Origin of the sequence: Chitinophaga ginsengisegetis (assembly GCF_900168065.1) — a bacterium.
Taxonomy (GTDB): domain Bacteria; phylum Bacteroidota; class Bacteroidia; order Chitinophagales; family Chitinophagaceae; genus Chitinophaga; species Chitinophaga ginsengisegetis.
Genome location: NZ_FUZZ01000001.1, coordinates 1,326,442 through 1,384,112, shown reverse-complemented (window position 1 = coordinate 1,384,112; position 57,671 = coordinate 1,326,442). Strand labels below are relative to the sequence as shown.

Below are 57,671 nucleotides of genomic sequence, written 5' to 3'. Positions count from 1 at the left end.
GTTCCTGGTGCATGCTGTTGACGACGATGTGATACCTGTCAGAAATTCACTCCTGTTTTTTAATGCGTTGCTGAATGCGCATGTAAAGGCCGAAATGCACATACTGCAATCCGGTGGTCATGGTTTTGGTTTAACAGATCTTAACAGCGGGAATAACTGGTTTAATTTGTTCAAAAGCTGGCTGGCAGAGAATGGGTTTTAGGAGCAATGTTTTTAGGCATATTATAGTGCACCTGCAAATTCCTTAACCAGGATATAGATACCCATCGCCAGTACAAACCAGCCGAATCCCTTTTTTAGTCCGCCGGCAGGGATTTTCCGGTTAAGGTAGCTCCCCGCTAAAATACCTGCTATGGCCAGTGAAGTAACTGTTAACAGGAGCTGCCAGTCTATTCCCTTATCATACAGGTTGCCGGTAAATCCTATCAGGGAGTTTAAGGCAATCACCAGCAGGGAAGTACCAATAGCCTCTTTCATAGGAAGATGTAATAACAGTACCAGTGCAGGGATGAGCAGGAATCCACCGCCGGCTCCCAGTAAACCGGTTACTAACCCGATGCCAGCGCCAGACAGGATCATTTTCCCGGTACTGATTTTCCGGTCAGCTATTCCTGTTGAGGAAACAGATTTGTTGCGCATCATGGATACAGATGAGATAACCATCAGACAAGCAAACAAAATCATTGTAAGCCAGTTTTCTGTAATTACAAATCCATGTATAGTGGCGATGTGCTCCGGTATAGCCGGTACCAGCCATTTACGGGTGAGGAAAACAATTGCTGCAGAAATGGCGGCCAGCAACAAGGCTATCCTGATGTTTACAAATCCTTGTTTATACTGCTTTGCTGCGCCTACAAGACTGGCGGAGCCCACCACGAATAAAGAATAGGAAGTAGCGGTTACCGGAGACACGCCAAACAGGTAAACCATGAGGGGCATGGTTAGTATGGAGCCGCCGCCGCCAATCAATCCTAATGATACGCCGATCAGTAAAGAAGCTATATATCCAAGGAGGTGCATGTTATGTATTTTGACACAAAGGTCGCTGCCCTTGTTGTTGCTATCAGTGATAATAGTCACGCAGCGTTATTAAAGATTTTTCCCGTCAGTGTGACCAAAGTCACTGAAAACTTACCCATTAGGACAAGGAGTAGCACCGGATTTTTAAAAGACCTAAAGTTGTAAATTTGAAACTATGCAGGAACAATATCCCATCCGGAAATTATTTCCCGGACTAGAAGAAGGTCTTTATGAAGAAATGATGAAACATGGCGACATCCGGGAAATCCCGGCAGGCACCGTTATGTTACGCAAAGGACAATCCATCAGATCTACTATGCTGATACTGCAGGGGATTGTTAAGCTTTACCAGGAAGATGAAGAGGGCAATGAGTTTTTTATGTATGATATAGAACCCGGAGAGGCCTGCGCAGTATCTATGGTATGCACTTACCGGCAGGAGAACAGCCAGGTAGTGGCTAAAGCATTGACAGATGTGACCGTGCTCACCATCCCACTTCAATACATGGATGAATGGCTGGGCAAATATAAAAGCTGGCACTACTTTGTGATAAGGACGTGGCGGGCCCGCTATGAGGAATTGCTGAACACCATCAACGAGATTGCATTCAAAAATATGGATGAGAGACTGGAATTTTATATTAAAGGGCAGGTTAAGAAAATGGGGCGGCAGATTAAACTCACGCACCAGGAAATAGCCACCGATCTCAATTCTTCACGTGAAGTGATCAGCCGCCTGATGAAAAAGATGGAGAAAAATGGCTGGGTTATTATTCACCGCAATTCTTTCGAATGGATTAAGCCGTAGATTTTTTTTCTGTGTGACTGGTATCACCTATAGACTGAAATAGAGGTGGCATCTTTGTAGTCAACAGAAAAACAAAACACTATGTATTTTCAGCACATTTATGATAAGAGCCTGGCACAAGGCAGTTATTTCATCGGATGTCAGAAAGCGGGAGTAGCCGCTGTAATCGACCCTAAAAGGGATGTGGATACTTACCTGGAAATTGCACAGGAACAAAAAATGCAAATTACCCATATCCTGGAAACGCACATCCATGCGGATTTCCTCTCGGGATCACGGGAATTGGCCGCCCTTACAGGAGCCGGCATATACCTCTCTGATGAAGGCGGCCCTGAGTGGCAATACGAATTTGATCATATTGGCCTCCGGGACGGCAGCCGTATCCAGGTGGGCAATCTTGAACTGACAGTACTACATACGCCGGGACATACACCGGAAAGTATCAGCTTTTTATTAACAGACAAACCGGCCAGTGAAGTTCCCGTTATGTTATTTACAGGAGACTTTGTGTTTGTAGGTGATGTTGGCCGTCCTGATTTACTGGAAAAGGCTGCCGGTATGAAAGGCACGGAGATAACAGGGGCACACCAGTTATTTGCCTCTCTAAAAAAATTCAGCGCCCTGCCGGGCTTTGTACAGGTTTGGCCTGGACATGGCGCCGGTTCTGCCTGTGGAAAAGCGCTGGGTGCAGTGCCCTCCACCACTACCGGGTATGAGCTTATCAGGAACCCCGCTTTCCGTTTTGAACAGGATGAAGAGGGTTTTGTGCAGTACCTGTTGGCGGATCAACCCGAGCCACCGGCATATTTTGCGATGATGAAAAGGCTCAATAAAATAAACAGACCACTGCTTACCCAGGTACCGGAGCTTAAAGAAATTGGCAAAGACGAACTGAAAGCCGCTCTGGATAAAGGCTACAAACTGATCGATACACGTAATAAAGCAGCCTTCGCTGCAGGTTATATTCCCGGCAGTATTAATATACAAAACAATAACTCCTTCAATACCTGGGCCGGCTGGTTCCTGGATTATGAAACACCGTTTATTTTACTGGCAGACCCTTCTGAATTGAACGGACTTACCCGCAAACTGATGCGGATAGGTCTTGATAATATTCATGGTTACATTCCTTCCGTAAAAGTATGGGAAGACACCGGCGGCAAACTTGAAAAAGCCTCCGTCATTGCTATAGAAGACTTTAAAAACCTCTATCAGAGTAATGGAATCCAGGTGGTGGATCTGCGCGGCGCCACGGAATATAGTTCCGGGCATATCAAGGGAGCTGATCATGTGTTTATAGGCACCCTGCTTAATAATCTCGACAAGGTCAGCAAAGATAAAAAAGTAGTGATCCATTGCCAGGGGGGCGACCGTGCCACAATAGCCTATTCATTGCTTGCCCAAAAAGGGTATAATAATGTACTGAACTTTTCAGACGGTATGAACAAGTGGATACAGGAAGGGAATCCTGTAGTTCATTAATGAAATCAGTAGTTCAATAAATCAATACAAATGCTTCATATATTACAACAACCCTGGCCCTGGTATGTGGCGGGTGTGCTAATCGGGCTTATAGTGCCCGCACTTCTATTATTGGGGAACAAACATTTTGGAATATCAGCCAACCTGCGTCATGCCTGTGCGGCCTGTTTTCCTGCCGGAATAAGTTTTTTCCGGTATGATTGGAAAAAAGAGATCTGGAATTTCTTTTTTGTGGGTGGAATATTGGCAGGCGCTGTTATTGCCGCTCAATTATTACCAGACCCTAATCCGGTAGTGTTGCACCCGGCCCTTACCAAAGAACTGATGGCATACGGAATTACCGACCACAGCTCGTTATTACCGAAAGAATTGTTCTCCTGGAGTAGTCTTTTTTCCCTGCGTGGTTTGATCATGCTGGCAGGTGGTGGCTTCCTGGTAGGCTTTGGCGCCCGGTACGCGGGAGGTTGCACGTCGGGGCATGCCATTATGGGGCTCAGCGACCTGCAATGGCCTTCGCTGGTGGCTACTGTTATGTTCATGGCAGGTGGCTTTATAATGGCCAACCTGATACTTCCCTTTATTCTTCATTTATAATTTTACAGAACAACTATATGCAAACTACAACGCAAGGCATAAAGCAACCACCGGAAAATACAGATTTTGAAGTCCGTTCACTGGATACGATTTGTGTCAATGAATCAAAACGCCAACATCCCTGGTGGTATAATTTCAAGTATATGGCAGTAGGTATCGTGTTCGGTGTGGTGTTTGTTAAAGCAGAGGTCATCAGCTGGTTCCGCATCCAGGAAATGTTCCGGCTGCAAAGCTTTCATATGTATGGTGTGATCGGTACTGCTGTAGTGGTGGGAATGATTTCCGTATGGCTTATCCGGAAGTTCAACATTAAAACCATTCATGGCGAAAAGATTGAATTCCATCCCAAGAAATTCAACAAGGGGCAAATTTACGGCGGCCTGATCTTTGGTTTAGGCTGGGCTCTTACCGGGGCCTGTCCCGGGCCTTTATTTGCGCAAATCGGCACCGGCGCACTGGTGGCGGTTGTTATACTGCTAAGCGCTATTGCAGGTACCTGGACCTATGGTTATTTCAGGGAGAAGTTGCCCCATTAGTTTCCAGGGTATTTATGTGGTTGAAGGATATTATTCCGGATGATGTTTTTTACAATAATACGGGCATAACCGCTACTCAGATCTTCCCGGGAGAGCGGATCGAAAGAGGCTGTTTGTACCGCGTAAACCAACGCCCCGCTGGTAACGTCATAGATATTGCTTTTCCAGAACCAGGCCGTATGTTCCTTGTAGTCTCCATAAAACGGATGATACTCATTCATCGCGGCGTAATACATCCAGAAATCATTCTCCCGGAAAGGATAAAGTGAAAACAGAACTTTTTCGGTGACGTCGTAGATTTCCCTGGATTTATCCCGGAGGTCAATAGTTAATACTACGTTTATACTATCCCGTTGAAGTATCTTTTTGATGGAATCAGCAGGCAGGGAAACAAAAGCGCCCTGTCCGTAATAGGAACAGGCGGAAACCGCCCTGCAACCATGCGCTGTCAGCTGGTTTACCATATGTTTTTCCATAATTTCCCGTAAGCTGCTGTCTGGTCCGTGTATTATCGCCAGGACGAGGATATTTTTATAATGTTCAGGATGGATGTCCGTTCCTTTCCAGGTTCCTGTAATCCGGGAGGTGGTACACTGACACATGAATATTGAAATACTGATATATAGAAGTATCCTTGGCATCCTTTATTTTTCTATTTACAATGAGCTATAAACAAGGGGCATGCTAATGCCGACATCAGGGCATCTGCCATGCTGGGGTGAAACCACCTGGACAAACGGCTTCTATGATAAGCGCCTAGAACAACAATAGTACTGCTATGGCCTTTTTGTAAATAGTCAGGGATCACTTCCCACGGAATTCCCTGTAATACGTGATAGCTGGCATCGGGGTAATGTCTTTTCATAAATTCCTTCATCAGCTTTCCGTCCGGCAAATGCAGATCGGACGACGGACTTTTTACAGAAACCACTTTAACCGGTTTATACTTTAAGCTGGGCAGGGTATAGTCAAACATCCTGATAGCATAAACTGATGACGGGGATCCGTCATACAGCATCACAGATTTGTCAAGTCCTTTAAATGCTGATGGTACCAGCAATATGGGGCATACTGCCTCGGCAATCAGGTGTTTCAGGAAGTGGGAGGGCGGATCTTCTTTACGCCGGTTAAATGTTTCTTTTGACGATATTATCATCAGATCCGCATAAATGCTTTCATGTAATATGGCATCTAAAGCAATATCCTGGTCTTTGTGCACAGAGTAGTTAAGTCCCGCTTCCTGGCATGCCAGTTCAAACCGTTCTACGCTTCGCGCGCGTGTTTGCTTATCCTTATCTGCATAATCCCTTATCCGCTGATCGGATACGCCTGATTCATCTACGAGATCATAAAGTGCATAACTCCTGTAGGTTATATCTTCAGGGAAAACACCTACAAGATGGGCCATTTCCTGTTGAGCGATAAACACGGCATATTCAACAGCACTGCTGGAATAATTCAGTCCGTCTAAAACGGTAATCATTTTTTTCATATTTCATTCTTTTTGCCTGAAAGAAAATGATGGAACCCGAACCGTAAGGGGTGAGCGGAAAGATATCTTTCCTTAAAGAGCAGCACGATAGCTGCTGCCGCCAGCAAAAGCGTGGATGGAAAGGCGGAGCCGGCACCTAGTGGGGCTATCGCTATCAGGAACGTAGTGGCAGCAAGTAACCCCAGCATCATCAGTGCGCCCCTGGCAGCGATAAAAACCCCTGCTGCCAACTGGCATATTGAAATAGACACGACAATTGCGGTAATGTTATCCCGGAAAGCCCCATAAATGAATTGTTCGTAAACAGGTGAAACGGTCATTGCACCGTAGACCATAAACAGTTCTGGTTCCCGGATGGCCATAACAGCGTTAAAAAAGGCCGCCCCGATGAATATCAGCGCCAGGAGGAACCTGGCAATAAGAGGCCAGAAAATAGCTGCTATCAATACTACCAGGCTAATTACATTGGCTATCAGGTAGGCGGGGGAAAAGATATTAGCGTGCATGATATCAGGTTTTGAAGTATGAATGACCCGGAATAATTTTCTTCTTTCGATAATAAAATTATAAGAATATTTACTGCGGGTGAATGATACCGGTCATACCCGTTCTTGATTCAGGTCATGACCCCAATGATGACGAAAATCAGGATCCGGACTAATCCGGGTCATAGGTCATTTTTCCTTCCGGCGCTACTTTTGAGCAAAACAATGCCATGCAAAAGATCGCAGCTATATTTGATGGCCTCAGATTTTCAGAAAGTACCCTTCATTATTCCATTTGGATCGCGAAACAACAGCACGCACATCTGACCGGAGTTTTTTCCGATGACCTGACTTATAATAGTTTTAACTTATACCAGTTATTGAAAGCAGGAACGGACGAGGCTACTCTCAGGAAACTTGAAGCCGCTGATGAGGAACGGCGGGAAGCTGCTGCCGGCATATTTGAAGCTGCCTGCCAGAAGGCGGAAATAGCCTACAGCGTTCACCGCAATAGAAATATTTCCCTTCAGAGTGCCCTGGAAGAAAGCATTTATGCAGATTTACTGATCGTAGACGGGCACGAAACATTTGTACACGATGTTATGAAGCCGCCTACCCGTTTTATCCGCGACTTGCTGACGGATGTGCAATGTCCTGTGCTGATTGTGCCCGCCCAGGTGCTGGTGCCGGTCGTTTTTAGCGATATCAGGAATGTAGTGCTGTTATACGACGGTGAACCATCTTCTGTATATGCGATAAAAATGTATAATTACCTGTTACCCTCCCTGCAAACATTGCCAACAACTATTGTATCTGTTAATCCCGAAGGAAACCACCTCGAAAATAAGCACCTGATCAAGGATTTCATTAAGAGGCATTTCCCCAAAGCGGGGTATAAAGTAATAGATGGCATACCCGAAGAGGAAATTGTGAGCTATATGCTTGAACAGCCGGAGGGGACCATCGTAGTATTGGGGGCTTACAGGAGAGGCACAGTTTCCCGGTGGTTCAGGGAAAGCATGGCAGATGTACTGATGCAAACATTATCATCTCCCCTGTTTATAGCTCATAACAAATAATGACTATGATCATAAACAGCCAGATTACTGATCGTGGTCATGTTTTGTGGACCCGGCCGGTAATAATTTAGCGTATTAGATATTAAAAAATAAGATGATGCCAGACAGTTTGAACGGACATGTGCCAGCGCATGAATCCTGGAGATACATATTGAGAGTGATGGAAGATGAAACCATTCTTTTTAAAACAAAACTAGCGCATATACTCTCTGATAATTTTGAAAGAAGTCACCTGAGGCATCTCGAAGTTTTTCAGCAGAGGTTCCTGAAAATGGATGAACAGATAAGTTTACTCAGACACGAAGTAAGAGATCTGCAGGAAGCAATGCTATGTAGTAATGAACAAACCACCCGTCCGGCAAGTGTTACAATATTGCAGAAAATGTTAACCGAAAAAATGGACCGGATACAGAGCAGCTTTGACATACTAGCCTCAGACTTTCAGCTGTATTTAAAAGAACATTTTCCTTCCAACTGATACCTCATATTGGCTGGTTTCACCGGTTATTCGCCTAAAAGGGCAAACCGGCGAAACTCTTTCCTGCGTTTTACATGGTATTGGGCCACTGCGTATTTTTGAAGATGCTCCATGGCTTCTTCAACGGAATCTGTCAGTAAGATATATTTCAGATCTGCGGGTTCTATCATGTAGCTTTCAATCATTTTATGAAACAAAGGCATCAGTGGTTCCCAATAGCCGCGGTTCAGCAGCACCAATGGGAAGTTGAGGATTTTATGGGTTTGTATCAAAGTAAGCGCTTCAGAGAATTCGTCGAGGGTGCCGATCCCTCCCGGCAGTATTACAAACCCATAGGAATATTTGAACATTAATACTTTGCGGACGAAAAAGTACCTGCAATTAAATTGCAGGTCAAGGTATTTATTGGCGGCTTGTTCCCTGGGCAAACTGATATTACATCCCACTGATTTACCACCGGCCTCTTTTGCTCCCCGGTTTGCAGCTTCCATAATACCAGGGCCTCCGCCTGTCATTACCGTAAAACCAAGTTTTGCAATACCGGCCCCGGTTTTCCTGCCAGTTTCGTAATAGTCGGATCCTGGCTGTACCCTCGCAGAGCCAAATACGGCTATACAAGGTCCTGCAAAATGTAATACCCTGAATCCACGGATAAATTCAATCAACACTTTCACGGAAAAGGAAAATTCCTTTGCCCTCGAACGGGGACCTTCCAGGAAATATTTTTCTTCATGACCTGGCAATTCGGCCAGTGTAGCGGATGGTTGCTGGTTTATGTTTACTGCTTGCATAACTAAATATTGAACCATCAATTTCCGGATATCTTCTTTCCTGTTACGTGACCGCTGTCATATAGCAGGATGATTATCCTCATTTGCCTGTGACAGCAACAATGGTAAACTTGTATTAATTAAAACGTCTTTTTATGCAGATATATATTCGTGAAGATGCGATGGTAAAGGATATACAGGAGAAATTTGAGACAGTATATCCGTACCTGAAACTGGAGTTTTACAGGAAGCCACACCGGAAAGGGGAGTATTCTTCTGAAGAAGAAAAAATATCTCCGGATACCCCACTTGAAAGCATAAGGATACGGAATGATTCCGGATGGATGGACATCAGCTATTACCGGACAGCCGCTGCGGTGGAACATGATTTTAGCTACATTTTTGGATTGAGCGCACAGGTACTCCGCAAAGCAGGAACACTATGGCTGGAAACTACCAGCACTGATAGCTGGACGTTGGAAGAATTGAATAATGCGGGAAAACCGCCAAAGAGACGCGCTTTCCAGTTGCCGGAGCGTCCGGAGGACGATTGATTTCAATACCTCTGGTACTACAGCCAATCCCACTTAGCCATTGGCAGCAACTCTTTCAAAATTCTGTATATGAAACTGGTACTGAAATTTGTAAATGGAGTATTTATTACCGTCATTTTTTTATGGACAGGGGTGCTGATGTTGTATATTTTTGCTTCTATAGATCTGTTGTCTTTTAAGCAAGCGGATAATGTGAAGAAGGTAGGGCATTCGCATAAAGTAGATGTATCACCTGCCAGCGATGAAATGAGGGTTGAAAGCGATAAGGCTGAAGTTACAGATACGGCCCGGTATAATAAACTCCTGCTGCACCTGGTACATAACAAGCCATCCGTTAAATGGCCTGTGAATGCGGGCTATCCATTGCCGGGAGCATTATTACCCTATAATCGTATTGTTGCTTTTTATGGCAATCTGTATTCCACGCGCATGGGTATACTGGGTGCGTTGCCAGAGGCTGAACTATTAAAGCAGCTGGCAGAAGAAGCAGATAAATGGAGGCAGGCAGACACCTGTATGCCGGTGATTCCCGCTTTGCATTATATCGCCGTTACAGCCCAGAGAAATCCGGGGAAAGACAGGAAGTACCGGTTACATATGCCCGCGACGGAAATAGATAAAGTACTTCTTTTGGCTGAAAAGGCGCATGCCATTGTTTTCCTGGATATTCAGCCGGGATGGAGTTCATTGCAGGAAGAACTTCCGCTACTGGAAAAGTACCTGGCACGGCCGGATGTACACCTGGGTATTGATCCGGAATATTCCATGAAAAACGGACAGGTACCCTGTACCGCCATTGGCACCTTCGATGCGGAAGATATTAATTATGCGATATCCTGGCTGGCGGCGCTGGTGCAGCAATACAACCTGCCGCCCAAGATGCTGGTAGTACACCGCTTCACGCAGGGAATGGTTACAAATTACAGCAACATTCGCATCAAACCTGAAGTACAGTTTGTGATGAATATGGATGGTTTTGGAGGTGTGGCAAAAAAACTGGACACCTACCGGTCCTGGATTTCCGGAGAGCCTGTACAATTTACAGGATTCAAATTATTTTATAAAAATGATGTGGAAACCGGCGGACATCTGATGCAGCCGGCAGAAGTACTGGCATTATTTCCGAAGCCGGTATATATCCAGTATCAGTGACTTTTTTGTTGATGTTATAACCGCCATATGAAGTACTTGATTTTACTTTTTGTGATGGCCCTTGCTGCCAAAAATGCATCAGCTCAGAATATACCCGTATTGTGCTATCATCAGATCTATACAGGAGGAAATCATAAGAATGATTTGCTGCATATCAGTTGGGAACAATTGAATAACCAGTTGAAGACCCTTGCAGATAGTGGCTATCATACTATATTACCAGATGAACTACTGATGTATTTAACTGAAAAGAAAACAATATCTCCCGGATCGTTCATAATCACATTTGATGATTCACATAAAGAACATTTTTCTATAGCTGATTCTTTACTGCGTCGTTACGGGTTCAGGGGTGTTTTTTTTGTAATGACAGTTACCATTGAAAAACCAGGCTATATGACAGCCGCACAGATAAAGGAACTTGCCGGCCACGGACATATCGTTGCAGCCCATACCTGGGATCATCCGCATTTATATACTACCGGTAAAATGGATTGGGAGAAACAATTGATCCACCCCCGGAAAGTACTGGAGAAAATTACCGGTAAACCAGTATGGTATTTTGCCTACCCTTTCGGTGAGTGGAATGATACCATCATCAGCTACCTGAAGAAAAATGGGTACAGGGCGGCATTTCAGCTAAACGGGCGGCGTGAAAATACAGTATATACTATCCGGCGTATGATGGTAGACGGGCGCTGGTCAGGGACCAGGTTGCAGCAAGAGATGACCAGATTTAATAAAGGTGATTGATGTGGGAGTGCAGGACTGACAGAGAACGAAAATCAGGATGAAGAATGACGATGATCATTCCTGGTTTTTAAGATTGCTTCTAACTTTATCCGGACAAATAAAAAATGAAAATCATGGAAAACGATAAAATTTGCCAGAGTTGCAGTATGCCCCTGAACGAGGTGGTGCTTTTGGGAACAGAAAAGGACGGTTCCCCAAGCCAGGAATATTGCAAATATTGCTATCAGCAAGGAGAGTTCACCCATCCTGATTTGTCTCTTGAAGAGATGAAGGAACACATGACCAGGATGATGAATAAGGAAAAGTTGCCGGAAGATATATTGGAAGCGGCAATCAACCGTTTGCCGTATTTGAAGAGATGGGCCGGCAAAAAAGCGGATCATCTTTCGTAAAGCAGGGTACTATACAGATACGAGTTCGCTGTTACCATCATTAAGTATATTTTAATTAAAAAGTCATGAAAAAAATATTGCTGGCCTTAGATGGCGCTCATTTTTCTAAAGGTGCTTTTGACTTTGCCTGTCAGTTGAATGATATGCAACCACTGTTGCTGACTGGTACATTTTTGCCTAAAATGGATTTCTCTCCTTCCTGGAATTCTGCCCTTGTAACCGGTTCTGTATTTGAACCTACTTTGGAAGAATATAGTGATGAACTGGTAAACGAAAATATAAAAACCTTTGAAGAAGCCTGTATCCGGCATCATATTGAATACAGGGTACATAAGGCGCCATACGACTTCACTTTAGCTGATCTGAAGAAGGAGACACGCTTTACAGATCTGCTGATACTGGGCAATGAGAAATTCTACGAAAATCTGGGTACCGACATTCCCAACGATTATTTAAAAATGGCGTTACATAACGCAGAATGCCCGGTGCTGCTGATACCGGAAAATTGCCATTTCCCGGAAACAATTGTTATGGCCTATGATGGCAGCAGGGATGCCACGTTTGCTATTAAATCTTTCTGTTACCTGTTACCGGAGCTGTCAGCTAAAAAAGCTATTCTGGTATACGCCACCGATAAAGAGAAGGCTATCCCTGAAATGCAACTGATGGAAGAATTAGTAGCAAGACATTTTACAGATCTCACCATTCAAAAGCTGGAAGGCGACCCCGGAAAATATTTTGATACCTGGCTTGCAGATGTTGATCATCCTATGTTGGTGTGTGGGTCTTTTGCCCGGTCGGATCTTTCAGAATTATTCAGGAAAAGCTTTGCCACTGAAGTTATGGGTGAACATAGGATGCCTGTTTTTATTGCACATTCTTAAATAATGAACGCCTCTTTTTAGAAAATGGAAATGGAAAAATGCGCTCTCCGGAATATGGAGAGCGCATTTTTTTATTTGTTGCGTATCGTTATCAGATGGTTATTTTCATTTTCTTAATGATCCTTATAATAGCTACCGTTAGTATGGAGTATAATAATATAATGCACCAGTCTCCCTGGCTAATCGCAGTTATACCTAAAATTCTTTTTACCGGCATAATCCAATAAGCGGCTAATGACAGCCCAATGCAGCCTCCTATGGAGTACCATATAGCCGGGTTACGGAACACATCTGTTTTATGGAAAGGGATGTCTCTCTTAAAAGTCATATTAAGCACCTGGAACAACTGGGAGAAGATCAATGTATAAAAGAGGATATTATTGTATACCAGGTTATTCCATTTATCATTGTAGTGAAGTATCAGATGACTGGTAGCTACTGCTCCCAAAGTAGTAGCCGTGATTACAAATGAATAAACAAAAATGGCAGTCCATCTTTTTCTATCGATAATGAGGGTTTCAGGGGGATAAGGCTTTCGTTGCATAATTGAACCACCGCTGTTGCTGACTCCCAGCGCAAGTGCCGGCATTGAATCTGTTATGAAGTTAATGAACAGGATCTGCAGCGGGAAAAGCTGGAACGGCAGGTTAAACAGCGCACATATGGCAATTACAAGCAGTTCGCTTAAGTTACACGATAATAGAAAGATTACGAATTTCCGGATATTTTCGAAAATGATTCTTCCCTGCCTGATAGCGGAAACAATGGCGGTAAAGGCATCATCTTTCAGTACCATATCTGCTGCTTCCCTTGCCACCTGTGTTCCTCTCAGGCCCATAGCAATACCAATATCTGCTTTTTTCAGAGCCGGAGCATCATTTACACCATCACCGGTCATGGCTACTATCATTTTCTCATCCTGTAAAACGCTGACCAGGTGTTGTTTTTGTTCCGGGCTTACCCTGGCAAATACGCTGGTTCTCAGCCATTGCGCCCTGTCTGATGCCGTTAACTGGTTATAGGGCTTCATGGAACTGCCCAACATTACATCTTCTCCGGGAGTGGCTATTCCTAATTGCAGTGCAATATTTTTTGCGGTTTCCGGATGATCTCCCGTAATCATGATCACCCTTATCCCTGCATTTTTACATTCTTTGATTGCTTCTGTTACACCGGCTCTTGGAGGATCGCTGAAGCCAATAATTCCGGCCAGCGTCAAGTTATGCATGAAAGATGGCTCCTGCTTTGATGTTTCCCGGTAGGCAAATGCCAGCATACGGAATCCGGATTGCGCATGTTTAGTGGCAATAGCTTTCCATTCTTCTTTTTGTTTTTCACCCAAATGACTTTTACCGTTTTCATCAAGTACAGAAGAGCAATATTTCAGTATATCTTCCACAGCTCCCTTTGCAGCTATATAATAAAACGGATCCTGCTCTTTGCTTTTGTGCAGGGTTGCCATAACCCTTGTTTCGGAAGAGAAAGGTATTTCATCTGTTTTGCTGAATTGTTGCTGATACTGCACTGGTTTCATCCCGGATGCGTGTATCATTTTAAGTAAAGCTATCTCCAGGGGATCGCCGGAGGCGCTTGCTTCATTACCATTGAGTTGATAGCTGGCCGTATTGCATAATGCGGATATACGGCATAAATGAGCGTAAGCGGCTGTTCCCGGGATGCTGTTATTTTCCATCCAATGCATGGAGGTACCTGCGACATTGATCCGGACACGGGCGGAAAGGCTTCCCGCCTGAATAAGGGACACTTCAATTTTATTTTGTGTAAGCGTACCCGTTTTATCGGTGCAGATAACATTCGTTCCTCCCAGTGTTTCTACGGCAGACAACTTTTTTACAATGACATTATGCCTGGCCATCCGCAGCATGCCAAAGGACAAAGCAAGTGTAGTTACAACGGGCAGTCCTTCAGGAATGGCTGCAACGGACAATGCTATTGCTATTTTTAACACGGTTGTAACGGGCGTGCCGTAAAAGATGCTCCCGGTAAATATGGCGACAATCAATCCCAGGGTTATCCAGATCAGCTTTTTACTCAGGATCCGGACTTTTTTCTCTAGCGGCGTAGCTACCTGTTCTGCCTGTTGAACGATACCGGCAAGTTTGCCGAGTTCTGTTTTCATACCGGTATTCACAACAATAGCAAAGCAATTGCCTTTCGTAATAAAAGTACCTTTGTACAGCATGTTGCTTCTTCCAGATAGTGGGATCTTTTCCGGCAGGAGGTTGTGGCCTTTATCTACCGGAAAAGATTCGCCGGTGAGCGTTGATTCATCAACCTGAAGTTGATTGGCGTTGATAATCCTCGCGTCGGCAGTCACCATTTCCCCGCTTTCTGCAAACAGCAGGTCACCGGGTACGAGTAATTCAGATTTTATTTCCATCATCTCTCCGTCCCGGATAACTCTCGCCTGAACAACACTCATTTTTTTTAGCGCTTCCATGGAACGGTGTGCCTGGTATTCCATCCAGAAACCAATTGCGGTATTCAGGATCATCACCATCAGGATGGCAAAACCATCCAGCCATTCTTTAAAAAAGAAGGAAAGAATGGTAGAAACTCCCAGCAGCAGTATAAATGGACTGGTAAACTGCCGGAGTAATATTAGTAATGGTTGCGTGTTTTCAGATGTGGTGATGCTGTTATAACCGTGTTTGGCCAATCTTGTTGCAGCTTCTTCCTTTGTTAACCCCCTGATAGGATCTGTGGAAGAAACTTTAGCAATAGTTTCACCTGATAAGGCCCAGTAATTACCAATTTTTTCTATGTGAGACAGCGGCATCTTTCTTGTTTTTCATCAGCAGACAGCGCCGGTACAGCAGCGCATCAATAGACATCAACTTTATTCACCGCAAATGTTCCTTAAAGATATCTGCACGGCAATGATACCCGTCAGAAGATCCGGTGATATCCGTCATATCAAAGATGGCAGGGTCATTTCCTGTACTCCTGATGAAGATCAGCGCGATTACTAATTCCCGTCATTGCAGCCGGAGAAGGCAGCGGGTATCTTTGAAGTGCTGCTCATAAAAGCAGATTGCTGTTTCATTTAAATTTAACTGGTATGTCCGCAATTGTCACCATTACATTAAATCCCGCAATAGATAAGAGTACAAGTGTTCCTGTACTGGTACCCGAAAGAAAGCTGAAATGCAGTGTGCCTCTTTTTGAACCAGGCGGCGGTGGCGTTAACGTAGCCAGGGCCATTATACGGCTGGGCGGCGACGCAAAGGCGGTGTACCTCGGGGGAGGGCACAGCGGTAGATTTTTCGAGTCACTGTTACGTGCAGAGGGTGTTCCGGGAATATCCGTTCCCATTGCAGGGCACACCCGGGAAAACCTGATCCTTACAGACAACAGCAACCATGCGCAATATCGTTTAGGCATGCCTGGGCCGGTGGTTGACACTTATGAGTGGCAGCACTTGCTGGAAGTGATCCGGCAGATGGAAGGGATAGAATATCTTGTTGCCAGTGGCAGCTTGTGTCCAGGTGTGCCGCCGGATATATTTGCCTCTTTCAGCGCTATAGCAGCCATCAAGGGGGCCCGTTTTATTGTAGATACTTCGGGCGATGCATTAAAGGAAGCCCTGCGGGAAGGAGCCTACCTGGTTAAACCCAATATCAGGGAGCTGGCAGGCTTTGCAGGCGCAAACACCCTTAATGCAATGGAAATTGTGGATGTGGCCAGGGAGATCATCAGCAAGCATCGCTGTGAAGTAATAATAGTATCTATGGGAGAAGCAGGGGCGATGCTGGTAACAGCAGATCTTTCGATAAAGGTACCCGCGCCTGTGGTCCGCAGGGTGAGCACGGTTGGCGCCGGAGACAGCATGCTGGCCGGCATTGTTTATAGCCTGTTTGCCGGCAAGGATATCCTTGAGGCCGCGCAGTTTGGAGTTGCCTGTGGTACAGCAGCCACGTTAAATCCCGGTACAGCGCTATGTAAGAAGGAAGATGCGCTGATACTTTTTGAAGAGGTACGCAGGAAGCAATCATTAACCACGGGTATTAAAAGATGAAAATTGAAGGAATCAGAAAGGCATTTAAAACATTAGGTCCCGGTCTTATTACCGGTGCAAGTGACGACGACCCCTCAGGAATTGCCACCTATTCCCAGGCTGGTGCCGGTTTTGGTCTTTCCACATTATGGACGGCATTGTTCACATTTCCTTTGATGGCAGCCATGCAGGGAATGTGCGCCAGGATAGGTCTTGTAACCTCGCAGGGACTTACGGCCACTCTCAAACAGTATTATCCGAAGCCTATTCTTTATGGAATGCTGCTGTTCAGTTTTCCAGCTATTACGTTGAATATCGGGGCGAACATCCAGGCTATGGGAGCAGTTTGCCATATGATACTGCCGGCTGTTCCGGTATCTGTGTTCTGTGTGGCGATTACACTTTTGCTGATGGTGGTTATCATACATTATCCCTATCAGAAAATTGCGATGATCCTGAAGTGGCTTTGTACTTCCCTGTTGCTGTACATTATTGTTCCTTTCCTTTCAGATCAGAACTGGAAACTGATCGCAAGGGATACTTTTATTCCGGTGATCCGCTACGACAAAGAATTCTTCTCTATCATTGTAGCTATCCTGGGAACCACTATTTCTCCTTATCTCTTTTACTGGCAAGCAAATATGGAGGCGGAAGACAGGCTGCATAACCATATAATTGTGGTGGATAAGAAGATATTAAATAGTATGAAGGCAGATGTCAATACAGGCATGCTGTTTTCCAATGTTGTGATGTTCTTCATTATTCTTACCACCGGTACGGTACTTTTCCCGGCAGGTATCCGGCAGATTGATACGGTAGACCAGGCTGCCAGGGCACTGCAGCCGCTTGCGGGCAACCTGACCTATCTCATTTTTGCGGCCGGGGTACTTGGAACCGGTTTGCTGGCAGTTCCGGTACTGGCGGGCGCGCAGTCTTATATGCTGGCAGAGACACTGGGCTGGGAGGAAGGACTGGATAAGAAATTTGCACAGGCAAAACCTTTTTATATATCCATCATTATTTCGCTGCTGGTAGGTTTGTTGCTCCAGTTTTCGGCTGTAAGTCCACTCAGGGCTCTGCTGTATACGGCTATTGCGTATGGTTTGACGGCCCCCGTTTTAATAGCGGTTGTTTTGCATATCGGCAATAATAAAAAGATTATGAAAAGCAATACTAATTCGTGGTTTTCTAACCTTTTAGGCACTATAGCGTTAATAATAATGACTGCAGCAGCAATAGCGCTAATCTATTTCCTGCTGTAGTAAAACTTAAATCACCGAGCTGATAATCCCCGGTTGACAGTTAAAATTGCTACGATGAGTATCCAAAATATGCAGGCAATGGTGTTCACCCAACCAGGTACACCGCTTCAGCTTAAAACGCTTCCTGTTCCTGTTCCGGCTGCCGGTCAGGTGTTAATAAAAGTAATCGCCTGCGGGGTTTGCAGAACAGACCTGCATATACTTGACGGAGACCTGCCGCCGGTGCTGCTCCCGGTTATTCCCGGTCATGAAATAGTTGGAGAGGTGGTTGAATTGGGAGAAGGCGTTACGCTGCTGAAGCAGGGCGATAAGGTGGGGGTACCCTGGCTGGCCCACACATGTGGCCATTGTAAATATTGCATGCAGGGGCAGGAGAATCTTTGTGAAAATGCACTTTTTACAGGATATAGCGTGAACGGCGGCTATGCGGAATATACAGTCGCCTGGGAAGCATTCTGTCTTACATTGCCTGCTGTTTATGATAACGCAGCCGGTGCGCCTATGTTATGTGCCGGATTGATTGGGTTCCGTTCCTGGCGGATGATGAATGAACATGCGCAGCATATTGGGATGTATGGTTTTGGCGCAGCCGCGCACATTCTCACTCAAATTGCAACGTTCCAGTATAAGTCGGTATATGCTTTCACAAAACCGGGCGATGGCGCCGGTCAGCAGTTTGCCCTGGAAATGGGTGCAACATGGGCCGGCAGTTCCCTGGAAGCGCCACCTGTAAAGCTGGACGCTGCCATTATTTTTGCGCCGGACGGCAGCCTGGTGCCTATTGCATTATCTCACCTGGACAAGGGCGGAACGGTGGTATGCGGAGGAATTCATATGAGCGGCATCCCGGGTTTCCCTTATAGTATGCTTTGGGAAGAAAGAGTTATTAAATCCGTAGCTAACCTTACACGGGAAGATGCAACGCTTTTTTTCGGGATAGCGCCACTGGTGCCTGTCACCACATCTACACAGCTCTTCCCGCTGCACCAGGCAAATGAGGCACTGGAAAATCTGCGGGCCGGAAATATTAAAGGTGCAGCTGTATTGGTAATGCCATAGTTGTAAAAAAAATTAGCCGGTCTGCAGGAATTTATACATGGCGCCACTGTGATTATGTTCTTTCAGATTTGTATCATGAACTGTCAGGTATTCTATAATATTTTGCATATTAACGGTCCCGGTTATCCGGCCCTCAGACACTACCGGTAATGCCGCTGCTCTATTTCCCGAAAGCTTGTCAATCACTTCTGTCACCGGACTTTCCGCATCAAGCTTTGGCACATTGGCTGTCATGAGTTGCCTGATGGTTTCTCCGTGCTTTCCTCCTGATAGCGCGCGAAGGATAGTACTCCGCTCAATGATACCCGCAACAGTTGCCTGATCCATTACAAGGAAATATTTGTCCTGGTGCAGCAGCATTTTTTCAGCAGCCTCGCCAATGGTCATGCCTGCAGGAAAGGAGCTATAAGAAGTTGCCGCCAGATCCTTTAAATGCAAACCTTTTGCTGCTGTTTTCAGGTAAATCAGTTTTTCCTCGCCCGCTCCGCTGGCTATAATAAAAAGACCGATAAGCATCAGGATAATATCAAAAATAATCAGCCCGGCTACGATAAACAGGGCTGCTATTACCCTGCCTGTAAAGGCAGCTATGGCGGTTGAGCGGGTTGTGTCCATACGCAGCTCCAATATTCCTTTCAGTATTCGTCCGCCATCCATAGGAAAGGCCGGGATCAGGTTAAATAAAGCCAGCATGATATTAACAACATACAGGTAATAGAGAAAATTGCCCCGGTCTACAGATTCGATTACTTCCGCTGCTTTCCAGAATGGTGGATATCCGGAGATGAAAGGGAGCAATATCAATGCGATCAACAGGTTTACCATGGGGCCGGCCGCACTCACAATAATTTCGGGTACCGGTTTGTCGGGCATTTTTTCCATAGCGGCAATACCTCCTATTGGCAGCAGCGTAATACTTTTGGTGTGAATACCATACCTTCCTGCTGCCAGTGAATGGCCAAGTTCGTGAAGTACTACGCATGTGAATACGGCAATAATCGCCATTGCTGACCACAATATTTCGCTATTTGCTGTTCCTGTGGCACTTTGTATAAATAATATCAACGCCACAAACAGCCCAAAAGACCAATGCAGGTAAATGCCGGTATGTTTGACAGTGAATAATTTTAAACTGTTTTTCATTTCGTAATATTTAACTAACCAGGTAATCAGACAACAGTTACGAATGATGAAGCGATCAACGGTGTGCCGTGAAAACCGGTATCTTATGTTCATTCAGTATTCCGGCCACAAAACTCTTTTTAAACAACTGCGATAGTTCAGACCGGGCAAAAGATCCGCAAACCAACAAGGGAGCATCGACGGCTGTAAGCCAGGTGTCAAAATATTTTGCCGGCGTAGCCTCCAGCGTATGGATGGTGAGATCTGTGAAATGCCTTGTTACCAGTTCCTCTATAGATGAAAGGTCCGGAATGGCTGCTTTTTTCTTTGATGTTGCGTATACCAGGATAGTTTTTTTATTGGAGAACTCCGGGAAAAGGTAACAAAAGCTTTTAATGGCGAAAGCTGCATTTTCGCTGCCATCGTAGGCAAGGACAATACTTTCAGGAAAAGCCGATTCTTCAGGTATCAGCAAAGAAGGGCATTCTGCGTCATGTACGGCCATCCTGAGATATTCATTGGGAAGTTCCATGCTGATGTCTTCAAAGAATTTGCCGCTGTCCAGTATCAGCAGGTCTGTGAAACGGGTTTCTTTCTTCAGCTCATACATGGCGGCGTCATAAGGGTGTTTGTGAACGCGGTATTCAATGTGCCGTTTGATACATTCCTGCTCAAATGTTTTCACGTTTTGCGCTATCTGCTCTGCGGTATATGCTTCCAGCGTAGGTATAAATGCAGTGCCTCCTCCTGGTGAATAACTCCAGGAAGCAGAAAGATCTACCCGGGGTAAAAATGCGCCGGTCAGAAGAATGGGTTGTATCTCATTGAGCCGGGAAGCGAATTCAAAGGCGCCTTTAGCGAAATGAGCGCCATCAAAAGCCAGTAATATCTTTTTCATACATCGGTTTTGCAATAAAAGTACACGCTTGTGTTTCGGGGAAAAATGATTTCCGGCAACCCATGTATTGATCTTAATCAGGTGGGAAAAATATGATGAGGATCAGAGAAAGGACTAACAACTGTCATTTGAAACAGGATAGAAAGGAGAGTATATTCGGGTATAGGAAGTTGGCAGGAAAATAACAGATGTCCTATAACCATGAATATATAAAAAAGCAGACGATGAAAAATGAGTTGTGTGAAATGCTGCATCAAAATGAAGCCTGGAAGGAAATATTAAAGCAACTGGAAAATGAGAATATCTTCTTTAAAACAAAATTGACAGATATTCTGACAACAGATCTCCCCAAGGTGCAATTGGCACACCTGGAGTTTTTCCAAAGCAGGTTTCTGAAAATGGATAGCCGGATAGGTTTACTCCGGCATGAGATCCGGGAGTATACCATTTTGCTGAAACAGCAGACAGGTAGCCTGGAGCAGGAGTTCCTGAACCGGTATAAGAACCTGAGGGAAAACATCTTTTCCATCCGGGAAAGCTTTCAGCTTTTAAGGGCTGACTTTCAGGACTATTTGTCGGATGCGTTTCCGGGTATTTCAGCAAAGCATATTGGATAATTTCTTTTCATCCAGGAGCACTACGGCGCCATCCCTGATGTCAATCAGTTTTTCATCGCGGAAATCACTCAGTGTGCGGATAAGCGACTCTGTAGCGGTACCTGCAATAGTTGCCAGGTTTTCGCGGCTCACGTTGATGATGAAAGGTTGCTCTTTTTGAGGATTGTATTTATTGTGAAGACTGATCAGCGCATCGGCCACTTTTTTTCGAAGCGAATTGTAGGCAAGCCCCAGCAGCTGCTGCTCTTTTGCGGCTACATTTTTGGCCAGCATGCGGATAAGCTGAACAGCTATTTCATGATTATTATGAATGAGTTCTTCAAAGTCGTTGAGCGGAATCATGGCTACTTCGCTTTCCTCCATTGCAATGGCTGTTTCCTTGTAAAGGCCGCCTTCCAGTAAAGCGGTGTAGCCAATAAAGTCGCCGGCGGTGAAAAGATCTATGACCAGCTCTTTACCAAGATCATTGGTTTTTATCGTTTTTATTTTACCACGTTGCAGATAGAACAAGCGGGTAGGGTGATTGCCTTCCGTGTAAATAGCCTGCTTCTTTTTAAATTTATCAATATTCCTTCCTTCTGCCAGCGCTTTCAGCGACTCTTTACCGGTGGCCTCGTACATCAGCTTGTTCAGTCCCTGCAGATCAGGCGCAAAATGTTGTTTTCTGATAGCTGCTTTTTTCAACCGTCTTTCTATGGCATCCCATAATTCAGTTCCGCTGAATGGTTTGGTGATATAATCATCTGCTCCCATTCCCATTCCTTTGCGAAAATCGCCTCGTTCAGTTTTGGCGGTCAGGAAGATAAACGGGATATCTTTCATTTCTTCGTGCTGTTGCATCAGGTGCAACACGCCAAAGCCATCCAGCACGGGCATCATAATATCACATATCACCAGGTCGGGCTTGTGGCTGAGGATCATTTCCACTCCGATCTTACCATTTTCTGCCGTGATTACATTATACCCCGCTATAGCAAGAATATCCACTGTATTTTCACGTAATTCCTCATTATCTTCAATTAATAAAATAGTTTTCATGACTGATAGGGGATGTTTTTAGCATCTAACTGAAAATTAATTGTAAAGGTAGTACCCGCATTGAGTTCACTTTCGCAGGAAATGCTGCCGTTCATCAATTCGGTGTATTTATTTACAATATGTAACCCAAGACCTGTTCCCTGTATATTACTTACATTGGTGCCCCGGTAAAATCTTTCGAAGAGATGTTGCTGATCTTCGTGCGACATACCGATGCCGCTGTCCTTTACGGTGAGCGAAAAAGCATGGTTACTTTTCACCGTAAAGATCTCTATCACACCATCGGACTTTGAAAATTTGATAGCATTTCCCACGAGGTTCATGGTAATATGCTTAAGCAACGAAGGGTCCAGCAATACTGTTGGCTCCCCACTGTGGCGGTATTCAATTACCTGCTTTTCTTTGGCCAATTCCTGCATCTCCTGTATGATGTTATTGAAATAGTCTTCTATGTCGAAATCAGCAAGACGAACCTGTACTTTCCCTTCCTCAATTTTACCTACGGAGAGGAAATCGTTCAGGGTATCGGTCAGCAAAGTCACCGAGTTAACAATCCGTTGTATATGTTTGTTCCGGGTTGGCTGGTCTTTTTCTTCTGCATAATGTTTTACCAGGAATGCAGAAGAAAGGATGGTGCTGAGGGGAGTTCTGAACTCATGGGAAGCCATAGATACAAAACGTGACTTCAGGTCTCCCAGTTCTTTTTCTTTACTCAATGCTACCGTCAGTTCTTCTTTTGATATTTTGAGTTGCTCCAGCGCTTTTGTGAGCTGCTGGGTGCGTTCTTCCACCATGCCTTCCAGCTCATCGTTCAGTCTTTCTATCTTTTCTTCCGCCTTTTTTCTTTCTGTAATATTATTGAGATAGGCGATTACAAAGTGTCCTTCTTCGTTGGCATAATGACTAAGACTGATTTCCACCGGGAATTCTGACCCGTCTTTCCGAACGGCAAACAGGTCCATGCCAATACCCATAGGCCTGCTTTGGGGGTGGGCGTTGTAGCGGTTCCTGTGTTTTTCATGCCTGTCATGAACGCGCCTGGGAATAAGCACTTCCACTTTATGACCTAACAGTTCTTCCCGCCTGTATCCAAACTGGTCAAGGGCGAAGTCGTTGATCAGTATAATTTCCCCCTGTTGATTAGTTACCAGGATACCTATGCTGGCATAATCGAACAGGGCGCCAAAGCGCTCCAGCTCCCTGTTAAGCTGCTGCTTGAATTTGCGGTCTGTAAGGGAATCCGTGATGCGGAAAAAGCAATATTCTTTATTGTTATTACGTAGTAATATTTCTTCATAAAGCCCCTGAAAGGTTTCTCCCCGGATGTTTTGCCATTGGCGCTCTTTGGTCAGAAGATTATCTTGTGCTGCCTGTGCACTGAAACTGCCTCTACCCAGCTGATTCTGGTCAATCAGTAATTCAAGTTCAGCATAATCATCTGTTCCCAGCATTTTCATGCCGGCGTCATTGATATAAATCAGCTTACCGTTTTCCAGTTCCCTTATAGCTACAAGGCCCGGCATACGTTCCATGATAGCGGCAAACATTCCCAGTTGAAAATTGATGTCCAGATCGCTGATAGAAAAGCTCATAGGCTTACATAGTAGTTGTTACCGGCGGAAAGATAAGGATTTTATCTGTTTGAATCAAGATCAGGGCGGCGAAACAAGGGGATATGACCGCTATCATACGGCCGGCTGACTGATCTCATTTTGGGAGAACCAGCCGTGGGCTAATATTGTAGTAACATAAACTTTTTATCATGGATATCTATATTAGTGAAGAAGCTGTGGTAGGGGATATACAAAAGAGGTTCAGGGAATTTTACCCCTATCTCAGGCTGGCATTTTACCGCAACCCGCACAGAACGGGGGAATGCTCACCTAAGGAGGAAGCGGTGCCGCCTGAAACGCCTATCGATAAGATCAGGATGATACATAATTCCGGATGGCTGGACGTTAGCTATTACCGGCGGGCGGCAGCAGTGGAACACGACTTCAGCCACGAGTTTGGTTTGAGTGCGCAGATCCTGCGCAGGTGTGGCGACTTGTGGCTGGAAACCACCACCACTGATAACTGGACACTGGAAGAATTGAATATCGCCGGCCGGCCGGTAGAACGGCAGCGATTCCGGCTGCCGGATGAAATGGAAGAAGAATAGTATTTACTGGTTAAAAACAAACTTATGAACGATATTATCAGGAACTTCTCAGCTATCAGGATCACTGATACAGCGATTGTAGGCGGTAAGAACGCTTCGCTCGGTGAAATGACCGTTACCCTTACCGGAAAGGGAATTAAAGTGCCGGAAGGATTTGCCACAACAGCTGCTGCCTTCTGGATGTACCTTGATATTAATGGTATACGGCAATCGTTGTTACAGCTGATGCAGCAACTGGACCGGGAAACATTTTCAAATCTGGCAGAAACAGGGGCTGCCTGCCGTAAACTCATACTGGAAGGAACGATACCAGCGGAAGTGGAAAGAGAGATTTTAAGAGCCTACAACGTGCTTGGCAAAGGGGCTCCGGTAGCAGTGGCTGTCCGGAGCAGCGCAACAGCGGAAGACATGCCAGAGGCCAGTTTTGCGGGGCAGCATGAGTCGTACCTGAATATCAGGGGAGAGCAGGCGCTATTAAAAGCAGTACGCCGCTGCTTCGCCTCTCTGTATACCGACAGGGCCATTAAGTACCGGGAAGATAACGGCTTCGAGCACAGCAAAGTAGCCCTTTCTGTAGGGATACAACTGATGGTGCGCACCAATGGATCCTGTTCGGGGGTTGGATTTACGCTGGAGCCGGAATCGGGTTTCCGGGATGTAGTCCTGATATCCGGTATTTGGGGATTGGGAGAAAATATTGTGCAGGGAACCGTGGCGCCGGATGAATTTTATGTTTTCAAGCCAACGTTATTAGAGGGGAAACAGGCTATCATACAAAGGAAGTTGGGGGATAAAGCTAAAACGCTTTGTTTTTCCGATGATCCCAATGCTGAAGAAAGTACGGTGAATACGGAGACACTGCTGGAAGACCGGCAGCGTTACGTGTTATCTGATCCGGAAGTATTGCAGCTGGCCCGCTGGGCGATGCAGATAGAAGAGCATTATAATTGCCCGATGGACATAGAGTGGGCCAGGGATGCTGTTACCGGGGAATTATTCATATTGCAGGCCCGCCCGGAAACGATCCATACAGCGAAGAAGCCGCAGCAGCTGAAAATCTATAAGTTGCGGGAGAAGGGAAATTGTCTTGTAACAGGAGAAGCTATCGGTGAAAAAATGGCTACCGGCATAGCCCGTGTATTGCAATCGCCTGCCGATATCGGGGAACTCCAGCCTGGTGATATTGTGGTGACTGACAATACCAGTCCGGACTGGGATCCTGTACTGAAAAAAGTGGCTGCTATTGTAACCAATACCGGCGGAAGAACCAGTCATGCCTCCATAGTGGCCAGGGAGCTGGGAGTACCGGCTATTGTTGGTGCAACGGATGCCACGCAGAAGATCAGGGACGGCGCTGCAATTACGGTATCCTGCAGTGAGGGAAAAATAGGGTACGTATATGAAGGAGCATTGCCATTTGAAGTAATAGAAATGGATCCTGGAAATATAGCGTTGCCGGAAAGTACAGAGGCATGTTTGATTATCAGCGACCCCGATAAGGCCTTCCAGTTGTCGTTTTATCCCAACGATGGAGTAGGCTTGCTGAGAATGGAATTTATTATTACGCATGCAATAGGTATTCATCCGATGGCCCTGGTGAAATATGATGAACTAAAGGATAAAGCCGCGTGGTCGGCGATAACCGAAAAAACTTTACTTTATCCTGATAAGAAGAAGTTCTTTGTCGATAAGCTTTCGCAAGGTATTGCCACTATTGCTGCTGCCTTTTACCCCAAAGATGTAATTGTGCGGATGAGTGATTTTAAAACCAATGAGTATGCGCAACTGCTGGGAGGAAAAGAGTTTGAGCCGTTGGAAGAAAACCCTATGCTTGGGTTCCGGGGCGCTTCCCGGTATTATCATCCTTTGTATAAAGAAGGATTCGGGCTGGAATGTGCCGCTATAAAGATGGTAAGAGAGGAGATGGGATTAACAAATGTGAAGGTGATGATACCTTTTTGTCGTACAGTGGAAGAGGGCAGGAAGGTGCTGAATGTAATGGAGTCGTTTGGTTTACGGCAGGGAGAAAACGGTCTGGAAGTTTATGTAATGGCGGAAATACCTTCCAATGTATTGCAGGCCGCTGCCTTTGCTGATATATTTGACGGATTCTCCATCGGTTCAAATGACCTCACACAACTTACCCTGGGAATAGACAGGGATTCGGCGCTGGTATCCGATCTTTTCAGTGAAGAGGATGCTGCTGCGCGGATGATGATCAGTATGATGATAACTGCTGCAAAAAAAGCGGGCGTGCGTATCGGACTTTGTGGTCAGGCGCCTAGTGACCTCCCTGATTTTGCGGCTTTTCTCGTGACACAGGGCATCACCAGTGTTTCTTTTAACCCCGATGCTTTACTGAAAGGAATTGCCAATATCCGGAAAGCGGAAGATGAATATGGCATCAATAACAAAAATGCGTTACCCGTTTTAATTTAAAATAGTTGACCGGCAGGCAGATCAGATGCTTTCAAACCTGCCGGTTTTTTCAGTAATCCTTATCCGGTAAACAATAGGCCGGATAATATTTTCAGGCATTCTTTCCGTTGCTATTTCCTCATGCATGTCGGATACTCCTGCGGTTTCGCTTACCTGCAGATGTGCCAGCCGGCTTACAAGGAACTTCATGGCGTAAAATCTTTCCTTCGGATCTGTTATCTCTTCATAATCTCCCCATAAAACAACACTGCGCCAGTTTGCCATATCGGTAATTTCATCCACCTGAAAACAAACATGCGGGTGCTGCCGCATCATATCAATTTTCATCCCTTCCCTGGAGTGTATTACCAGGTAGGCATTATTGAAAGCATAACTAACAGGCACTATATATACTTTTTGCCCATCGGTACATCCGATGCGGCCTGTTACATTTTTGGCCAGTACCTGGTCAATCTGATCTAAGTTTAATTTGCCTAACATAAAGTCTGTTTTATAATGATTAAATCCAGGTCATCAACGGAAAGTCCTGCCGGTTAGGCAGCAGCGGATGCCTGGGGAAAATTCTGAAGCCATAAACAGCAGCACCGGAAAACGGCAGCTGTATCTGGCAGGAATAAGTAATCCTGTTATGGTCGACTGCTTCAACCGTTAACTCCTGTACAGTTATGTAATTGTCTGGTTGTTCTTTGGTATAGAAAACGACTTCCAAACCGATTTCATCTGCATGTAAAGTTCCGATAGAAAGGTTTATCCTTGCCCGGAAAGTTTCCCCGGGGGATTGCAGGTGATAACTTCCCTGAGGTTCTTCGATTGTCATTACATGTATTTCCTGCCATGTGCTGCGGACTCTTTTTTTCCAGGCTACCAGGTCCCTGGTGTTTTTACAGTCTGCTGCCAGTAAAAGTTTACTCCTGTTGTATAATTGCCCGTAACTGCGGTTATATTCATTGATGGCGCGATTCATGTCAAATTGCGGTGTTATACCGGATAAGCCTTTTCTAATCATATTAATCCATTTTTCAGGCAATCCTTCGGTATTGCGTTCAAAGAAAAGCGGTATAATTTCCTTTTCCAGCAGATCGTATACTACGGCTGCATCGCATTGATCGCGGTAAGCATCCTGTTCCGGATGGCTGCTGATTTCCAATGTCCATCCTGCATTTTCACGGTTTGCCTCTGCCCACCAGCCTTCCTTCGGGCTGCAATGGAGAACGCCGTTGCAAACGGCTTTCATACCGCTGGTACCGGAAGCTTCCATGTTATGTTCCGGTGTGTTTAGCCATACATCCACTCCTTGTGTCAGCAATGCCGCCAATTCCATATCATAGTCTTCCAGGAACAAAATGCGCCCGTTTAATGCCGGCATCTGTGATGCCGTTATCACTTTTTTTAACAGCGCAATGCCATCCGCGTCATTGGGATGAGCTTTGCCGGCAAGAATAATTAACACCGGATATTGGGTATTGTTGACGATGGCAGCCAACCGTTTTATATCGGTAAACAGCAACCAGGCTCTTTTGTAGGAAGCGAACCGTCTTGCAAAGCCAATCACCAACGTATCCCGGGTTATATCTTCCCCCAGGAAATCATTTTTTTTAATAATTTCATAAAGCGCGGGAGCTGTTGGTTGTCTGTTGATAATGCCCTGCCACATATCCCTCTTCAGTTTTTTCCGTATGTTCCATATCGTGTTATCGGGGATCTGATACGTTTTGTCAGCCATGATATCTTTATAATAAGGCTGCCAGGCAGGAGCCATCCAGGTAGGCAGGTGTATGCCATTGGTGATGCTGGTGATATGCAGTTCATCGGGTTTGAAATGCTTCCACAGGGGATTCAGTATGTTGCAGGATATCCCGCGGTGCTGTTTGCTTACTGCATTTATTTCCTGTGAAAGATTGGCTGCGAAGTGTAACATGGAAAATCCTCCGGAGGAGTGTTCTTCTTCCGCGCTGCCAAGTTTCATCAGGATATTCCAGTCGATGTTAAAATCTTTCGCCAGGTAAGACAGATATGTTCTGAGTAATATTTCATCGAAAACATCCTTTGCCGCCGCCACGGCAGTATGTGTAGTGAACTGGGTGGTGCATTTAACAATCTCCATCGCTTCGTCAAAGCTCAGATGACATTGCTGCATGATGCTACGTATCCGTTCCAGGACAGTAAATGCTGCGTGGCCTTCGTTGATGTGATACAGATCAGGTTGAATGCCCAACGCATTCAGCATTTTCACACCACCTATGCCAAGCAGGATCTCCTGTTTCAATCTCATTTCAGGATCACTGCTGTATAGCTGCGCTGATATCAGCCGGTCGTCCTCATTATTGGCTGCCAGGTCTGTATCCAGCAGGTACAGGGTGATACGTCCCACATCTACCTTCCAGACGGCAGCATGTATAATGCGGCCGGGGAAGGCCAGTTCAATACTTACCGCTTCACCCTGATTATTTTGCGCAGGGAAAACCGGCAGATTTTCCGTTTCCGTTATATCCGGTATGGCCAGTTGCCCGCCGGCGGGGGATATTTTTTGTTTAAAGTACCCGCGCTTATACAGGAGTCCGGCTGCCACCATGTTCAACCCGTTATCGCTTGCAGCCTTGATATAATCGCCGGCCAGCACCCCCAGTCCTCCTGCATAAAATTTCAGATCCGTATGCAGGCCATATTCCATACAGAAATATGCTATTAGCGGCAACTGTTTATCAGAGGGCTGCATATACTTTTGATAGGCATCTGATATTGTTTGCTGCATTCCCAGGAAAGCAGTGTCTTTTTCAAGCCTGAGGAGATTGCCGGGGCTGATCGTTTTCAGTAAGAGGCGCGGATTTTGTTTGCACCGGTCCCATTCGTTATTACCGGCGTATGCGTATAGTGCGCGTGCCTCCGGATTCCACGACCACCAGAGGTTTCGGCTGATGTCCTGTAATGGTTGCAGGGGAGTTGGTAATACCGGTTGCACATTTATCTCTCTCCATACAGGTGTTGATTCCGGCATGGCCTGAGCGGTTACTTCGGCCGGAGACGCCTGGGGCTTATTGCAGAAGAGTTGTTCCCGCTGAGTACTTTTCTGCAGCGCAAGGTCGTAAGCCCGGTAGTAATAAATAAGAAGATGATCCCAAAGGAACTGTTCTGCTATATGAGCGGCGTCCTCCCTGGCAGCAGCTACAGAAGATGCTGTGTGTGCGGCATAATTGCTGATAATTCCGGCGATGCCGGCTGCGGCTTCGCGTTCATTATTATCATTTCTCTCTATTATAAATATCCCTTTGCCGTTAACCCCGGGCAATTTACTCACTGCACTGCCAAATCCTGAAATGTTGGTAGAAACAGCCGGAATATGAAATGCGGCGCTTTCCAGCGGAGTATAACCCCAGGGCTCATAATAGGAGGGGAATATCGCCAGGTCGAAGCCGATAAGCGTATCATAGTAGCTGAGGTTAAATATTCCATCTGCCCCGTTGAGGTAAACAGGTGCATAAATAATCTTTACATGATTGGCCGGTGCATTGTCCAGTTGCTGTTGCCGGATATGATTTAATATAGGGTCTGTGTCGGCTCCCAGCAAATTATGCGTCAGTATTTCCCCGGTCCGGGAAACAGGCGGCGTTTGCAGTAATAAGTTATCCTGCAATATTTTACGGGGACCGGTATGATTGGCAGGAACAAAAATAAATGCCAGGATGTTCCGTTTTATTTCTTTTGATTTATTTACGAGTGAAATGGCGTCAATAAAAGTGTTAATCCCTTTATTCCTGTATTCATATCTGCCGCTTTTGATAACCAGCAGCGTATCTTCCGGTTGTTGCTGACCGAAAAGAGCAGTGGCCACATTTAATAAAATACTTCTTGCTTTGGCGCGCCTTGTGTTATACAATAGAGGACCGGGCACTATATCCGCATCAAACCCGTTTGGCGTAATAAAGTCGGGATATTTACCAAGAAATTTTTCGCATTCTTTTGCCGTGAAGCTGCTTACGCATGTGAAGCAATCGGCCGTATGGGCTGCAATTTTTTCCAGGGAATGTTTGGAGATGATATGGAAGTCCCTGGCAGACTGTTCTGCATTAAAGCTCTCAAAGCCGGTATAAAAGGGCATGCCGCTGCCGGCTATTGCCCGGCCGCATACAGTGGCATGTGTGGTAAATACAGTGGCTATCTGGGGAATGTTTTCTTCGAGGTATAAAATTCCTGTACCCGTCATCCATTCATGGAACTGGGCAATAATATGATCTGTAGCGTTGAGATGGCAGTAGTAAAATCCTTCTATAATCTTACCCGCTGCGTATCCAAACATGGCGGGTTCTATATAGTCCCATTGACCGGACAGGGAATCTAAACGGTACTTTGTCCAGAAATGTGTAAAAATCTCATTCTTCTGCTGGAAAAAAGGAGTAAAGTCTACAAGGATAACCAATGGATTCCCGGCAATATTCCACCTGCCTGTTCGTACTCTCATCCCGGTTTTTTGCATATGTTTTTTCCAGGTAGGAAACAGGTTTTTGTCTTCTGTAAATTCCGGGTTGCCGGTAATCCCGGCAGGCAGGTCGGGGCCGATCATAATCAGCCGGTTGCCCCATTGCTCCTCCAGTAAGCGCGCCTTGGTTGCCAATACGGTGTGTATACCACCCACTTTATTGCATACTTCCCAGCTTACCTCAAATATATAATCCGGCTTCCAGCGTATATCGCCCATGAGGAGTGATTTTTTTCTTTTCCAGAGAGTTGTCTGTGCGCAGGGAGAAATCTGTCAGCACATTCATGTAATTAATGAAGGCATCAAAAGGACTATCAAAAGGACTCAGGGAATTCCCGGGATCCTGGATGCCCATATAATAGAAATGATCAGCGCTTTGGAGGTATGACCAGTCCTGCTTCAGCTGGTCATCGTCAGTGGCGCGCACTTTTTTTCCGAGTGCGTACAAGGTATCGAAGGCATCCTGTTGCATATCATTGTTCAGCCAGGGACGCAGATCATAATTTTCTTCCTGCGGGATGGTGATTTGCGGCCTCATAAGGGAAGCTACTGCCGGCAATAGTTTTGTTACACCTTCCGGTCGCAGCAGATGATTGTTTTGCAGCAATATTTCATTGGGTAAGTATTGGGCAAAAGTGCTTATCACGTCTGCATGTTCATGAAATTTGCCAAAGGTCTGGTAATCTATGAACAGGTTGATAATTTTATTTTCCAGGGAAGCACCATTGGTGAGTGTGGCAACAAAACCCATCGCTGCTGCCATATCAGCGATTTTGTTATTGTAGATCTGTTCTGTGTTACGAAATACCCGGGGTGTTTTTCCAAATAAAGCAGCTACTCTGGCGGTATGTTTTTTTACCTGGAGATTAAATTCCTCACTGCTTTTTAATGCAGCAAGTGAATGGCTGTAAGTGTCGGACATAAATTCCACGCAGCCTGTATCCGCGAGCGCCCGGAAGCTTTCAATCAGTTCGGGCATATACCTTTCAAATTGATCCAATGCTGTACCTGAAATGGAAAAGTTTACATGAAGCTGCCGGTTACCTGCCTTTATTAGTTTCATCAATGCGCGGTTGGCCGGTAAATAGGATTGCAGTGATACCTGCCTGAGTATTTCACTGTTTAACATTTCATCGTAATAGGGCACTCCGTTGCCTATATCCATAAATGAAAACCTGTTTAGCCGGAAGGGCTGGTGTACCTGGAAATAAAGACAGATATTTTTCATAGAGAATAATGATTAAATTAATAAGTAGAAGTGAGATGTTCATATACTTTTTTAATATGGTACGCTTGTTTTTCCCAGTTAAGAGCGTTCAGTTCCTGTGTACTTTCACGTTTCAGTAAGCGATGTATACCCTTGTAGCTGGCCAGTGCATGTATACAATTGGCCATATCGGAAGTATCCGGGCTATCTATTTTCAATGCATACTGTAATACTTCCTGGACACCTGATTGCCTCGAAATAATAACGGGCACGCCGGCCCTGATGGCTTCCAGCGGGATAATGCCGAATGGTTCTGAAACCGAAGGCATTACAAATACGTCACTGATAGCCAGTAATTTTTCCAGTTCTGCGCCTTTGAGGAAACCGGGAAAATGAAAGTAGCGTGAAATACGCAGCTGGGCTGCATATGAAATCATCGCTTTTAACATATCTCCGCTTCCGGCCATCACGAAGCGGAACGACTTATCTACTCTCAATATCTTAGCTGCGGCCTCAATGAAATAAGCCGGTCCTTTCTGATAGGTAATTCTGCCAGCAAAGGTGATGACCTTTTCATTGAAGGGTTTTGACGGTAGGCTCTTATGTTTTTCAGCGACCGGTAACACTGCGTTATGAATAGTCACCACTTTTTCAGGAGGAATGGAGTAGCGATCGATGATAACCTTTCTTGTCAGTTCACTTACCGCGATAACTTTGTCGGCTTTCAGCATCCCCAGGCGTTCGGTTTCATACACCTGCATATTGATATTGCTTCCTGAGCGGTCAAATTCAGTGGCGTGAACATGTACCACCAATGGTTTTCCACTTGCTGCGCTGGCCATGATACCGGCGGGGAAGGCGAGCCAGTCGTGCACATGGATCACATCAAAATTATGTTGGGTGGCAATAGCAGCAGCTGTTAAAGCGTATTGCCATACTTCTTTCATCAGGTTTTTTCCATAGCCTCCTGTAAAAGGGTATCGCATTATTGGCCCATGACTGGTTTGCTTACTTTCAACAGTGGATGTTTGGGCCGATACAGCAAATGTTTCCGGGCTGTGATAGGGCACCACCGGGCTATTCACTTCAAAGTAGGAGAATGTTTCCTGTAATTTTTCTGTATGTGCATAAGGCAATGGAATTTCTACATCGCCGGCGCCAACTACTTTAATTTCCCCGGCATCTTCATTGCCATGTTTTTTGGGTACCACAAACAGTACCTTCACGTTATTAGCTGACAGTCCGGTTGCTATACCAAGACATGCCGTACCTAATCCTCCGGAAATATGTGGTGGAAATTCCCAGCCAAACATTAGCACCTGCATATAAAATATATTTACTGTTTATGATTATTTAATATATTCCTGAACCGTAAAAGTTCTGCTACACTCCATGCCTGGGAAACGGCGCCGCCAGCCCGGTGAGGGAAGTCGCCGTCAAATACTTCTGCCATTGTATAAAGGCAGCTTTCGGCAAGGGCCGGCGCCAGGCCCTCGTATATTTCTTCCAGCAGCCAGCGTCCTTCCTGCCCGTATACCTTCAGGTATCCTTCCGCAAAATGACCCAGCATCCACGGCCAAACAGTGCCCTGGTGATAGGCCCTGTCGCGGGTGGATTGATCACCGCCATAATGCCCCAGATAACACGTATCATGCGGGGATAAGGTTCGCAGCCCTCTTGGCGTGAGGAGTTCTTCTTTTACTTTATCCATCACCGCCTTTTGCTGTTCTTCCGTCAGCGGAGAGAAAGGAAGTGAAACCGCAAATAATTGATTGGGACGTACGGACCAATCCAGGTATGAACCATTGACGCAATCGGCCAGGTATTTTTTTTCGGGATTCCAGAAACAGTTTACAAAAGAGGTCCTGATTTTTTCGGGATAAGCGGCCCACTCTTTTACAAAGTTTTTATCACCGGCTTCTGTGGCAACCTGCAGACAGAAACAAACGGCGTTGTACCAGAGGGCATTTATTTCTACCGCTTTTCCGCTGCGGGGGGTAACCGGTTGATTATCTACTATTGCGTCCATCCAGGTGAGGGCATATCCTTCTTCTCCGGCATGTATTAATCCATCTTCCTCCATCCTGATGCCAAACAGGGTACCTTGCCTGTAGTGTTCCAGTATACTGGTGAGAGAAGATCCATAGATCTCCCAGAGTTTTTCTCCGTTTATATAGTACCGCACAAATTGCTGCATGGCCCAAACCAGCCAGAGGGAAGCATCAGCCGTATTGTAAGTGGCATGGGTACCACTGCCGGTGTTAGGGATTACGCCGTCTTTCATGTCTTCCAGCAAAGTGTCCGCTATTTTCCTGAAGTAGTATACATCTCCGGTCAGTAAGGTTAGCCCGGGAAGTGATATACAGGTGTCCCTTCCCCAGGAGCCAAACCAGTAATACCCGGCTTTGATAATAGTTCGTTTATCTTTTCTGATGATAAACCGGTGGGCACTGTTCCTCAGATAATCACATATGGTTACCGGTGTTTTTTGTTCTCTCAGCAAGTTGGTGACCCGTATTGGTATCCTTTCCATATTGGCTGCTTTTACCCCTGCAGCAAAGAAAACGGATTGACCGGCTTCCAGTTTCAGTTCAAAATAGCCTGGTGTATACAGATCTTCCAGGTATTCATATCCTCTTTTTTGTTCTTCCGGGTAAGTAAAGTTATAGTACCAGTTGGCCGCTGGAATGAATTTTCCATTGACTGAAGTTTGCAGGTAAAGCGGTGTGTAACCAGGATATAATTGGATAGAGCATCCGTTTGTAACCGGGGTAATAGTACCGTTTACCTGGTTATTGTGATGCGTGAGGGCATGCATATTCCTGAATGCCAGTAAAGGCATCAGCTGGAGCGTGATAGCTGAATCGGCCTCCTGCAATGTATACTTAACATATAAGGTATTGTCCATTGTAAGAAACAGCCATTCTTTCACCAGCACCATGTTACCAAATCTGTAGGTCCAGGTTGGAATAATGTTGTTACCGAATGTATGAATATGACGGAATCCGTCAGGATAATATGTATCCGGGTAGCAATGTGTATTTAACTGCCAGGTTTGACCATCTTTTAGCACCGACTCGTCCAGGGAGGATAACAACACGTGGTTGTCTTCACCCAGCTGTGGCTGCGGCGTTACAAGCATTCCGTGATACTTTCTGCTGTTATACCCGCACAAAGTGGTTGCTGCATATGTACCGTTATCACTGACCAGCAGCAACTCCCGGCAGTCGGGTTGTCCTGTATGATCCAACACCAGTTTGTTAAACAGCGGTTGTTTTTTTTCAGTGATTTGCATGAGTGAAATAAATTCAGATATATCCCAAATGTATTAAGGTGGCGTATGTTTATTCATGACTATGATTAGCCGGGTATATGATTATTATCAATCTTCCGGTTACTTTGATCAGCATCATCAGGAAGGGTGACGAATGTCATTACCAGGGCTGAATGGGTACATTACTTTTAACGCTTAAAAAAAGAAGTATGAAAAAGTCCCCCCTGTTATTCGCCTGGTTTTTATGCTGTTATTTTTATGCCGCCAATTGTATGGCCCAGGAGAAACCAATGATCATTACTTCTCCGGGGATGCCATTTGTTTCGCTGGAAGAAAGGCAGCTGATACAAAATGAACAGGTTGACTTCAATTTGCCAAAACCAACCGGTATCAATACCAGTTTCCGGTATGCTGCCGCCAGGGCTATACCTGGAGTGGTACATATTATTGCCACCTATGAACCAGGTTTTAAAGGACTGGAAGAATACGGTTTCCGGGCCAGGGAGGATCATCCCGGTATGTCTCCGGCTGTTCTTGAACAGGGACCTGTAACAGGAAGCGCTTCAGGCGTGATTATAACACCCGACGGCTATGTGGTAACCAATTACCACGTTGCCAATCGGGCAGAAAGCCTGGAAGTGGTGTTGGCAAACAGGCGCTCTTTCAAAGCGCGTATAATAGGAATGGATTCTCTTACAGATATAGCGCTGCTGAAAATCAGTGAGCAGTCATTGCCTTTTATACGCTTTGGCAATATGGATTCTGTGGCAGTGGGAGATTGGGTACTGGCTATCGGAAGCCCGATGGGCATGAATTCCACCGTTACTGCCGGAATAGTGAGCGCCAAATCAAGGATTTTTACCAGCCAGGAGGAGCAGGGCCAGTTGTCTTCTTTTATACAAACAGATGCAGTAATGAACAGCGGCAATAGCGGTGGTGCATTGGTAGACATCAATGGCAGGCTTATCGGTATAAATGTCGGTATACTTACGCCAACAGGAAATTTTGCAGGTTATTCTTTTGCCATACCGGTGGAAGTGGTAAAAAAAGTATGCAATGATTTATTGCGCAACGGACGGGCTATACGCGCTTCGCTGGGTGTATATATTTCCAACACACCTGGTATGCCGGGTGTGTTGGTGTATAAACTGGTGGACAAGGGCGCCGCTGCAAAAGGAGGTATCCAGGTAGAGGATATCATTAAAGAAATTGACAACGGAGAGATACGAAGTGTTGGAGATATCCAGCAAACATTGGTACTGCATCACCCTGGTGATAAAATACACCTGAAAGTGATACGGAAGGGGAAACTGGTTAGCTGCGAAGTAATACTGGGTGGCACGCAGGGAGTAATGGAAATGTAAGGGCAGGGCCTGACAGCGCCTGCCTTAGTATTGATACCGGATGAATATTTCATACAGCAGTTCCATAAAATAAACGGCCAGCCTGATAAGCAAAGTGTATGTTGCAACAGGAAGCAGCAGGGCTACCGCCCAGGACAGTATCTTTTCCACATAGGCAGATACATGATGTATTGACGGAAGGTGAAGTACGCGTTGCATAAATCTACTTTTTAATGATTTTAATAATGGGTGATGAAAACGGGATATGCCAGCGTTTTAATGAGAAGATCTGCATGACTGTGTCTGAATAATCTTGATACCATATTTCTGCCATAGGCGCCCATTACTACCAGTGCATGTTGTTTCCTGAGCAGGTAGTCGAACAGCGCTTTTTCTGAGCCGCCTTTTATGGTAGTGATATCTGCATACTCAAAGTGTTTGCTGAGCCAGTTGGTTATCCTTTTCTTTTCATCACCCTTAATTTCTTCTTCTTTAATTTGCACTACAGTGGCCCTGGCTTCACCAAGTTCAGGTAAAGTATAAGTTAATTGCTTCATGGCAAATACCGCGGATGGGCTGCCATCGTAACAAAATACAATTTCTTCTATTGGTGTAAAGGAGGACGGGGCGATAATTACCGGACACTGAGCGGAAATAAGAAGTTTCTGGAGAAAGGGAGAGGGCGCTTCCTGGATTTTTGAAATATCGGAAACTGCTGCATCTGCGATGATCAGGTCTGCAAACCTGCTTTCTTCTATAATGTCTTCCAGTGCCGGTCCATTAATATATTTCGAATACGCCGCTATTCCCTTTTCATCACATGTTTCTTCGAACAGCCGGATATGGTCCTCTGCTTTTCTGGTTTTTCTGCCGTATTCCGGGAGATCACGGGATGTAATACTTTCCACATAGGGCATTCCGTAAACTTTTTTTATTTCCGGTTTATCTGCGTATGTATCTTTTTCAAAAAAGAGCCCGGTGAGCCTTGACCGCGTAATGTCGGACAGGTAACAGGCGAAGTTTATTGCGCTGAGGGTAGGAGTAGCGCCGCATACCACCAATAGTATTTTTTCCATAGTTTTTTTTCTTAAAGTTAACCCGGAAGACTCCCGGCAACTATGATTGCGGTCAGCCTGTAGTATGATTATGGACACAACGGGGCAGGTATGATTACAATCAGGATCTCTATTGAGATTGATCATTTTTTCATGCCCCGGTACGCGATAGTTTAGCATAAAATTATTAACCAAAAACAAGGAGGTATTTTATGTCATCTCAAGCACTAACCAAACGCAGCACACTTTTCCCATCATTATTTGATGATTTCTTTAAACCGTGGCGGGAATGGACTACTGATTTTAATGGTGGCCGGTCTTTAGCGGAGCTAACTGTTCCGGCAGTGAACGTGAGTGAAGACAAAGAGAGTTACAATCTGTCCGTTGCTGCTCCCGGTATGAAAAAGGAAGATTTCAGGATTAACCTGGAGGGCAATGTGCTTACTGTAAGCGCGGAAACAGAAAATGAAAAGGAAGAAAAGAATGAGAAATACAGCAGACGGGAATATAATTACAGCAGTTTTTCCCGCAGCTTTAATCTCCCTGAAAGTATCAGTAAAGAGAAAATTGAAGCACATTATGAAGAAGGGGTGTTAAAATTGAAGCTTCCCAAAAATGAGGATGCAAAAAAGAATGGTAAAAGCGTCCAGATAGCTGTTAAATAGATGCTGATCTGCAAGGCCCGGCCAGCCCATCTGACCGGGTTTTAAATCCTGAAAAAATAGTGTTATGAAAAAAATATTATTTGTAACAGATGCGGTAAGCTTTAACGGACCTAGCCTTGAATTTGCCTGTTATCTCTGTAATCTCACGCATTCAAAACTTACAGGTGTGTTTCTTGAAAACCAGGTATTGGAATTGAGATCGGCGGAGGATATCCGGGAAATTGCGGTCGGAAAACCAGTTCCGGGAATTGAATTGGAAGATCAGAAAAATCTCTTCAGAGATAAAAATATAGACCGGTTCAAAAATATCTGTGAGTCGAATGGCGTGAACTGCCTGGTACACCTGGATGCAGGTATGCCGGTTACGGAAGTGGTAAAGGAAAGCCGTTATGCCGACCTGATAGTATTGGATGCTGCTACGTCATTTTCATGGAGACCGGAAAGCATTCCAACAACATTTGTAAAGGAGGTACTGGAGAAATCGGAATGCCCGGTGGTGATAGCGCCGGAAGATTTTGACGGAGTTGACGAAATTATCTTCACTTACAACGGTAGCTGCTCATCAGTATTTGCGATGAAACAGTTCACGAACCTGTTCCCTCAGCTTGGAACATGTAAGGCAACCGTGCTGAGTGTAACAGAAACCGGTAAACCCATTAAAGGCGACGAAGCAAGGCTGCGGGAATGGCTGGATACGCACTACAATAACACGGAGATCCAGGTGGTGGAAGATGAAAGCGTTAGCACCCGTTTATTGGAATTTATGTTCAGCAAAGAAAAAGTATTTATTGTAATGGGAGCTTACGGACGGAGTGTTTTGTCCACCGCATTTGTTCCTAACCCGGCTACGCTGGTAGTAAAACTGGTGACGCAGCCTGTTTTTATCACTCATTATTAATTGTTTAAAACTATAATCACTATGAAAAAGATTATTGCTGCAATAGATGCGCTTCACTTTTCAGACGAACAGGTAGAAGCGTTTAAGTATATAGCCAGAGAGGCAGAAAGTCCTTTAACGGTGGTATGCCTGGATGATATTGTAAGTGAGCTGACACCAATGGGCACCATGTACCCGGGAGGTTATGCCTACAATTATGAACAGATTACTGCTGAGAGCAGGGCCGCGTTGGAATTCCAGCGGGATAAAAACCTGAAACAACTACATGAAATCTGTGATGGCAGTAATGTGGATATTAAGGTCCGGGAAACTGCAGGAGTACCGGCAGAGAAAGTAGTGGAAGAAAGCAGGTTTGCTGATCTTTTACTGATTGGTAACAGCACGTCATTTGCTACATTATACGATACAGACCCTCCCCGGTTTGTAAAAGATTTGCTGGCAGAAGCAGAGTGCCCGGTGATGGTTTTGCCGGAAGTGATGTCGCCGGTTAAAGAGATTATATTTTCCTATAATGGCACTTTTTCTTCCATGTATGCCATCAGGCAGTTCACCGAGCTTTTCCCGGGATATGCTGATATGCCGGTGAAAGTGGTGTATGTAGCGGAGAATAATAACAAGGTAATGCCCTGGGAACCCCAACTCCGGGAATACCTGGATATGCATTATGACACAGTGGAGTACATTATCCTGAATGGTGAGCCGGCAACGGAGTTCCTGGCATTACTGATTCACCGGAAAGACTGTATTGTTACTTACGGCGCGTACGGCAGGAGTGGTGTTTCCCGTTTTTTTCATCGCAGCGATGCTGATAACATTCTGCGTACAGTGAATATACCTGTATTCATTACTCATCCTTAAAATGAGCCGATCATGAAAGGTCTTATTATTTACAAAGGCAAATATGGCGCTACCCGTCAGTATGCGCTGTGGCTGGGAAGTATGTTGGGATGGCCGGTTATTCCGGCTGGTTCGGAAACCGCGCAGCAACTGGCAGATGCAGATTGCATTATCCTCGGTTCCAGTATTTACATTGGTAAACTACAGCTGCGTAAATGGCTGAAAGAGCATGGGGATATAATTATCAGTAAACGCCTGTTTCTTTTCCTGGTGTCAGGAACGCCTTCTTCAGATAAAGAAAAGCTGGAGGGCTACCTGACCACAAATATATCGGAATCCCTGAGGAGCAGGTGTGTGCCTTTCTTCCTGCCTGGAAAACTGGAATTTAATAAGCTTTCATGGATAGACAAGCTGCTACTGACCATTGGTTCCAAACTGGCCAGCGATAAAACGGATGACATCTCCATGGAAGATTATAATGACGTTAAAAAAGAACACCTGGAAGCCATTATCAATGCTGTCAGGAAGCTGAGTGAGGTGGCCGCGTGATGAAGTATATTATTTCACTCATAACGCTGCTGTTGTTTTCTCTTTTCACAACTGCCAGCGCGCTGCATTTGACGGATGATTCTGCTGCTGTGACTGTATTTTACGGCAGAATGCAACAACAGGTGGTGTGGTTGTCGCCCGGCAGGAAACCCGTTTTACAGCAGCTGATGGTTTTTTTTAAGCAGGCTCCTTTCCTGGGATTAGAAGAGAATGATTATCAGTCGCAGTTTATATATTCGATGGCGGAGGATACTCTGCGTACTTTACCCGATACCGATGCCGTTGCAGCCGACCGGCGTATTACGGCACAAGCTATCCGTTTCTTTTGTGATGTTGCCTACGGACCGGTGAATAGCGCGGCAGTAAGATATAATGGTTTGGCCGGATTGCCGGACAAACGGCCTGAGATGGCCCGTTTGCTGGCGGATTGTTTGCTGACCGACAGTTTTTCTTTTTTCCTTCAACATATTGAACCGGAGGCCGCCGCTTATGCGGCGGTTAAGAAGACCCTCACTTATTTTTATACTGCACTTTCAGATAGTGGTTTTGCAGAGACGCCTGTGGTATCGCTGAAAGCAGATACCACCAATATTGCCCTGATTAAAAGGTTAGGGCAGTTAGGATTCGGGGACAGTATAGAGGCCGGCCGGCTGCAGGAGAGCATCATAAAAGCGCAGGGAAAGTTCAATGTATTGAGTGACGGGGTATTGCGCAGCGGTTTTTTGCGTGCACTGAATGTTCCGTTTGTTTCCCGCATCAGGGAATTGAAAGTTGCATTGAATCATATCCGTTGGTTGTACAGCTACCGGCCATATACAAGCGTGGTGGTCAATATCCCATCCACCGGGCTGCAATTGTTCCAGGATAATAAACCAGTATTATATTCCAGGGTTATTACCGGAAAGAAGAGCACACCAACGCCTACATTGGCAAGCCGTATTACTGAGGTGGTATTATATCCCTATTGGATGGTTCCTCACAGAATTGCCACCAGGGAATTACTCCCCCGGATAAAACTGGATCGCAGCTATCTTGAAGACAACCAGTTTGAAATACTGGACAAGAAGGGCAGGATAGTAAATGCCGCTGATATTAACTGGCAATCTCTCAGTGCCGGCAATTTTCCTTATGTTATCCGTCAGAATACCGGTTGCGATAACTCCCTGGGCATTGTAAAGCTGAATTTTTATAGTCCGTTTACGGTGTACCTGCATGATACGCCTGGCAAAAACCTGTTTATGCTGAAGCAGCGGTTTTTCAGTCATGGCTGCATCAGGGTAGAAGAAGCGGCTTCGCTGGCACGTTTATTACTGGATGAGGCCAATGCTCAAACAATGGATAATCTTATTAAAAGCGGGCCGCAGGCGGATCAGAAACCAGTTGTGCTGCCGGTGAAAATACCTGCGCTGGTTTTTGTATTGTACAATACAGCCTGGCCGGATAATATGGGCGAGATCAGGTTTTATGAAGATGTTTATAACAGGTACTGATCAGCCTTTTTTCAGGAGTTGTACTTTATTCTTTTTGAATTTCTCAATTTCTTCCCAGCTTCCGGTGTTCAGGATATCATGCTTACCACAGGCAGCTCTTCTTGCCACCCATACTCCCAGTTGCATAAAATCGAAGTGAGGCAGGGTATGTGCATCTGTATCAATCACCAGTTTTACATTATTTTTTATCGCCGTTTTAACCAGTTCATCATTGAGATCCAGGCGGTTTGGGCGTGCATTGATTTCCATAGCTGTACCGGTGGCAGCGGCCCGTTCAAAAATGAGGTTCCAGTTAACCGGTGAGGGTTTCCGGGCGCCAATCAACCGGCCGCTGGGATGCCCTATACAATGCACATACGGGTTTTCGCAGGCTTTTATGATCCTGTCTGTGTTGTCGTGAGAGAAGCCGCTATGGATGGAGGCAATTACCCAGTCGAACTGCTTAAGCTGCTCATCTGTGAGACTTAAACGGCCATCTTCCAGGATATCTGTTTCTATACCTTTCTTTATAAAGTTAAAGCCCAGGTATTGATTAACCCGGTCTATTTCAGCGGATTGCCCGGCGAAATTTTCCGGTTGCAGTGAACCTATTGTTTTTTCATCAGATGCGTGGTCTGTAACTACGATGTACTGGTAGTGTGGAAAAACATGCAATACATAATGGGCAATGCGTTCAAAGCTCTCTTCGCCATCGCTCCAGTTGCTGTGGATCTGCATATCCCCTTTTATCTGGCCGAATGTGACCAGGGAAAACAGGGAATGTTTTGCCGCTGTAGTAATATTTGTTTCGTCTTCTCTTAATTCAGGATCCGGACATGTCATTTGCAGTTGTCCGTAAATATCTTCTTCGGTGTCCACGGCTATAAGTTTTCCTGTTTGCAGGTCCGACAACCCATTGGGACTAAACAGGAAGCCTTTTTCCCTGGCCTGGTTTTCAAGCCATTTATTATGCCATACCGGCCCGGTATAGTATAAAAGAGCGGCGGCATAATTTTTCTGGTCAGCCAGCCGGATATCCACCTGCATATGATTCTGTAAAAGGATGCTCACCCTTTCCCTGCCAGCTGCAATGATCCTTGTTACAGAAGGAAGCCTGCTGATTTTGTATATTAAATGTTTCCTGAGCGGCGCTTTTACCTGTAGCACCATATCGATATCGCCGATGGTGTCTTTTTTTCTTCTCAGGCTGCCGGTGAGTGCAGCCTTTTCTACTTCAGGGAATTGCTTTACGGCTCTCAGTATTTCTTCAGCAGCCAGCAGCGCGTCCCATAACTGAACGCGGGTATCTTTGGCGAGTTTCAGGGCCCGCCTGATATTTTCTACCTTTCCTGCAGTTAATCCTTTTATGTTGGCCAGCTGTCCTGATGCGACAGCGGTGTTACATTCATTGATGTTATTTATGCCCAGTTGTTCATGTATAGCCATAACATTGGTGGTACTGATCCCTTTAATCTCCAGCAGTTCAGACAGCGCTTCGGGGATTTTTTTTACCATGTTTTTCATATTGGTAGTTTTAATAGTTATCTGTTCCGGTGACTGTTTAAGCCATTTCCGGTTTTGTAAGTTCTTGGCAGAGATGCTGGGCTTCAGCTATCGCCAGATCTCTCCTGGGCGCGGCTATCCCTGCTTCTTCCAGGTATGATGCATGTTCCGCTAAAGTTTTGCACAGTATAATTCCTCTCTCCAGTAACCTGCATTTTTCGCTCCGGCTGAGTGTAGTAAGACAGGTAACCGGATATAAACCTGCCTTGTCAATGATATCCTTCAGGCTTTTCCCTGCGGGAAAGTCCCATGACATGAGATGTAATCCCATACATTGTGCGTATTGCACGGCGTCCGTTGAGAAGCGGGTATTGGTAATCAGCCATGCCTCGCAGTGTTGTTGTTTTTTTTCATGCGTGCTTTTCCATTGCCGTTCTATATCCCTGAATCTCGATTCAACATAAAGCGGGATCTTTACATCACAGAAAGTTCCCCGCTGCTGATGATATTTGCATTCCATGATATTGGTGATATTGTTTTTAACCGCCAGTATATCTACCTCATGTTTAACACAATGTCCTTCCAGTATCTGGTTGGTTGTTGCCGTGAAACCTTCCTGCCGGAATAGCTCGGCTACGTATTGTTCAAAGGGAAATCCTGATGGCCCAAGTTCAAATATGGCCTGTTTCAACTGGTATCTTCCGGCTGAAGGTTTCGACAGTTTCTTCAGCAACCCATATGCAGTCTTGTATATCATACGGGTCGGCATATTGGGATATACCTGCTGATATAACTCATCCAGAACCGTATCAATCACTTCTGGCCGGGCGCCGGACCTTTTCAGGGATTGCCTGATCTTTTCTGCAGAAAAAGGTACTGTAACTCCGGAGGCTTTGGTGACCAGTATTGATGGTTGTTTTGTTCCCATATGGATCTATGTTTGATAATACTAAAATTAGGATTTGATTCGGGGCCGTTAAATGACCGGTATTAGGTACTTATCTGATTATAATCACCTGCCGGTATGAGATGGGTCATTTATTTCAACCGCTGCAGGCAATAATTTGGTACCCTAAATCAGAGGTTATGTCAGGTTATTTTGATCATTATTCAGCTAAAGGAAATCACCTGTTAAGTGAGCTGGCAGCAGAACTCGGGGAGCGTGATAATATACCACGCGCTGCGAGGGTGTTACGATGCACACTGCATACATTGCGGCGTTGTTTAAGTATAGAAGAATCACTTCACTTTATATCACAGTTGCCTTTAATTATCAAAGGCGTGTATGTTGATGGCTGGAAGGTAAGTCACAAGGAGCGCATAAAAACCTGGGATGAATTTTTGCTGGATTTATTTGATGCAGACGGGGCACCGGCAGGCAGTGATTTTGAAGACAGAGAAAGTGCCGCCATAGCGGTTGCAGCGGTGCTAAGGGTATTAATGGCGCATGTTTCGGCAGGAGAGATGTCTGATATTATAGCACAATTGCCGGCGCAGTTAAAAAGCGCGCTCTTAGCGCTGATGACTAACGATTTTTAGGATTCCTTTCCCCGGAGAGATCCGGAAACCCGGTGGCGCGCTTTTTTGTGATCGCCGTTGCGATCATGTGTTCCTGTATAGTCCGGTTGTTAAGCCATTGCCATCAATGCCCCGTTTTATCGGCACATTTTCCCGGCATGTCTACTCCCTGAAAATAGCTAAACATAGCGGACTAGTTTTGTGGTACAAACATTTTTATGAAAGCAGCCACAGAACGTAAAATAATCCGCTGGTTACACATCATACTCAGCATCCCCATCCTGGGGTATATTTATGGGCCGGTAGCGGCCAATCCACCCGCGGCCAATGCAGTACGCTGGGTGTTTTTGCCGGTAGTGGCGTTAAGCGGTATCTGGATGTGGAAAGGGCATTTGCTGAAGAAGAAATTGAACAGGCAGCGAAAGCCGTGAGGGTTTGAATATCGTGAAGCTCTGGTCCCTGAATTTCTATATATCAGCTACAAATGTTTGAGGGTCGACGTTTTATTGGATACGAGTTGTAGTATACGCCTGAATCAGGAGTGATGTAGTATCCGTTTCCTACCGGAAGATCTTTTATTGATGATAGCGTTACATTAAATAAGTAATTCGATATAATTTACCTGGTAACTATGGCTGGGTGAAGCCGGCGTCTCATCTGTCAGTGAGGCGCCGGCTTCTTTTTATAATCTTCTTTTAGAAATAAATAATGCCCAGTTCCCCATCTGTTTCAAAGATGGTAGCATTACCCACCTGGTGACTTCTTAATATTTTAACAGGTGGATTTGTTTCCCCGTAAATGCCTGTCAGTTGTGCATATTTTTCGCCTTGCTGTTCTATAATTGAAACAGTATTCCCGGATGCGTCATCGTAATCATTTCCATATACCATTCTCATGGTGTAGGCGGTAGGGAACGCATCCCCCGCCTGCAGGGTTTGCAGCTGAAGCTGTCGCCCGGGAACAATTGCGGTAATCAGTAAAGTGTTATAATTATAAGGCCTAGCCATTATTTTATTCAGAAAGGTTTCCTGGCTGATATTATTCCGCCGGTAACTGTCGCTTGCCGGGAGAAAGATCGTGTAGGACCGGTTGGTATTTGCTATATACAGCAACACAGAATCGTAGATCCTTTTGTGAACATCCGGATAGTTCCCACCGGCCAGTACAGGATAACCGCGCACCAACGTATCCATATAAGAAAATGCAGGGTCCAGGTGCAGCCAATCCTTTACGGTATTGACTGCATAGCTGGCATGCCTGATAGGGAAAGGGACAGGAAAAGTATCTGAAGGGCCATCGTATGTATGCCAGGATAAAAGCCCGGTATTCGTATTTGCTGGCAGTTTAACAAAGAAGGTATCCCTGTCTTTTTTTGAAACAAGCTGTAGTGCATCGTTTCCGATATAGAAAAAATTATCGTTATTCTGTTCACTGAAATTCTCCGTATATAAAGCAATGGTATCGCCTGCATACGCATAGCTGGGCCAGTAGCTTTTTATCAGCGGAGTAGGCTTTACCGCTATTTCAGGACCATTGGCGCTTTTAAATTGCTGGTTGCGGCTAATCGTTACCAGGATCCGGCCGTTCAGTACTTTAGGCGGAATGATAATGGCAAGACTGTCTGCGGACTGCCCCACTATTTCGCCGGGACGCCCGCCGATAAATACTTCCGTAAGCAGGCCGTCCTGTATAAGCGCATGCCCATAAATGGTGAGGCGGTCGCCCGCCTGTACAAACGTTCTGCTTAGTTTGCTGATCAGCGGTGTTTGTATAACAGGGCCATCTGCCGAAGGCGAATCTTTCTTACAGGCAAAAAGCAAACACAATAGTAAAATGCCGGGTATATATTTAAAGAAGAAAATTGTTTTCATGATTGCGGTTGTAAGGTCAGAAATTGGTGATGGTAGACAGGTTGATGGTTTTATTCACATTGCCATCTATAGGCTGCCGGTAGCCCCGGAGGATCACGGTGTAGCATTTGCCTGCCTCCAGCGGAACCGATTTGCGGACCAGCGTTTTTTCTTCACCCGTAATATCATCCCGGTACATGATCCGGATAGCTGGCTTTGGACCCGGGGAAACGGTGGCATAATCGCTTACACCGCGGAAGGCAAGGTGGCTGATAGTGTTAATGGCTGTGGTATCTACCTTCACATATACGGCGCCCATATCCGGGCTTAGATGTACCAGTCTTATTTTTGCATGATCCGGATCTGGCTTTACATCATCCCGGGTATAAAGTATTTCATAAAATCCCAGGCTATCCAGCAGATAGAGCGTATAATGTTGCTGGTCTTCAAATTTTAGCAGGGTCTCCGAAATTTTATGGGCATTGAGGGGCAGATTTGTTGTATCGGTAAACCCGATTTTAAAAATGCCGGTATCAGTGTAAGTATATTTGGAGAAGTTAAAGGCGCCTACCAGCCCATTACCATTATCATTATAGCTACGGGGGCCATAAGGCGCGTTATTCACCAGCACCATACTGTTGGCGCCATAAAAATCCGGCACCCCATTATATACCATCAGGTAGGCAAGGGGAGGAGCGGTTGGTAATTCACTATCCTTCTTGCATGATATCAGTAACCATCCTGCTGTAAAAACCAGGAGAAGATATTTTTTCATAGTTATTTTTGACTTTAGATTATTTTCCAATGGCTATTTTTACGATCCTCACATCTGCGCCACAGCACAAATAGTCATAACCTACATACAGATCGCCAAATTGATCAAATACGACCCTGTTGGGCCTTCCGAGTATACAGTTATTGCCCGGATGCGCCACCTGCATAAAGTCCCTCTGGGATTTATATTCCGGGGGAATTGGATTTTGCATAGGCCCTCCGGCAATCACCGCAATGGTTTCTGACCTGAGATCCATTTTGTAAATAGTGGTGAACCCAAAAACAATGTTCCCGTCGAAATCGGTATCATAAGTGGTGATCGTGTAAGGTAAACTCACCTCTTTGAAAGTACCGGTTTCGTAATCACTACGCTGTGTGTCCGGTAACCCCACAATGGTGGATACTTCACGGGTATCCAGGTTTACTTCTGCGATATTGGTGCCCCAGCCGGCGCCGTTACTAAGAATATAGAGTTTGCCATTGCCTGCCATCACCATGTTGGTGGCGTTATAAAAACGTACTTCATCACCAAATCCATCACTATGTTCTACGAGATCGGTATAAAATACAGTATGATAGGTAATGCCATCTGCATCTTCAAAATCATACGCTTCCCTGCTAACTTTTCCCATCACCGTTTGTATGCTTCCATCTGGCTTAAGCACCCGGAGTAATGTGCCCTGATCCAGGAAGTAGAGATCCCCTTTTTTATCAAAAGTGAGTCCGGTGGGTGAAGTAATCATCGCTGAATCTGCCGGGCCATCCTCCAATCCGCGGTAGTTCATAATTTCATTGGAATAATACACATCTACGCTGCGTTTGTTATTACCGGCAATGGTGGCTACTTTACCGGTAGCGGGGTCCAGACTCTGGAGCAGTGTGTAGTCGGCTGGTTTTTCGTTGGGGGATGCAGGTGTTATTCTGAACTGGTTCCTGAAATATAATTTGCCGTCGGGTCCGGGTTTCATGTCCACGGTATTGCCCCCGGCAACGCTATAATCATCTGCACTCAGTTTGAGCTTACCGGCAGTGGTGGCAAAATAGTCATTCCCACCGCCTGCAATGGTGGTGACCATTCCGTTTTTGATCATGCGGATGCGTAAGGAGTGATCGCTTTCCTGAAAATCGACAAAGTAAAAGGTCTGGGTGTTGCGGTCGTAGGTCAGCTGTTTTACTACGTTCACTACTGCCTGTTTGGAAGGACCGTCTTTCAATTCAACAGGGAAGAAGTACTGATAAGTTCCGTCGTCCCTTTTTACGCTATCGGAATAGGAGAAGAGGTAAGGTATAACGGTTACCTGGTTTGGAATAAGGATATTGGGTCGCTTTACTACAAAGGGGAGCGCGGGTTTTGTAAGTCCGTTCACCGAAAAGTAAATATTACCCGGACCAATATGGGCGGCCTTTGGAACGATGATATTAAAAGTATCCATAGGTACCTGGATGTGTTCCCCGATAGATGTTAAAAATGTGTTGATGCCTTTACCGTGGGTAAGCACCTGGGTTTCTACATCTGAAACGAATATTTTAACAGTTGCAGAAGGATCACCGATTTTCGCATATACCGTAATCGTTTCATCGATCTGTGCTTCTGTAATATTCACCCCGGCTTTCACTACTTTAATAATGCCGGACTCACTATTTTGAGCGTCCAGCTTTTCCCTGAATTTATTGCAGCAGCATAAAAGGAGCAGAAGGAGAAGGAGGTATTTTGTTTGCATATGAGTAGATATCATGACAATCAGAGAATAATGTTTAACGCAAATGAATAGTAAGGATGCTGGTAATACCTGCGGTAGATAATGTCTGCCTCTTCAAAAGGCAATACCTCGCCGGGTTTGGGGGATGCACCTTTTAACTGATCATAGTGATAGTTGTGTTTCCAGTCCTGGTAAAGCATTACGGGAGTATTCAGAATATTCTGTACACCGGCGCTGATGCTCCAGGTTTTATTGATGCGTTGCCGCCAGGTAAGATCCAGTTGATTCCGGGCTTTCATCATGATGTCGGTATCCGCTCTTTTCCCTTTGTTGGCGCCTACCGCATAGATGTAGTCGGCGGCGCGGTTGTAGGTAGCGGAAATTTTTGTGCCGAGACCGGGGTTTTCGTAATTGAGCGCGGCATTGATCAGGTAGGGTGACTGCCCCTGCATGGGTCTGGACCTGGTGCCTTCATAACCAATGTACTGTGGCATGGAAGGTACGTCCACATTGCTTTTGAACCATGACCCGTTTAGTACTACGGATAAACTGCGGAAGAAATTGCCGGAGATAAAATCCAGGTTTTTCCTCAATTCCGCTTCTATGCCATATACCTGCGCTTTCCCGGTATTCACGTATACAAACTGGTCGAAGCCTTCACTGAAGATCATCCTGAAACGTTCAATGGGCCGGTCGAGTTGCTTATAAAAGAAGCCTACATTTATCAGTTCATTGCTACGGGCGCCATGGGGATACCATTCCAGGCGTAATTCTGTATTGTGGATATTGACTGTTTTCAGATTGGGGTTCCCGTTGTAGGTTTCCTGGTCCAGGTAGTTAATATATTGCATGGGGGCGGCCTCTCTGAATTCTGGCCGGTTCAGCGTTTTGCCATAACCGATACGGATAATCAGCGAACTGTCGGCCTTGAAGGACGCATTAACGGAGGGCAGCACGCTGGTGAGTGGCTGGTCTACGATAAGCGGGTAGGCAGCCAGCCCGTTTTCGTAGGAACCCAGGATGCGGAAGTGGTTGTCTTCAATTCTAACGCCGCCGAATATATTAAGGCGGTCCTGTAACAGGTTGATGTCGGAACTGATGTAACCTGCTTTCAGTGTATTATCGGCGTAGTATTGATTATTGGGGGTTGTTTTTTCCAGCCACCGGTACCCGGTTCCATCTGCTCGGAACATGGAGGGATCAAAATAATGCTGCAGGTATTTTTCTTCAATGACGTGGCCATTTCCTATTACCTCGCCGTTGTCGCCGTCATATTTTGAACCCCGTATGGCCAGGTTGGGATCGTAGAGGTTTACACCGTTTACGATAATAAAGATACGGTTATTGAAATCCCTCATTCTCGACTGGTAATAGCCACCGGCTTTGAATCCCCATACATCCGTGATCCGGTAGTTCAGGTCGATGTTGCCCTGGTAGCTTTTTTCGGTAATGTCGTTGAAAGAGCGGGACAGGGTATAAAAGGAGATGAGTTCCGTGCTGAGGGCCCACGGGTTTCCTCCTGCATCGGATAGCTGCCTGTTTAAGGTATAGTCGCGGTTATCCGGCTCCTGCTTGTGGATGGTGGAATAGCCTGCATTTGCTTTCAGTTCATTTCTTTTGTTTTTTCCAAAATTGTAGGTTCCTGCAAGCTGGCCGGAGTACAGGGTATTTTGTACATAATAAAGATTGGTATGGCGAAATTCCTGGCCCGGGTAATCATCCAGCTTCCGGTAATCTTCTACAGCAATACGTTGATTATTGACATTGAAAAAATTATGAAGCGCCAGTGTTAGCCGGTCGCTCACCTGCATCTCATTATCCTGTATAACAGAAATCCTGGCGGCATGAATACCCTGCGTAAGCTGGCCATCATAAAACTTATATAACGAACGTTGTTCTGAAAGCCTTTGTTCATGTGTATTGGAGTAAGAAACGGAGCTAAGGTTTTTCAGGTATTTCCGTCCTGTTTTCCAGGCATCATAATAATTGAGATTCAACCGCAGGTCCGGCAGCGCCTTATAGGTTTTATCCAGTACATAAATGTTTTTGAACTGTTTTGAATACCCGGCATTTTCTGCAGGGGTAAGGTGATTGAAATTCGCAGCTCTTGGTATACCTGAGGGGAGTTTGCGCGTACCATCATCAAAACCCAGGAAATCATATTTACCGCCTGCATAAGACCATACGTTATCGAATGTAGAACCGGAACGGTATTGAGTAGAAAGCTGAAGATCCACCTGCCGGGTCATCTGGCTTTTCTTGGTATATATTTTTACAAGTCCGCCTGAAAACTCGCCGGGCAGGTCAGGGGAGGGCGATTTATACACCATCATACGATCAATGGCATTACTGCTGATCACATCATAGGAAAATGAGCGGCTGTCGGCATCATTGGCAGGAGCAATTGCATCGTTGAGATAGGTAAGGTTATATCGCTTGTTTAATCCCCGGACAATGACAAAATTATCTTCCGAGATATTTACACCCGGTACTCTTTTTACCACTTCAGCCGCATCACGGTCCAGCGTTCTGGCTATTTGTTCGCTTGAAATACCGGATACTACTGATTTGGCGTTGTATAACTCCCGGATCAGTTGTGCATCTGTGGTGTTGGCCACCCGTTTCCGTTTAATGGCAGTTACTACAACTGTATTGGCGGTGGTGGATTTCACCTGTAGCTTTACATCTACCGTATTATTTCCTGTTTCCACCCGGATCATCTGGTGGGTAGTAGCATAGCCGGTATAGGTAACCGTAAGGGTGTATTTGCCGGCCTGTATACTATTGAGGTTATAATAGCCTTTGTCGTCGCTGATGGTAACTTTGCTGGTTCCTTCCAGTCGTACCGTTGCACCGGGCAGGGGCTGTGCATTTTCAAAATCAACAATTCTCCCTTTTAGCATTCCTTCTGTGGATGCAGGTTTTTGGGGAGAAGCAGCCACTTTTCGTACGGCAATATTTTTTCCGGCTACGGCAAATGCAAGACCATAATGTTCTTCCAGGTATTGTAATACCTTCCCCAGGCTTATTTTGGTGAAGTGTACATCGCGGACGGTGATGCTGTTTAATACGGCCCTGTCAATAGAAAAAGTATAGTCCGTTTGTTTTTGTAAGGATTCCAGTAACGCCGGTGCGCTGACAGCGGCAGCCGAGTAGTCAACTTTAGTGGTAAGCCCCGTGAATTTTTCTTGTGCCTGTAAACTGAAAATAGTACAACACATCAGCAGGCTCAAACACCATCGCTTTATTTGTATAGGAAGGAATTTAAACGGCAAAGGAATTCCTTTTGCCTTATAGTGCATAAAAAGCATACATTAATTTATTTTAAGAATAGATGATAGCAGGCATGTTGTCCTGCTACTGGTATTGGTTTAAGGCATATTGTAAACGGTAATGTCCTGGCCGCGTTGCTGCATATAGCAGCTGGAAATGAAGAGTATATTATTTAAGATCTCACTACTGCTTTCTTTCCGGAAGATGGCGGTTATCTTTTTATCTGACAATGCTGATTGTGTTCCTTTTGCGTAGTGTATAACCAGGTGATAGCGTGTGGCCACTCTTTGCAACGCATCGGTAAGCAGCAGGTCATTGAATACGAGTGAGCCTTTCATCCATTCTTCCGGATCGCTGATCCTGATCTGTTGCCGTTTAAAGGTGCGGCTGCTTTTTTCGTAATCCATTACATCGCCGGGGTGAAGCTGTGCCACCACCTGATCAATGCTGTCTGCCGGCGCTACTGCCACCATCCCGGTTACCAGAGATACCCGTACTGCTGCTTCATGCGGGTAGGCTTCAATATTAAAGGTGGTACCCAACACACGGGTAGCCAGCTCGCCGGTATACACTACAAATGGCCGGGTAGCATTTTGCGCTACATTAAAGAATGCTTCTCCATCCAGTTTTATACTACGTTCGGCTTTACCGGTAAACGGGGTATAGGATAATTTACTGCCCGGAGCCAGCCACACCTTACTATTGTCAGGTAATACGGCCAGTTCGGGGTTGTTATGGTGGTTGTAAATGGTGGTCCAGGTAATGGGTGCGGTGTGCTTCCTGTGCGTAATCAACCCGTATGTGGCGCCTGTTAGAATGAACACCAATGCAGCTGCCACACGCAGCCAGTTTTTCTTCCATCCCCGGGAAGCGTGTTCAATAGGAATAATTCCCTTTCTGCCATACGTTTTCATTTCCAGCTGCAACAGCATCCGCCGGGTAATGTCTTCGCCGATGTTATCGGTAGGCACTTCTTCCCACGATTGCTCCATGAGAGCAATAAATTCCTGGTGATCCTGTCCTGCCAGGTAACTGAGCACCCGCTCTTCCTCCTGTGGTGTGCATGTCCCGTCAAAATATTTACCAAGCAATGCTTTATCTATCTTCATGAAGTGCATTTAAAACCTCCGCTTATAATAACACAGCACGGGCACAGCAAAACCCTACCGCGAAAAGTGGAGTTAACATTAGGATAACATTGGGGGAGATGGTGTATGAATTAATCATTATCTTTTACCGGAGCAGCAACAAAAGATAAATCTTTTCCAACTTTGTAGCTCCCGGATAACGGGAAGCATCAGCAATATGGACACGCAATCACTTCACCTGGAGGAAAGGTTTAAGCGGATCTACCTGGAGAATAAGGACCGCCTTTATCATTTTGTAAAGCGATATACTAAAGATCCCCTTATAGTGGAAGACCTTGTGCAGGAGTGTTTCATTAAGGTATGGGATAACCTGCCTTCGCTGAAAGACGATGCTATGATCTATCCCTTGTTACGCACCTATGTTTACCGTATTGTAGTGAATCATAATCAGAAAGAAGCAAGACGTTTGTTACGCGATGCCGCCTTTAATGAAAAGCAACCGCTTTCTGTATCTTTTGAAGAAGACCTCCTGTTTAAAGATGGATGGCGTAGTTTTCATGAAGTGATTAACACCTTACCGGAGAAGCGCCGTAAGATATTCCTCCTCAAACAGCAACATGGTTACACGCACCAGGAAATTGCCGACCAGCTAAAGGTGAGTGTAAAAGCAATCGAGAAACACCTGAGCCTGGCAAACCAGGTACTGCGCGAGAAATTTGTGGCAGATAAGTTAGTGGTGGTATTAATATTGTTAAGTATGCAGGCGGAGTTTATGTAGTGCTGAGCGGTTTGTTTTATACCTTCTTATGTAAAACCACCTGACATGTGTCTATTTTCCTATAACTTTACCCTCCAACCAATAAACACTGCATTTGGTGTACTTACAGAAAGATAGCGAAAAAGAACTGCTCCGGCAGGTGGCCGCTGGTTCTCACCAGGCATTTGAACAATTATTTTTGGAATATAAGGACAGGGTTTATCACGTTGCCGGACTTTATTCAAAGGACGATACGATTGCAGAGGAAATTGTTCAGGAAGTATTTCTGACTGTCTGGAAAAAAAGGGAGTCACTGGAGGAACTGGACGATTTCAGGTCCTGGTTATTTATTCTCAGCCGGAACCAGGTGATCAAATACCTGGAAAAATGGGCAAATAACAAAGCGCTGGAACATGCCTGGGGCAGCCAGGCCGGTCCAACCCAGCCTATAACTGAAATAGCGCAGCACCAGGAGCAGCTGCTCCTGGTGCTGAATGAAGCGCTCCTTTCTCTTCCGCAGCAGCAAAGGATGGTATTCTCCCTGGCCAAACAGGAAAAGTTAAGCTACGAGGCTATTGCAGACCGTCTCGGCATTTCGGTTTTAACTGTAAAGACTCATATGCAAAGGGCCCGGCAGGGTATCCGGTCTTATCTTAAACAGCGGGGCGACCTTTTTATAATTTTATTTATTTTAATGAATTATTAAAAAATTTTTGCGCTCCCTGTACTCCATTTATGACACCTGCCGGTCTTTAGTATTAAAAGGGGAACTTCCGGATGGATACACGGCATTATTTTCTTGAACTACTGGATAAATATGTAGAAGGCACCCTTCTTCCGGAAGAGGAGCGTGAGTTTGCGCTCATGTTGCAGAATCGCAGCTATCATGAGTGGTTATCTGTAGAGATATTAGATAAATTAGAAATGGACCCCGTGGGTCTGAAAAAAATCCCGGAAGAAAGAACTGCAGAAATACTATCAGCAATATTGAAATCAGAACCAACCACTGGTTTGTTGCCTCTAACCGCAGACACTGAGTCTGCGGTTAATCATCGTTCTCCTTTCCCGCTCCGAAGCACCTGGCTCCGTTATGCAGCCATGATTCTACTATTGGCCGGAGCCGCAACCGTATTATATTTGAGGCACCAGCCGCCCAAAAAAGAAATGGCCCTCGCCCCTTCAAAGGTGCAGCCGGATATTCTTCCGGGGGGCAATAAGGCTACGCTGACGTTGTCTGATGGCAGCACTATTGTTCTCGACAGCGCAGCCAACGGATCCCTCGCCAGCCAGGGAGGTTTAAAGATCATTAAGCGGGATGCAGGCATGCTTGCATATGAAGGCCGGAACACCGGTGGAGAGCAATTGTATAATAAAGTCAGTACGCCAAAAGGGGGGCAATATCAACTGATCTTACCCGATGGCACCAAAGTATGGCTAAACGCCGCATCGAGTGTGCGATTCCCTACTGCATTCACCGGGCACAGAACAATAGAGATTTCCGGCGAATCTTACCTGGAAGTAGCGCCTGATCACAACAGACCCTTCTTCGTAAAAACCAGGGGAACCACCATCCAGGTGCTTGGCACCAGTTTCAACGTAAATGCCTATGCTGATGAGGTTGCAGATAAAATATCGTTGCTGGAAGGAAGCGTGAAAATTGGATCCACGGTATTGAAACCGGGACAAGCCTACCGCTCCGGTAAAGTGATGGCTGCCGATCTTGAACAGGACCTGGCCTGGAAAAATGGAGTATTTAATTTTGATAATAAGCCGTTTGAAGAAGCCATGCGGCAACTGGCAAGATGGTATGATATACAGGTTGTGTATGAACGGCCTGTTCGTGAAATTCAGTTTGGAGGTACTTTTAAAAGGAATTTACCTTTGTCTGAGGTGCTGCATTTCCTTGAAGGAGTGGGCCTGCGTTACAGGCTGGAAGCTAACAACAGGCTGGTTATATTGAATAACTGATTTCAGAGATATTAATTCCTGTGCCATAACAACCATTACAATTTCATAGTAAGTAAACCAGGGGGATCAAATAAAAAACCGAAGATGCTGGTAACATCTCCGGTAGGATTATTTGGTCAACCAATAAAAACAATTTTCACTCGAAGAAGAACTGCTTATTTATCAACCAAACCAGGACAAAGTTATGCAATTTTCTGCTTTAAACCAGCCGTCAGGAGCCGGTGTATCTCCGAATGAATGCACGGGGCCGGGGCTATCAACCAAAATACTGTTAGCTATGAAACTAACAATCGTTTTTCTAACTGTCGCTTTTTTTCAGGTGCAGGCATCAGCCATAGCTCAATCAGTCACTTTGAGCGCAAAGAAAATGCCTTTA

Annotated in this window: 54 protein-coding genes (2 of these 54 only partly in view); 30 read left to right on the top strand and 24 right to left on the bottom strand. The window is 45.4% G+C overall.

Annotated elements, in window-relative coordinates; translation table 11 throughout:
* On the top strand, nt 1-202 hold the 3' portion of the coding sequence (locus B5Z18_RS05365; RefSeq protein WP_143313496.1) for an alpha/beta hydrolase. The gene continues 695 nt to the left of window position 1, outside the view; the window shows 202 of its 897 coding nt (coding positions 696-897); its start codon lies beyond the left edge, outside the window; its stop codon occupies nt 200-202.
* A 20-nt stretch (nt 203-222) separates the two neighbouring features.
* Here the strand turns inward: B5Z18_RS05365 and B5Z18_RS05360 are convergent, their stop codons facing one another.
* Nucleotides 223-1,020 (bottom strand): sulfite exporter TauE/SafE family protein, encoded by a 798-nt coding sequence (locus B5Z18_RS05360; protein WP_079468353.1) that lies wholly within the window; start codon nt 1,018-1,020, stop codon nt 223-225.
* A 175-nt stretch (nt 1,021-1,195) separates the two neighbouring features.
* On the opposite strand from B5Z18_RS05360, the gene B5Z18_RS05355 reads away from it, so the two are divergent.
* The 4 genes from B5Z18_RS05355 to B5Z18_RS05340 all read left to right on the top strand — a co-directional run bounded on the left by B5Z18_RS05355 (nt 1,196) and on the right by B5Z18_RS05340 (nt 4,440).
* Nucleotides 1,196-1,828, top strand: a complete 633-nt coding sequence (locus B5Z18_RS05355) for a Crp/Fnr family transcriptional regulator (RefSeq protein ID WP_079468352.1) — start codon at nt 1,196-1,198, stop codon at nt 1,826-1,828.
* Nucleotides 1,829-1,909: 81 nt separating this feature from the next.
* Nucleotides 1,910-3,310 (top strand): MBL fold metallo-hydrolase, encoded by a 1,401-nt coding sequence (locus B5Z18_RS05350; protein WP_079468351.1) that lies wholly within the window; start codon nt 1,910-1,912, stop codon nt 3,308-3,310.
* Between the two features lie 30 nt (nt 3,311-3,340).
* Nucleotides 3,341-3,904 (top strand): YeeE/YedE family protein, encoded by a 564-nt coding sequence (locus B5Z18_RS05345; protein ID WP_079468350.1) that lies wholly within the window; start codon nt 3,341-3,343, stop codon nt 3,902-3,904.
* Nucleotides 3,905-3,921: 17 nt separating this feature from the next.
* On the top strand, nt 3,922-4,440 hold the full coding sequence (locus B5Z18_RS05340; RefSeq protein WP_079468349.1) for a DUF6691 family protein: 519 nt from the start codon (nt 3,922-3,924) through the stop codon (nt 4,438-4,440).
* Here B5Z18_RS05340 and B5Z18_RS05335 read toward each other — a convergent pair.
* From B5Z18_RS05335 to B5Z18_RS05325, 3 genes are read right to left on the bottom strand one after another with little or no spacing between them, the layout of a single operon-like run.
* On the bottom strand, nt 4,437-5,042 hold the full coding sequence (locus B5Z18_RS05335; protein WP_079468348.1) for a hypothetical protein: 606 nt from the start codon (nt 5,040-5,042) through the stop codon (nt 4,437-4,439). The genes B5Z18_RS05340 and B5Z18_RS05335 overlap by 4 nt on opposite strands.
* A 50-nt stretch (nt 5,043-5,092) precedes the next feature.
* Complete coding sequence (locus B5Z18_RS05330) at nt 5,093-5,932, bottom strand: universal stress protein (protein WP_079468347.1); 840 nt, start codon at nt 5,930-5,932, stop codon at nt 5,093-5,095.
* Nucleotides 5,929-6,438, bottom strand: coding sequence for a hypothetical protein (locus tag B5Z18_RS05325; RefSeq protein WP_079468346.1), 510 nt, complete (start codon nt 6,436-6,438; stop codon nt 5,929-5,931). Before B5Z18_RS05325 ends, B5Z18_RS05330 begins: the two co-directional genes overlap by 4 nt.
* Nucleotides 6,439-6,647: 209 nt before the next feature.
* On the opposite strand from B5Z18_RS05325, the gene B5Z18_RS05320 reads away from it, so the two are divergent.
* The gene (locus tag B5Z18_RS05320) at nt 6,648-7,496 is read left to right on the top strand and encodes a universal stress protein (RefSeq protein ID WP_079468345.1); all 849 of its coding nucleotides are present in this window, start codon (nt 6,648-6,650) and stop codon (nt 7,494-7,496) included.
* Between the two features lie 97 nt (nt 7,497-7,593).
* A complete protein-coding gene (locus tag B5Z18_RS05315; protein WP_079468344.1) occupies nt 7,594-7,974 on the top strand; it encodes a hypothetical protein in 381 nt (126 codons plus the stop codon).
* A 26-nt stretch (nt 7,975-8,000) separates the two neighbouring features.
* Here B5Z18_RS05315 and B5Z18_RS05310 read toward each other — a convergent pair whose 3' ends face one another.
* Entirely contained in the window at nt 8,001-8,765 is a 765-nt protein-coding gene (locus B5Z18_RS05310) for an LOG family protein (RefSeq protein WP_079468343.1), read from the bottom strand.
* 134 nt (nt 8,766-8,899) lie between these two features.
* Between B5Z18_RS05310 and B5Z18_RS05305 the strand changes: the two genes are divergently transcribed.
* The 5 genes from B5Z18_RS05305 (at nt 8,900) to B5Z18_RS05285 (ending at nt 12,479) form a co-directional block, all read left to right on the top strand.
* Entirely contained in the window at nt 8,900-9,298 is a 399-nt protein-coding gene (locus tag B5Z18_RS05305; RefSeq protein ID WP_079468342.1) for a hypothetical protein, read from the top strand.
* 69 nt (nt 9,299-9,367) lie between these two features.
* Nucleotides 9,368-10,450 carry a hypothetical protein gene (locus B5Z18_RS05300; protein WP_200817201.1) on the top strand — a complete coding sequence of 361 codons (1,083 nt, stop codon included), beginning with the start codon at nt 9,368-9,370 and terminating at the stop codon, nt 10,448-10,450.
* A 27-nt stretch (nt 10,451-10,477) separates the two neighbouring features.
* Nucleotides 10,478-11,203 carry a polysaccharide deacetylase family protein gene (locus B5Z18_RS05295; RefSeq protein ID WP_079468341.1) on the top strand — a complete coding sequence of 242 codons (726 nt, stop codon included), beginning with the start codon at nt 10,478-10,480 and terminating at the stop codon, nt 11,201-11,203.
* 113 nt (nt 11,204-11,316) lie between these two features.
* The gene (locus B5Z18_RS05290; RefSeq protein WP_079468340.1) at nt 11,317-11,595 is read left to right on the top strand and encodes a zinc ribbon domain-containing protein; all 279 of its coding nucleotides are present in this window, start codon (nt 11,317-11,319) and stop codon (nt 11,593-11,595) included.
* A gap of 65 nt (nt 11,596-11,660) precedes the next feature.
* Entirely contained in the window at nt 11,661-12,479 is an 819-nt protein-coding gene (locus B5Z18_RS05285) for an adenine nucleotide alpha hydrolase family protein (protein WP_079468339.1), read from the top strand.
* Nucleotides 12,480-12,570: 91 nt separating this feature from the next.
* Here B5Z18_RS05285 and B5Z18_RS05280 read toward each other — a convergent pair whose 3' ends face one another.
* Nucleotides 12,571-15,279: a cation-translocating P-type ATPase gene (locus tag B5Z18_RS05280; RefSeq protein ID WP_079468338.1), complete on the bottom strand. Its 2,709-nt coding sequence runs from the start codon at nt 15,277-15,279 to the stop codon at nt 12,571-12,573.
* A gap of 282 nt (nt 15,280-15,561) precedes the next feature.
* Here B5Z18_RS05280 and B5Z18_RS05275 point away from each other — a divergent pair, with 282 nt between their 5' ends.
* From B5Z18_RS05275 to B5Z18_RS05265, 3 genes are read left to right on the top strand one after another with little or no spacing between them, the layout of a single operon-like run.
* Nucleotides 15,562-16,518 (top strand): 1-phosphofructokinase family hexose kinase, encoded by a 957-nt coding sequence (locus tag B5Z18_RS05275; RefSeq protein WP_079468337.1) that lies wholly within the window; start codon nt 15,562-15,564, stop codon nt 16,516-16,518.
* Nucleotides 16,515-17,759: an NRAMP family divalent metal transporter gene (locus tag B5Z18_RS05270; RefSeq protein ID WP_079468336.1), complete on the top strand. Its 1,245-nt coding sequence runs from the start codon at nt 16,515-16,517 to the stop codon at nt 17,757-17,759. The genes B5Z18_RS05275 and B5Z18_RS05270 overlap by 4 nt, the downstream gene beginning before the upstream one ends.
* A 54-nt stretch (nt 17,760-17,813) precedes the next feature.
* On the top strand, nt 17,814-18,818 hold the full coding sequence (locus tag B5Z18_RS05265) for a zinc-dependent alcohol dehydrogenase family protein (protein ID WP_200817200.1): 1,005 nt from the start codon (nt 17,814-17,816) through the stop codon (nt 18,816-18,818).
* A 12-nt stretch (nt 18,819-18,830) separates the two neighbouring features.
* Here B5Z18_RS05265 and B5Z18_RS05260 read toward each other — a convergent pair whose 3' ends face one another.
* Both B5Z18_RS05260 and B5Z18_RS05255 read right to left on the bottom strand, forming a co-directional pair.
* Entirely contained in the window at nt 18,831-19,961 is a 1,131-nt protein-coding gene (locus tag B5Z18_RS05260; RefSeq protein ID WP_159454202.1) for a site-2 protease family protein, read from the bottom strand.
* A gap of 55 nt (nt 19,962-20,016) precedes the next feature.
* On the bottom strand, nt 20,017-20,838 hold the full coding sequence (locus B5Z18_RS05255) for a hypothetical protein (RefSeq protein ID WP_079468334.1): 822 nt from the start codon (nt 20,836-20,838) through the stop codon (nt 20,017-20,019).
* 224 nt (nt 20,839-21,062) lie between these two features.
* Here B5Z18_RS05255 and B5Z18_RS05250 point away from each other — a divergent pair, with 224 nt between their 5' ends.
* The gene (locus B5Z18_RS05250; protein ID WP_079468333.1) at nt 21,063-21,455 is read left to right on the top strand and encodes a hypothetical protein; all 393 of its coding nucleotides are present in this window, start codon (nt 21,063-21,065) and stop codon (nt 21,453-21,455) included.
* Here B5Z18_RS05250 and B5Z18_RS05245 read toward each other — a convergent pair.
* Nucleotides 21,435-22,493: a response regulator gene (locus B5Z18_RS05245; protein WP_079468332.1), complete on the bottom strand. Its 1,059-nt coding sequence runs from the start codon at nt 22,491-22,493 to the stop codon at nt 21,435-21,437. The two genes, B5Z18_RS05250 and B5Z18_RS05245, sit on opposite strands and share 21 nt — an antisense overlap.
* Nucleotides 22,490-24,085 (bottom strand): sensor histidine kinase, encoded by a 1,596-nt coding sequence (locus B5Z18_RS05240; protein WP_143313494.1) that lies wholly within the window; start codon nt 24,083-24,085, stop codon nt 22,490-22,492. The genes B5Z18_RS05245 and B5Z18_RS05240 overlap by 4 nt, the downstream gene beginning before the upstream one ends.
* A gap of 170 nt (nt 24,086-24,255) precedes the next feature.
* Between B5Z18_RS05240 and B5Z18_RS05235 the strand changes: the two genes are divergently transcribed.
* Both B5Z18_RS05235 and ppsA read left to right on the top strand, forming a co-directional pair.
* Nucleotides 24,256-24,654, top strand: a complete 399-nt coding sequence (locus B5Z18_RS05235; protein ID WP_079468331.1) for a hypothetical protein — start codon at nt 24,256-24,258, stop codon at nt 24,652-24,654.
* A gap of 24 nt (nt 24,655-24,678) precedes the next feature.
* Nucleotides 24,679-27,093, top strand: a complete 2,415-nt coding sequence (gene ppsA / locus B5Z18_RS05230) for a phosphoenolpyruvate synthase (RefSeq protein ID WP_079468330.1) — start codon at nt 24,679-24,681, stop codon at nt 27,091-27,093.
* A 21-nt stretch (nt 27,094-27,114) separates the two neighbouring features.
* On the opposite strand, the gene B5Z18_RS05225 is transcribed toward ppsA, so the two are convergent.
* The 5 genes from B5Z18_RS05225 to B5Z18_RS05205 are packed head-to-tail and all read right to left on the bottom strand — an operon-like array spanning nt 27,115 to nt 36,069.
* The gene (locus B5Z18_RS05225; RefSeq protein ID WP_079468329.1) at nt 27,115-27,573 is read right to left on the bottom strand and encodes a pyridoxamine 5'-phosphate oxidase family protein; all 459 of its coding nucleotides are present in this window, start codon (nt 27,571-27,573) and stop codon (nt 27,115-27,117) included.
* 19 nt (nt 27,574-27,592) lie between these two features.
* Nucleotides 27,593-31,786: an alpha-glucan family phosphorylase gene (glgP, locus tag B5Z18_RS05220; RefSeq protein WP_079468328.1), complete on the bottom strand. Its 4,194-nt coding sequence runs from the start codon at nt 31,784-31,786 to the stop codon at nt 27,593-27,595.
* Nucleotides 31,749-32,795, bottom strand: coding sequence for a polysaccharide deacetylase family protein (locus B5Z18_RS05215; protein ID WP_079468327.1), 1,047 nt, complete (start codon nt 32,793-32,795; stop codon nt 31,749-31,751). The genes glgP and B5Z18_RS05215 overlap by 38 nt, the downstream gene beginning before the upstream one ends.
* Before the next feature lie 17 nt (nt 32,796-32,812).
* Nucleotides 32,813-34,099, bottom strand: coding sequence for a glycosyltransferase family 4 protein (locus tag B5Z18_RS05210; RefSeq protein WP_079468326.1), 1,287 nt, complete (start codon nt 34,097-34,099; stop codon nt 32,813-32,815).
* Between the two features lie 11 nt (nt 34,100-34,110).
* Nucleotides 34,111-36,069, bottom strand: coding sequence for an amylo-alpha-1,6-glucosidase (locus B5Z18_RS05205; protein ID WP_079468325.1), 1,959 nt, complete (start codon nt 36,067-36,069; stop codon nt 34,111-34,113).
* Nucleotides 36,070-36,257: 188 nt separating this feature from the next.
* On the opposite strand from B5Z18_RS05205, the gene B5Z18_RS05200 reads away from it, so the two are divergent.
* Nucleotides 36,258-37,412, top strand: a complete 1,155-nt coding sequence (locus B5Z18_RS05200; protein ID WP_159454201.1) for a S1C family serine protease — start codon at nt 36,258-36,260, stop codon at nt 37,410-37,412.
* A 24-nt stretch (nt 37,413-37,436) separates the two neighbouring features.
* Here the strand turns inward: B5Z18_RS05200 and B5Z18_RS32445 are convergent, their stop codons facing one another.
* Together B5Z18_RS32445 and B5Z18_RS05195 are read right to left on the bottom strand one after the other, a co-directional pair.
* A complete protein-coding gene (locus B5Z18_RS32445; RefSeq protein ID WP_159454200.1) occupies nt 37,437-37,610 on the bottom strand; it encodes a hypothetical protein in 174 nt (57 codons plus the stop codon).
* A gap of 20 nt (nt 37,611-37,630) precedes the next feature.
* Nucleotides 37,631-38,467, bottom strand: coding sequence for a universal stress protein (locus B5Z18_RS05195; RefSeq protein WP_079468323.1), 837 nt, complete (start codon nt 38,465-38,467; stop codon nt 37,631-37,633).
* A 191-nt stretch (nt 38,468-38,658) separates the two neighbouring features.
* Between B5Z18_RS05195 and B5Z18_RS05190 the strand changes: the two genes are divergently transcribed.
* From B5Z18_RS05190 to B5Z18_RS05170, 5 genes are all read left to right on the top strand, one after another.
* Complete coding sequence (locus tag B5Z18_RS05190; protein ID WP_079468322.1) at nt 38,659-39,111, top strand: Hsp20/alpha crystallin family protein; 453 nt, start codon at nt 38,659-38,661, stop codon at nt 39,109-39,111.
* Between the two features lie 64 nt (nt 39,112-39,175).
* Complete coding sequence (locus B5Z18_RS05185; protein WP_079468321.1) at nt 39,176-40,009, top strand: hypothetical protein; 834 nt, start codon at nt 39,176-39,178, stop codon at nt 40,007-40,009.
* A gap of 21 nt (nt 40,010-40,030) precedes the next feature.
* Nucleotides 40,031-40,867: a universal stress protein gene (locus B5Z18_RS05180; protein WP_079468320.1), complete on the top strand. Its 837-nt coding sequence runs from the start codon at nt 40,031-40,033 to the stop codon at nt 40,865-40,867.
* A 12-nt stretch (nt 40,868-40,879) separates the two neighbouring features.
* Nucleotides 40,880-41,395, top strand: coding sequence for a flavodoxin domain-containing protein (locus tag B5Z18_RS05175; protein WP_079468319.1), 516 nt, complete (start codon nt 40,880-40,882; stop codon nt 41,393-41,395).
* Nucleotides 41,395-42,885 carry a L,D-transpeptidase family protein gene (locus B5Z18_RS05170; RefSeq protein ID WP_079468318.1) on the top strand — a complete coding sequence of 497 codons (1,491 nt, stop codon included), beginning with the start codon at nt 41,395-41,397 and terminating at the stop codon, nt 42,883-42,885. The genes B5Z18_RS05175 and B5Z18_RS05170 overlap by 1 nt, the downstream gene beginning before the upstream one ends.
* Here the strand turns inward: B5Z18_RS05170 and B5Z18_RS05165 are convergent, their stop codons facing one another.
* A complete protein-coding gene (locus B5Z18_RS05165; RefSeq protein ID WP_079468317.1) occupies nt 42,886-44,388 on the bottom strand; it encodes a hypothetical protein in 1,503 nt (500 codons plus the stop codon).
* 37 nt (nt 44,389-44,425) lie between these two features.
* Nucleotides 44,426-45,295: a restriction endonuclease gene (locus B5Z18_RS05160; RefSeq protein WP_079468316.1), complete on the bottom strand. Its 870-nt coding sequence runs from the start codon at nt 45,293-45,295 to the stop codon at nt 44,426-44,428.
* 158 nt (nt 45,296-45,453) lie between these two features.
* Between B5Z18_RS05160 and B5Z18_RS05155 the strand changes: the two genes are divergently transcribed.
* Nucleotides 45,454-45,906, top strand: a complete 453-nt coding sequence (locus tag B5Z18_RS05155; RefSeq protein WP_159454199.1) for a DUF2267 domain-containing protein — start codon at nt 45,454-45,456, stop codon at nt 45,904-45,906.
* A gap of 197 nt (nt 45,907-46,103) precedes the next feature.
* Nucleotides 46,104-46,316 (top strand): hypothetical protein, encoded by a 213-nt coding sequence (locus tag B5Z18_RS05150; protein ID WP_079468314.1) that lies wholly within the window; start codon nt 46,104-46,106, stop codon nt 46,314-46,316.
* A 264-nt stretch (nt 46,317-46,580) separates the two neighbouring features.
* Here the strand turns inward: B5Z18_RS05150 and B5Z18_RS05145 are convergent, their stop codons facing one another.
* The 5 genes from B5Z18_RS05145 to B5Z18_RS05125 form a co-directional block, all read right to left on the bottom strand.
* The gene (locus tag B5Z18_RS05145) at nt 46,581-47,756 is read right to left on the bottom strand and encodes an IPT/TIG domain-containing protein (RefSeq protein WP_143313493.1); all 1,176 of its coding nucleotides are present in this window, start codon (nt 47,754-47,756) and stop codon (nt 46,581-46,583) included.
* 16 nt (nt 47,757-47,772) lie between these two features.
* Nucleotides 47,773-48,510, bottom strand: coding sequence for a DUF4397 domain-containing protein (locus B5Z18_RS05140; RefSeq protein ID WP_079468312.1), 738 nt, complete (start codon nt 48,508-48,510; stop codon nt 47,773-47,775).
* Between the two features lie 19 nt (nt 48,511-48,529).
* A complete protein-coding gene (locus tag B5Z18_RS05135; RefSeq protein WP_079468311.1) occupies nt 48,530-50,230 on the bottom strand; it encodes an NHL repeat-containing protein in 1,701 nt (566 codons plus the stop codon).
* A 20-nt stretch (nt 50,231-50,250) separates the two neighbouring features.
* Nucleotides 50,251-53,511: a TonB-dependent receptor gene (locus B5Z18_RS05130; RefSeq protein ID WP_159454198.1), complete on the bottom strand. Its 3,261-nt coding sequence runs from the start codon at nt 53,509-53,511 to the stop codon at nt 50,251-50,253.
* 69 nt (nt 53,512-53,580) lie between these two features.
* Complete coding sequence (locus B5Z18_RS05125; protein WP_159454197.1) at nt 53,581-54,591, bottom strand: FecR family protein; 1,011 nt, start codon at nt 54,589-54,591, stop codon at nt 53,581-53,583.
* A gap of 196 nt (nt 54,592-54,787) precedes the next feature.
* Between B5Z18_RS05125 and B5Z18_RS05120 the strand changes: the two genes are divergently transcribed.
* The 4 genes from B5Z18_RS05120 to B5Z18_RS05105 form a co-directional block, all read left to right on the top strand.
* A complete protein-coding gene (locus B5Z18_RS05120; protein ID WP_079468308.1) occupies nt 54,788-55,348 on the top strand; it encodes an RNA polymerase sigma factor in 561 nt (186 codons plus the stop codon).
* A gap of 97 nt (nt 55,349-55,445) precedes the next feature.
* Complete coding sequence (locus B5Z18_RS05115) at nt 55,446-56,033, top strand: RNA polymerase sigma factor (RefSeq protein WP_235015926.1); 588 nt, start codon at nt 55,446-55,448, stop codon at nt 56,031-56,033.
* Nucleotides 56,034-56,104: 71 nt separating this feature from the next.
* Nucleotides 56,105-57,295, top strand: coding sequence for a FecR family protein (locus tag B5Z18_RS05110; RefSeq protein ID WP_079468306.1), 1,191 nt, complete (start codon nt 56,105-56,107; stop codon nt 57,293-57,295).
* Nucleotides 57,296-57,572: 277 nt separating this feature from the next.
* Nucleotides 57,573-57,671: the 5' portion of a SusC/RagA family TonB-linked outer membrane protein gene (locus tag B5Z18_RS05105; RefSeq protein ID WP_159454195.1), read on the top strand. 3,417 nt of this gene lie beyond the right edge of the window; the window shows 99 of its 3,516 coding nt (coding positions 1-99); the start codon lies at nt 57,573-57,575; its stop codon lies off the right edge, out of view.

What these genes read in the sequence shown, in the direction of transcription:
- B5Z18_RS05285 (WP_079468339.1), top strand. Translation starts at nt 11,661, where the DNA reads ATGAAAAAAATATTGCTGGCCTTAGATGGCGCTCATTTTTCTAAAGGT.
- B5Z18_RS05245 (WP_079468332.1), bottom strand. Translation starts at nt 22,493, where the DNA reads ATGAAAACTATTTTATTAATTGAAGATAATGAGGAATTACGTGAAAAT.
- B5Z18_RS05170 (WP_079468318.1), top strand. Translation starts at nt 41,395, where the DNA reads ATGAAGTATATTATTTCACTCATAACGCTGCTGTTGTTTTCTCTTTTC.
- B5Z18_RS05355 (WP_079468352.1), top strand. Translation starts at nt 1,196, where the DNA reads ATGCAGGAACAATATCCCATCCGGAAATTATTTCCCGGACTAGAAGAA.
- B5Z18_RS05185 (WP_079468321.1), top strand. Translation starts at nt 39,176, where the DNA reads ATGAAAAAAATATTATTTGTAACAGATGCGGTAAGCTTTAACGGACCT.
- B5Z18_RS05305 (WP_079468342.1), top strand. Translation starts at nt 8,900, where the DNA reads ATGCAGATATATATTCGTGAAGATGCGATGGTAAAGGATATACAGGAG.
- B5Z18_RS05325 (WP_079468346.1), bottom strand. Translation starts at nt 6,438, where the DNA reads ATGCACGCTAATATCTTTTCCCCCGCCTACCTGATAGCCAATGTAATT.
- B5Z18_RS05315 (WP_079468344.1), top strand. Translation starts at nt 7,594, where the DNA reads ATGCCAGACAGTTTGAACGGACATGTGCCAGCGCATGAATCCTGGAGA.
- B5Z18_RS05120 (WP_079468308.1), top strand. Translation starts at nt 54,788, where the DNA reads ATGGACACGCAATCACTTCACCTGGAGGAAAGGTTTAAGCGGATCTAC.
- B5Z18_RS05260 (WP_159454202.1), bottom strand. Translation starts at nt 19,961, where the DNA reads ATGAAAAACAGTTTAAAATTATTCACTGTCAAACATACCGGCATTTAC.
- B5Z18_RS05175 (WP_079468319.1), top strand. Translation starts at nt 40,880, where the DNA reads ATGAAAGGTCTTATTATTTACAAAGGCAAATATGGCGCTACCCGTCAG.
- B5Z18_RS05360 (WP_079468353.1), bottom strand. Translation starts at nt 1,020, where the DNA reads ATGCACCTCCTTGGATATATAGCTTCTTTACTGATCGGCGTATCATTA.
- B5Z18_RS05225 (WP_079468329.1), bottom strand. Translation starts at nt 27,573, where the DNA reads ATGTTAGGCAAATTAAACTTAGATCAGATTGACCAGGTACTGGCCAAA.
- B5Z18_RS05350 (WP_079468351.1), top strand. Translation starts at nt 1,910, where the DNA reads ATGTATTTTCAGCACATTTATGATAAGAGCCTGGCACAAGGCAGTTAT.
- B5Z18_RS05345 (WP_079468350.1), top strand. Translation starts at nt 3,341, where the DNA reads ATGCTTCATATATTACAACAACCCTGGCCCTGGTATGTGGCGGGTGTG.
- B5Z18_RS05320 (WP_079468345.1), top strand. Translation starts at nt 6,648, where the DNA reads ATGCAAAAGATCGCAGCTATATTTGATGGCCTCAGATTTTCAGAAAGT.
- B5Z18_RS05150 (WP_079468314.1), top strand. Translation starts at nt 46,104, where the DNA reads ATGAAAGCAGCCACAGAACGTAAAATAATCCGCTGGTTACACATCATA.
- B5Z18_RS05195 (WP_079468323.1), bottom strand. Translation starts at nt 38,467, where the DNA reads ATGGAAAAAATACTATTGGTGGTATGCGGCGCTACTCCTACCCTCAGC.
- B5Z18_RS05310 (WP_079468343.1), bottom strand. Translation starts at nt 8,765, where the DNA reads ATGCAAGCAGTAAACATAAACCAGCAACCATCCGCTACACTGGCCGAA.
- B5Z18_RS05240 (WP_143313494.1), bottom strand. Translation starts at nt 24,085, where the DNA reads ATGAGCTTTTCTATCAGCGATCTGGACATCAATTTTCAACTGGGAATG.
- B5Z18_RS05295 (WP_079468341.1), top strand. Translation starts at nt 10,478, where the DNA reads ATGAAGTACTTGATTTTACTTTTTGTGATGGCCCTTGCTGCCAAAAAT.
- B5Z18_RS05335 (WP_079468348.1), bottom strand. Translation starts at nt 5,042, where the DNA reads ATGTGTCAGTGTACCACCTCCCGGATTACAGGAACCTGGAAAGGAACG.
- B5Z18_RS05235 (WP_079468331.1), top strand. Translation starts at nt 24,256, where the DNA reads ATGGATATCTATATTAGTGAAGAAGCTGTGGTAGGGGATATACAAAAG.
- B5Z18_RS05205 (WP_079468325.1), bottom strand. Translation starts at nt 36,069, where the DNA reads ATGCAAATCACTGAAAAAAAACAACCGCTGTTTAACAAACTGGTGTTG.
- B5Z18_RS05265 (WP_200817200.1), top strand. Translation starts at nt 17,814, where the DNA reads ATGAGTATCCAAAATATGCAGGCAATGGTGTTCACCCAACCAGGTACA.
- B5Z18_RS05275 (WP_079468337.1), top strand. Translation starts at nt 15,562, where the DNA reads ATGTCCGCAATTGTCACCATTACATTAAATCCCGCAATAGATAAGAGT.
- B5Z18_RS05270 (WP_079468336.1), top strand. Translation starts at nt 16,515, where the DNA reads ATGAAAATTGAAGGAATCAGAAAGGCATTTAAAACATTAGGTCCCGGT.
- B5Z18_RS05165 (WP_079468317.1), bottom strand. Translation starts at nt 44,388, where the DNA reads ATGAAAAACATGGTAAAAAAAATCCCCGAAGCGCTGTCTGAACTGCTG.
- B5Z18_RS05160 (WP_079468316.1), bottom strand. Translation starts at nt 45,295, where the DNA reads ATGGGAACAAAACAACCATCAATACTGGTCACCAAAGCCTCCGGAGTT.
- B5Z18_RS05200 (WP_159454201.1), top strand. Translation starts at nt 36,258, where the DNA reads ATGAAAAAGTCCCCCCTGTTATTCGCCTGGTTTTTATGCTGTTATTTT.
- B5Z18_RS05210 (WP_079468326.1), bottom strand. Translation starts at nt 34,099, where the DNA reads ATGCAGGTGCTAATGTTTGGCTGGGAATTTCCACCACATATTTCCGGA.
- B5Z18_RS05300 (WP_200817201.1), top strand. Translation starts at nt 9,368, where the DNA reads ATGAAACTGGTACTGAAATTTGTAAATGGAGTATTTATTACCGTCATT.
- B5Z18_RS05155 (WP_159454199.1), top strand. Translation starts at nt 45,454, where the DNA reads ATGTCAGGTTATTTTGATCATTATTCAGCTAAAGGAAATCACCTGTTA.
- B5Z18_RS05340 (WP_079468349.1), top strand. Translation starts at nt 3,922, where the DNA reads ATGCAAACTACAACGCAAGGCATAAAGCAACCACCGGAAAATACAGAT.
- B5Z18_RS05180 (WP_079468320.1), top strand. Translation starts at nt 40,031, where the DNA reads ATGAAAAAGATTATTGCTGCAATAGATGCGCTTCACTTTTCAGACGAA.
- B5Z18_RS05280 (WP_079468338.1), bottom strand. Translation starts at nt 15,279, where the DNA reads ATGCCGCTGTCTCACATAGAAAAAATTGGTAATTACTGGGCCTTATCA.
- glgP (WP_079468328.1), bottom strand. Translation starts at nt 31,786, where the DNA reads ATGGGCGATATACGCTGGAAGCCGGATTATATATTTGAGGTAAGCTGG.
- B5Z18_RS05215 (WP_079468327.1), bottom strand. Translation starts at nt 32,795, where the DNA reads ATGAAAAATATCTGTCTTTATTTCCAGGTACACCAGCCCTTCCGGCTA.
- B5Z18_RS05110 (WP_079468306.1), top strand. Translation starts at nt 56,105, where the DNA reads ATGGATACACGGCATTATTTTCTTGAACTACTGGATAAATATGTAGAA.
- B5Z18_RS32445 (WP_159454200.1), bottom strand. Translation starts at nt 37,610, where the DNA reads ATGCAACGCGTACTTCACCTTCCGTCAATACATCATGTATCTGCCTAT.
- ppsA (WP_079468330.1), top strand. Translation starts at nt 24,679, where the DNA reads ATGAACGATATTATCAGGAACTTCTCAGCTATCAGGATCACTGATACA.
- B5Z18_RS05135 (WP_079468311.1), bottom strand. Translation starts at nt 50,230, where the DNA reads ATGCAAACAAAATACCTCCTTCTCCTTCTGCTCCTTTTATGCTGCTGC.
- B5Z18_RS05255 (WP_079468334.1), bottom strand. Translation starts at nt 20,838, where the DNA reads ATGAAAAAGATATTACTGGCTTTTGATGGCGCTCATTTCGCTAAAGGC.
- B5Z18_RS05140 (WP_079468312.1), bottom strand. Translation starts at nt 48,510, where the DNA reads ATGAAAAAATATCTTCTCCTGGTTTTTACAGCAGGATGGTTACTGATA.
- B5Z18_RS05190 (WP_079468322.1), top strand. Translation starts at nt 38,659, where the DNA reads ATGTCATCTCAAGCACTAACCAAACGCAGCACACTTTTCCCATCATTA.
- B5Z18_RS05330 (WP_079468347.1), bottom strand. Translation starts at nt 5,932, where the DNA reads ATGAAAAAAATGATTACCGTTTTAGACGGACTGAATTATTCCAGCAGT.
- B5Z18_RS05250 (WP_079468333.1), top strand. Translation starts at nt 21,063, where the DNA reads ATGAAAAATGAGTTGTGTGAAATGCTGCATCAAAATGAAGCCTGGAAG.
- B5Z18_RS05290 (WP_079468340.1), top strand. Translation starts at nt 11,317, where the DNA reads ATGGAAAACGATAAAATTTGCCAGAGTTGCAGTATGCCCCTGAACGAG.
- B5Z18_RS05130 (WP_159454198.1), bottom strand. Translation starts at nt 53,511, where the DNA reads ATGCACTATAAGGCAAAAGGAATTCCTTTGCCGTTTAAATTCCTTCCT.
- B5Z18_RS05145 (WP_143313493.1), bottom strand. Translation starts at nt 47,756, where the DNA reads ATGAAAACAATTTTCTTCTTTAAATATATACCCGGCATTTTACTATTG.
- B5Z18_RS05125 (WP_159454197.1), bottom strand. Translation starts at nt 54,591, where the DNA reads ATGAAGATAGATAAAGCATTGCTTGGTAAATATTTTGACGGGACATGC.